This window comes from Stenotrophomonas sp. BR163, from assembly GCF_047520985.2.
GTDB lineage: Bacteria > Pseudomonadota > Gammaproteobacteria > Xanthomonadales > Xanthomonadaceae > Stenotrophomonas > Stenotrophomonas sepilia.
Window position 1 is genome coordinate 112,852 of the sequence record NZ_JAXBRE020000001.1, and the last position, 57,064, is coordinate 169,915.

Sequence of the window (57,064 nt, forward strand, 5' to 3'; positions counted from 1 at the left end):
CCGCCACGCCCTGCTTGCGCAGCTCGACGTCTTCACTCAATTCATCCAGCGCGGCCTTCTGCGTGTCGTGCTGCAGGTGCAGCTGCTCGAAGGCTTCTTCCAGCGCGTCCACGTCCAGGCCTGCGCGTTCGGCGGCCAGGGCCTCGCGACGCCGGTCGGCGTCGAGGATCTGCTTGTCCAGGTAGTCCACGCGCGTGCGCTCGACATCGCCGGCGCGCGAGGCTTCCGAACTCTGCGAGGTGTGCTGTTCCCAGCGCTGCTGCCAGCTGGCCAGCCGCTCTTCAGCCTCACGCAGGCTTTCCTGCTTGATCTCGTTTTCTTCCTGCAGTGCTTCCAGCTGCGGAGTGGCGGCCTCCACCGCCTCGCGCAGCACCCTCAGTTTGGCCTCGTCGCCGCTGATGTGCTGGCCCAGTTCGGCCAGCGCCTGCTGGGTTTCATCGCGCGCCTTGTGCAGGCGCTGCGACAGCTCGCGCTGGTGCTGGATCTGCTGCTCCAGGCGCGCCAGCGTGCTGCCGACCTGGTAGACCGCAGCCTGCGCGGTGTTCAGCGCGTCGGCGGCCTCTTCGCGCCGCGCGCGCGAGGTCTCGATGCGGGCCTCGGCATCACGCTGGTCGGCGATCAGCTGCTGCAGCCTCGTCTCTTCCTGCGACAGGCCTTCGCGCAGCTTCGACAGGCGCCCGTCGAGGCCGCGGAATTCCAGCGCCTTCCACTCGGCGTCCTTGACCCGGCGCTCTTCCTGCAGGGCCTGGTACTGCTCGGCCTGCTTGGCCTGGCGCTTGAGGTGCTCCAGCTGCTTGCTGATCTCGTCGCGCAGGTCGCCCAGCCGGTCCAGGTTCTCGCGGGTGTGGCGGATGCGGGTCTCGGTCTCCTTGCGGCGCTCCTTGTACTTGGAGATGCCGGCTGCCTCTTCCAGGTAGACGCGCAGGTCTTCCGGGCGCGCCTCGATGATCTGGCTGATCATGCCCTGCTCGATGATCGAGTAGCTGCGCGGCCCCAGGCCGGTGCCGAGGAACAGGTCGGTGATGTCGCGGCGGCGGCACTTGGTGCCGTTGAGGTAGTAGTTGCTGGTGCCGTCGCGGCTGACCGTGCGCTTGACCGAGATTTCGTTGAACGAGGCGTACTCGCCCGAGATCGTGTGGTCGGAGTTGTCGAAGATCAGTTCGACCGTGGCCTGCGACACCGGCTTGCGGGCATTGGAACCGGAAAAGATCACGTCGGTCAGCGAGTCGCCACGCAGGCGGCTGGCCGAACTCTCACCCATGACCCAGCGCACGGCGTCGATGATGTTCGACTTGCCGCAACCATTGGGCCCCACCACGCCGGTCATGTTGGTCGGCAGGTGCAGGGTGGTCGGATCGACGAACGACTTGAAGCCGGACAGCTTGATCGTGGAAAGACGCATAGGGGTTCCGGACTGGGGCCGGCAAGCGGCCTGCGTTTACCCTCCAAGTCATTGATCCTGTTGGGATCGATGCCCGTGGAACGGGTGTGACGCCCTGAGTATACCGATGTGGCCGTGTTCTACGAATGGGCGTGGAACATTGCCCGGCCCTGCCCCGCCGGCCGCACGTGGCCCGAGCTGGCGAAACGGAACCATAAAACAAAACGGGCACCCTTGCGGGCGCCCGTTCTGCGGTGATGCCAGGCCTTGCGGCGTGGGATCAGGCTTCGGCGACGACGACGACCTTGACGGTGGTCTCGACGTCGGCGTGCAGGTGGACCAGCACGTCGTATTCGCCGATGTTGCGGAAGGCGCCTTCACCCAGGATGACTTCGCTCTTCTCCAGCGGCAGGCCGGCGGCAGTGAAGGCTTCGGCGATGTCGCGCGGGCCGACCGAGCCGTACAGCTTGCCTTCGGTCGAAGCGTTGGCGGCGATGGTCACGCTCGCGCCTTCCAGCTTGGCCTTGCGGCCTTCAGCTTCTGCGTGGATGGCCTGGGCCTTGGCTTCGTACTCGGCGCGCTTGGCTTCGAACTCGGCCTTGTTGCTCTCGGTGGCCGGCACGGCCTTGCCCTGCGGCACGAGGAAGTTACGGCCGTAGCCCGGCTTCACGTCGACCAGGTCGCCCAGGTTGCCGAGGTTGGTGACTTTCTGCAGGAGGATCAGCTGCATGGTATTGCTCCAGATGAGTTATTCGTTAGCGAGGCGATGCCCCGCAACAAAGGCTGTCCGAATAGCTGGCACAGCGGGGGCGGCACCGGGCCGCCCCGCCGGCATCAGACGTCGTGGTTGTCGGTGTACGGGATCAGGGCCAGGAAGCGAGCGCGCTTGACGGCGGTCGCCAGCTGGCGCTGGTACTTCGACTTGGTACCGGTGACGCGGCTCGGCACGATCTTGCCGTTCTCGGTCAGGTACTGGCGCAGGGTGTTGAGATCCTTGTAGTCGATCTCCTTCACACCTTCAGCAGTGAACTTGCAGAACTTGCGGCGACGGAAGAACTTGGACATGGGAAGGCTCCTTAGGCGGCGGAAGCGGCGTCGTCGCCGGCTTCGTTGTCAGCGGTGTTGTTGGACTCGCCTTCTTCGTCGTCACGACGACGGCGCTCACCGCGCTCCGGCTTGTCACCCTTCTCGTCCTTGCTCTTCATGATCAGCGACTGCTCGGTGTCAGCCTCGTCACGCTTGATGACCAGGTTGCGCAGCACGGCGTCGTTGAAGCGGAAGCTCTCGGTCAGTTCGTTCAGAACGGCCTGGTCGGCTTCGATGTTCATCAGCACGTAGTGGGCCTTCACCAGGTTCTGGATCGGGTACGCCAGCTGGCGGCGGCCCCAGTCTTCCAGACGGTGGATGGTGCCATTGCCGTTCTCGACCAGCGACTTGTAGCGCTCGATCATGGCCGGGACCTGCTCGCTCTGGTCCGGGTGGACCATGAACACGATTTCGTAATGACGACTCATGTTTTTTCTACCTTTCGGATGTGGCCTCGCGGCCGGACAGCCCCCCGCCGTTGAGACCGCGGTGGGGCAAGGATTCCCGCCAGGAAGGCAGGAAGCCGCGCATTATGGCGCAGATGAGGGTGCCGGGCAACCGGCCCGCGGCGGCTGAACCTGCCCCCCAGCGCCCGGCCATGCCCAGCGGGCGCCAGAACCGGCCTCAGGCCTTGTCGGCGTCGGTGGTGAAGCTCTCGCCGCAGCCGCACTCGGCGGTGGCGTTCGGGTTGCTGAACGTGAAGGTCTCGCTCAGGCCGTGCTTGCCGAAGTCGATCACGGTGCCGTCCACCAGCGCCAGGCTCTTGGCGTCGACGTAGATCTTCACGCCGTCCTGCTCGAACACGGTATCGCCCTCGCGCTCGTCGCGGGCCAGGTCGGTCACGTGGCCCCAACCGGAGCAGCCGGTCTTGGTCACGCCGAAACGCAGGCCCAGCGCGCCGGGGGTCTGGGCGACAAAGCGCTGCACGCGCTCGAAGGCAATGGGGGTCAGGCTGACGGCCATGGGGCTACTCCAGAGGTACGGGAACATTATAAGGAGCCGTTGCCGCGAAAAATGCCTCGCAAGCAGAACGCTGCAACCGGTAAACTCCCGTGTTCACAGATCGAGTCGATCAGCAGAGGATTCAAGTCATGACGGTGGTCAGCGTTGAACATGCGCTTGCCGGGAAGATCCCGGAAGGCGGCGAAGTCACGGTACGCGGATGGGTGCGCACGGTGCGCGGTTCAGCGAATCTGGCCTTCGTGAATGTGAGCGACGGCTCCTGCTTCGCCCCGATCCAGGTCGTGGCCAACGACACCCTGGCCAACTTCGACGAGATCAAGCGCCTGACCAGCGGCTGCTCGGTCATCGCCACCGGCACCCTGGTGAAGTCGCAGGGCAAGGGCCAGTCGTTCGAGATCCAGGCCAGCGCCCTGGAAGTGGTCGGCTGGGTCGAAGATCCGCTCACCTACCCGATCCAGCCCAAGCCGATGTCGCCGGAGTTCCTGCGCGAAGTGGCGCACCTGCGCCCACGCACCAACCTGTTCGGCGCAGTCACCCGCATCCGCAACTGCCTGGCCCAGGCCGTGCACCGCTTCTTCCACGAGAACGGCTTCAACTGGATCAGCACCCCGATCATCACCACCTCCGACGCCGAAGGCGCCGGCCAGATGTTCCGCGTGTCCACCCTGGACATGGTGAACCTGCCGCGTGACGAGAAGGGCGCGATCGACTTCAGCCGCGACTTCTTCGGCAAGGAAACGTTCCTGACCGTGTCCGGCCAGCTGAACGTCGAGGCCTACTGCCTGGCGCTGAGCAAGGTCTACACCTTCGGCCCGACCTTCCGCGCCGAGAACAGCCACACCACCCGCCATCTGGCGGAGTTCTGGATGATCGAGCCGGAAATCGCCTTCGCCGACCTGGCCGAAGACGCACGCCTGGCCGAAGAGTTCCTGAAGTACCTGTTCCGCGCCGTGCTGAACGAGCGCAGCGACGACCTGGCCTTCATCGCTGAGCGCGTGGACAAGAACGCGATCACCAAGCTGGAAGATTTCATCAACGCACCGTTCGAGCGCATCGACTACACCGATGCGGTCAGCCTGCTGCAGAAGTCCGGCAGGAAGTTCGACTTCCCGGTGGAATGGGGCCTGGACCTGCAGACCGAGCACGAGCGCTGGCTGACCGAGGAGCATGTCGGCCGTCCGGTGGTGGTGACCAACTATCCGGAGCACATCAAGGCCTTCTACATGCGCCTGAACGACGACGGCAAGACCGTTGCCGCGATGGACGTGCTGGCCCCGGGCATCGGTGAGATCATCGGTGGCAGCCAGCGTGAGGAGCGCCTGGACGTGCTGGACGCGCGCATGGCCCAGTTCGGCCTGGATCGCGAGCACTACAGCTGGTACCGCGACTTCCGCCGCTATGGCTCGGTGCCGCACGCCGGCTTCGGCCTGGGCTTCGAACGCCTGGTGGTGTACGTCTGCGGGCTGTCCAACATCCGCGACGCGATCCCCTACCCGCGCGCCCCGGGCAGCGCGGACTTCTAAGCCCCACACGACCACGGAGGTACGGCTCCCATGACCCTGTTCTTCGCCCTGTGTTTCGTCGGCGTTGCAGTGGCCGGGTTCAGTGCCTTCGTGATCTTCTGGCCGCTGACCCTGGTGCACGTGCGCGACCGCCATCCGGCGCTCGCCGAGCGCTTCGGCAGCGGTGCCTTCCTCAAGCCCGATGCCCTGGCCTGGCTGCTGCGCCGCGACTATCGCCAGCAGCCGGACCGCTCGCTGTCCGGACTGGCGACGCCGGCCTGGGTATCGCTGCTGACCCTGCTGGCCGGACTGGGCATGGCTGCCCTGCTCTGGCTGGCCTCGCTCTGGTAACCCCCATGAATGACATTTCTGCCTCGCGCGACAGCTGGTGGCTGGCCAGCCTCGGCAACACCCTGATCTGGGCGCGCCTGCGCGTTCGCCCGGCCGGCACCGCTGAGGTGCTCGACAGCGATGGCAACACGCTGAGCTATGACAGCGAAGACACCGCCCGTTCGCAGCTGTTCGACGCCGAATTCGTCGAGTATGACGGCCTGGACGAGGAAGACGCGCTGGTGCGCGGCTTCAGCCTGCACGAAGTGCAGCCGCCGCAGGCCGACAACGACGAGGGCCTGCGCGGCCGCATGATCCAGTCGCTGGGCGCGCGCGCCTGATCCAGGCATGTTCACTCCACGCGCCTTCGCCGAGACCGACCTGCTCTGGCTGGACCGCCTGCTGGCGCGCGATCCGTTCGTCACCGTGCTCACCCCCGGCAGCGATGGCCTGCCGGAACTGACGCGGATGCCGGTGTTGTACCGGCGCGAGGGCGAGCGCATCGAGCTGCGCGGGCACTGGGCCCGCGCCAACCCGCAGTCGCGCCACAGCGGTGCGGCCAAGGTGCTGGTCGACGGACCACACGGCTACGTCTCGGCCAGCTGGTATCCGGACAAGGAGCCTGCCGCACGGGTGCCGACCTGGAACTACGCCGCCGCCGAGCTGCGTGGCCAGCTGCACACCTTCGACGATGCCGGTGCGCTGGCCGAACTGGTCGGCGCGATCAGCGACCGATTCGAAGCCAGTGTCGGCCAGGCCTGGCAGTTCGATGCCACGCGCGCCGAACATGGCCCGGAACTGCGTGCCATCGTCGGCTTCCGTTTCCAGGTCGAATACGTGCAGCTGAAGCTGAAGCTGAGCCAGAACCATCCCGACGCCAACCAGCGCGCCGTGATCGCCGAACTGGAACAGCTGGGCACCCCTTCCTCCACCGAGTTGGCGCAGTGGATGCGCTGGCACCGCGAACAGGCCGCCCGCAGCGGCTGAACACCCCAGATTCCCGCGACGTCGCAGCCGGATGGCTGCGGTGCGCCCCCACCCGACGCCAGGGACCGAACATGAAAGACATCCACAAGCTGCTGCAGAACAACCGTGACTGGGCCGACCGCATCGAGAAGGAGGACCCCGACTTCTTCCACCAGCTGGCCAAGCAGCAGCACCCGGAGTACCTGTGGATCGGCTGCTCCGATTCGCGCGTGCCGGCCAACCAGATCATCGGCATGGCGCCGGGCGAAGTGTTCGTGCATCGCAACGTCGCCAACGTGGTCGCCCACACCGACCTCAACTGCCTGAGCGTGGTGCAGTACGCGGTGGACCAGCTGAAGGTCAAGCACATCCTGATCGTCGGCCACTACGGCTGCGGCGGCGTGCATGCCTGCCTGCACAACACCCGCGTCGGCCTGGCCGACAACTGGCTGCGCCATGTCGGTGACGTGGTGCAGAAGCACCAGGGCATCCTCGACGCCATCGAAGACGACGAACTCAAGCACGCCCGGCTGTGCGAGCTGAACGTGATCGAGCAGGTCGCCAACCTCTGCCGCTCGACCATCGTGCTGGATGCCTGGGCCCGCGGCCAGAAGCTGATGGTGCACGGCTGGGTCTACAGCCTGAAAGACGGCCGCGTGCGTGAAATGGGCATCGACGTCGGTTCGCTGGATGAACTGCAGCCGGCGTATGAAAAAGCGCTGTCCTTCGTGCCGCGCAAGGGCCGTCGCGACTGATCCCCTACGGATGACCACCATGCTCGCTTCGCCGATCAACCTGCACGCCTGGATCGAAGAGAACCGCCACCTGCTGAAGCCGCCGGTGGGCAACAAGATGATCGACAACGGCGATTTCATCGTGATGGTGGTCGGCGGGCCGAACTCGCGTACCGACTACCACTACGACGAAGGCCCCGAGTGGTTCTACCAGCTCGAAGGCGAGATGGTGCTGAAGGTGCAGGAGGACGGCGCGGTACGCGACATTCCGATCCGCGCCGGCGAGATCTTCCTGTTGCCGGGCAAGGTGCCGCACTCGCCGCGCCGCCCGCCCGGGGGCATCGGCCTGGTGGTCGAGCGCAAGCGGCTGCCGCATGAGTTGGACGGCGTGATCTGGCACTGCGAGCGCTGCAACCACAAGCTGCACGAAGAGTATTTCCCGCTGCAGAACATCGAAACCGACCTGCCCAAGGTGTTTGCGCACTACCACGCCAGCCTGGAACTGCGCAGCTGCAGCCAGTGCGGGCACGTGGATCCGCTGCCGGTGCCGGCGGCGGGCTGAGCACCTGCCCCTGTAGGGCCGAGCCCATGCGCGGCTTCGTAGCCCGGCAGCCGAGCATGGGCTCGGCGCTACAGGTTCGGCGGCAGGCACGCCGCCAGGCGCTACACTGGCGGTCCCGTTGCAGCCTGTTGCCCGACCATGTCCGACCTGCTCAGCCGCACCCACGCCATCGCCCTGGACGCCGCCGATCCGCTGCGCCCGCTGCGTGGCGAATTCCTGATTCCGCGCCATGGTGGCGGCGAGCAGACCTACTTCGTCGGCAACTCGCTGGGCCTGCAGCCGCGCGGTGCGCAGGCAGCGGTGCAGGAAGTGATGAAACAATGGGGCGAACTGGCGGTGGAAGGCCACTTCACCGGCCCGACGCAGTGGCTGTCCTACCACCGCCTGGTGAGCGCGCAGCTGGCCCGAGTGGTCGGCGCACTGCCCAGCGAGGTGGTAGCGATGAACACGCTGAGCGTGAACCTGCACCTGATGATGGTCAGCTTCTACCGGCCGACCACGCAGCGCCCGGTGATCCTGATGGAAGCCGGCGCATTCCCGACCGACCGCCACGCGGTGGAAGCTCAGATCCGCTTCCATGGTTTCGACCCGGCCGAGTGCCTGGTGGAAGTGCAGCCGGACGAAGCCAACGGCACGATTTCGCTGACCGCGATCGAACGCGCCATCGCCGAGCACGGCCCGCGCCTGGCACTGGTGCTGTGGCCCGGCGTGCAGTACCGCACCGGCCAGGCCTTCGACCTCGATGCGATCACCCGCGCCGCACGCCTGCAGGGCGCACGCATCGGCTTCGACCTGGCGCACTCGGTTGGCAACCTGCCGCTGCGCCTGCATGACGTGGCGCCCGATTTCGCCGTGTGGTGCCACTACAAATACCTCAACAGCGGCCCCGGCGCGGTGGCTGGCGCGTTCGTGCACGAGCGCCACCACCGCGACACCACCCTGCCGCGCTTTGCCGGCTGGTGGGGCCATGAGGAATCGACCCGCTTCCAGATGGCGCCCCAATTTACCCCCGCCATCGGTGCCGAAGGCTGGCAGCTCAGCAATCCACCGATCCTTGGCCTGGCACCACTGCGTGCCTCGCTGGACCTGTTCGAGCGTGCCGGCATGGAGGCGCTGCGCAGCAAATCGCTGGCGCTGACCGGCCTGCTCGAAGCGCTGGTCCGCGCACGCCTGCCGCAGGTGCTGGACATCATTACCCCGGCCGATCCGCAGCGCCGCGGCTGCCAGTTGTCGCTGCGCGTGATCGGTGGCCGCGAGCGTGGCCGTGCACTGTTCGAGCACCTGCGCGGCATCGGCGTGCTCGGCGACTGGCGCGAGCCTGACGTGATCCGCATCTCGCCCACCCCGCTCTACAACCGCTACCTGGACGTGCACCATTTCGTCGAGGAAGTGGAAGCCTGGGCCGGCCTGTAAGCCGATCCCTCCCCTGCTGCTGGACAGTTCGTTGATCGCACACGCCTCCCGCTCGTTGAGCATTATCGGTGCCGGCCTTGCCGGGTCCCTGCTGGCCATCCTGCTGTCACGGCAAGGCTGGCGCATCACCCTGTACGAACGACGTGGCGATCCCCGCATTGCCGACTACGAGAGCGGTCGTTCGATCAACCTGGCGCTGGCCGAGCGCGGGCGCAATGCACTGCGCCAGGCCGGCGTGGAAGACGAGGTGATGGCGCGCGCGGTGATGATGCGCGGGCGCATGGTGCATCCACGCGACGGCGAACCACAGCTGCAGCGCTATGGCCGCGACGACAGCGAGGTGATCTGGTCGATCCATCGCAGCGATCTGAACACCACGCTGCTGGAACTGGCCGAACAGGCCGGTGCCACCGTGCACTTCCATCGCCGCCTGCATACCGTGGATTTCGACGCGGGCTACGCGCGTTTCATTGATGACCGTGACGACAGCCCGCATGACATCCGCTTTGACACCCTGATCGGTGCCGACGGCGCGGGCTCGGCACTGCGCGCGGCGATGAACCGCCGTGCGCCGCTGGGCGAGGACATCGCCTTCCTTGACCATTCGTACAAGGAACTGGAGATCCCGCCGACCGCCGACGGCGGCTTCCGCATCGAGCGCAATGCGCTGCACATCTGGCCGCGCGGCCACTACATGTGCATCGCGTTGCCCAATCACGAAGGCACTTTCACGGTCACCCTGTTCCTGCCCAACCAGGGCGATCCCAGCTTCGCCACGGTCAATACCGGTGCGCAGGCCGAGGCCCTGTTTGCACGCGAGTTCGCCGACGCGCTGCCGTTGATCCCGAACCTGCGCGTGGACTGGGAACAGCACCCGCCGGGCCTGCTCGGCACGCTCACCCTCGACCGCTGGCATCAGCAGGGCCGCGCCGTCCTGATCGGTGACGCTGCGCATGCGATGGTGCCGTTCCACGGCCAGGGCATGAACTGCGCGTTCGAGGATTGCGTGGCTCTGGCCCGCCATCTGATGGAAGCGGATGATCTGGAAGGTGCGTTCGCCGCGTTCGAGGCCGAACGCAAACCGAATGCACGTGCCATCCAGCAGATGGCGCTTGAGAACTACCTGGAGATGCGCGACCGCGTGGCCGACCCTGCATTCCTGCTGCAACGCGAGCTGGAGCAGGAACTGCAGCGGCGCTGGCCGACCCGCTTCGTGCCGCATTACACGATGGTCACCTTCCTGCACACGCCCTACGCCGAGGCGCTGCGCCGCACCGAACTGCAGCGCGACCTGCTGGTTGCAGCCACCACCGGTCACGATTCACTGGACAACATCGACTGGGCCGCACTGGAAGCGCAGATCCACGCACAGTTGCCCGTCCTGGAGGGCGCGCACTGATGGCCGACAGCTTCCTGTTCTACGACCTGGAAACCTTCGGCCAGGACCCGCGGCACACCCGCATCTCGCAGTTCGCCGCGATCCGCACCGATGCCGACCTCAACGAGATCGACACGCCGGTCAGCTTCTTCGTGCGCCCGGCCGATGACCTGCTGCCCTCGCCGATGGCCACCCTGGTCACCGGCATCACCCCGCAGCAGGCCCTGGCCGAGGGTATCAGCGAGGCCGAAGCCTTCGACCGCATCAACGAACTGATGTCGCGATCCGGCACCTGCGCGCTGGGCTACAACACGCTGCGCTTCGACGATGAGTTCGTCCGCTACGGGTTGTTCCGCAACTTCCACGATCCCTACGAGCGCGAGTGGCGCAACGGCAACTCGCGCTGGGACCTGCTGGACATGTTGCGGCTGATGCGCGCGATGCGCCCGGGCGGCATCCGGTGGCCGCTGCGCGAAGACGGCGCCACCTCGTTCAAGCTCGAGCACCTGGCCGAGGCCAACAATGTGCGCGAAGGCGATGCGCACGAAGCGCTGTCAGACGTGCGCGCCACCATCGGTATGGCACGGCTGTTCAAGCAGTCGCAGCCGCGGCTGTGGGAGTACGCGCTGAAGCTGCGCGACAAGCGCTTCGTCGGCGGCTTGCTGGACGTGGCGGCGATGAAGCCGGTTCTGCACATTTCCATGCGCTACCCTGCCAGCCGCCTGTGCGCCGCACCGGTTCTGCCCTTGGCAGTGCACCCGACCATCAACAACCGGGTGATCGTGTTCGACCTGGAGGGCGAGATCGACGACCTGCTCGACCTGCCGGCCGAGGTGATCGCACAGCGCCTGTACATGCGGGCCAGCGAGCTGCCCGAAGGCGTGGCACGCGTGCCGCTGAAGGAAGTGCACCTGAACAAGGTGCCGGCACTGATCGCATGGAACCACCTGCGCGCCGATGACCATGCGCGCCTCGGCCTGGACGTGGCCGCGATCGAAGCCAAGGTGGAACGGCTGCGCGCGTTCGCTCCACAGCTGGCCGAGAAGGCACGCCAGGTCTACAACCAGCCCCGCGTCGCGACCGTGGCCGATGTCGATGCCTCGCTGTATGACGGCTTCCTCGGCAATGGCGACAAGCCGCTGCTGGCGCTGGCACGCACCACCGCGCCGGAGCAGCTGGCCGCGCTGGAAGGCCGCTTCCGCGACCCGCGCCTGCCGGAGCTGCTGTTCCGCTACCGTGCGCGCAATCATCCCGACAGCCTCGCGCCGGCTGAACGCCAGCGCTGGCAGGATTACCGGCGCCAGCGCCTGCTCGGCGACGGCGGCCTGGGCGAACTCAACCTGCCCCAGTACCAGCAACAGCTCGATGCGCTGGCCGCCGAGTCGCCCGACGACGCGCGGCGCCAGGCCCTGCTGCAATCGCTGCGCGACTGGGGCCAGCACCTGCAGGAGACCTTGTGAGTACCTATTTCTCGGACGCCAGCTTCAAGTTCCTGCGCAGCCTGGCGCGGCACAACGACAAGACCTGGTTCAACGACCACCGCCAGCAGTATGAAGACCACGTCCGGCAGCCGTTCCTGCGCCTGCTGGGCGACCTGCAGCCGGCATTGGCCGAGGTCAGCGAGCACTTCCGCGCCGATACCCGCGGCGTCGGCGGCTCCCTGTTCCGCATCCACCGTGACGCGCGCTTTTCCAACGACAAGTCACCGTACAAGACCTGGCAGGGTGCGCGCCTGTTCCACGAGCGGCGCCGCGAGGTGGCCGCGCCGTCCTTCTATGTGCACCTGCAACCCGGCGAGAGCTTCGTCGGCGCCGGCCTGTGGCATCCAGAACCGGAAACCCAGCGCCGCGTGCGCCACTTCATCCTCGACAACCCGGGCAGCTGGAAGGCCGCCGCGCACGCGCCGGCCCTGCGCAAGCGCTTCGATTTCGAGGAGAGCGAGAAGCTGGTGCGGCCCCCGCGTGGCTTCCCGGCCGACTTCGAGTTCATCGACGACCTCAAGCACCGCAACTGGGTGATGTGGCGCTCGCTGGACGACGCCACCATGACCGGCCCACGCCTGCTGTCCACGCTGGGCAAGGACCTGGCCGCGCTCGGCCCGTTCGTCGACTACCTGTGCGCTGCGCTGGACCTGGAATTCTGATGTCGCAGAATCTTCCGCTGGCCCGCCAGCGGCGCGTGCTCGGCCGCACCGGCCTGGCCGTTTCACCGATCGGATTGGGCTGCTCCGGCTTCTGGGGTCATCGCCGCTTCCCCGAGCATGAGGCAGCTGCCGTGGTCGAGCATGCGCTTGCCCACGGGGTGAACCTGCTCGATACCGGTCACAACTATTCCGGCTTCCATGCCGAGCCGCGCCTGGGCCGCATCCTGCGCCCGTTGCTGAAGCAGTACCCGCGCGATTCACTGGTGATCTCAAGCAAGGGCGGCACGCTGACCGGCCAGGCCGGCATCAGCGGCGCCGAGCAACGCAATTTCTCGCCCGCGGCCATCACCGCCAGCTGCGAGGCGTCGCTGCGCAACCTCGGCCTGGACCATCTTGATGTCTACCAGCTGCATGGCGCCAGCGAACACGACATCAGTGACGACCTGCTGGCGGCACTGCAGCGCCTGCGCGAACGTGGGTTGATCCGGTACACCGGCATCAACACCCACTCGGCCTCGACCCTGCGCTGGATGATCGCTCATCCGGATGCCTTCGATGTGGTGCTGCTGGACTACAACGCCCTGCAGCAGGACCGCGAACCGCTTATCGATCAGCTGCAGGCGGTGGGTATCGGCGTGCTGGCCGGCACCGTGCTGGCGCAGGGCCACCTGCTGCCCGCGCGTGCCCGCCTGCCACGGCTGGCCGATGGCTGGTACCTGGCGCGCGCCTGGCTGAAACCCAGCAGCCGCCAGCTGATGCGCAGTGCCCGTCAGATGCGGCGCGCGGTGGCCGCGATCCACAGCCAGAGCCCGGCCCAGACCGCCTTCGCCTATGCGCTGGGCCATCCCGGCGTTGCCAGCGGCATCCTCGGCACCACCCGCACCCGCAGCCTGGACGAAGTGCTGGCGACGCGGCTGGAAGCGCTGACTCCGGCGGAACGGCAACGGCTGGTCGATGCCTTCGGCGATGGCCGTGGTTCGCCCAGTCAGTGAGTCTTCACCCGGCACTGCCGCCGTTGCGGCAGTCTGTCCGGCATGAAGAAGCTCACCGCACTGCTTGTGCTGCTGGTCCTGGCCTTGGCGGCCTGGTGGTTCGGCGGCCCGTACCTGACCGTCAATGGCCTGTCCAAGGCCATCGAGCAACGCGACACCGCGCGCCTGGAGCGCTACGTCGATTTCCCGCGCGTGCGCAGCAGCCTGCGTGCGCAGCTCAATGATTACCTGGTGCGCCAGGCGGGCCCGGACGTGGCGGCCAGCCCGTTCGGAGCCCTCCTCTACGGCCTGGGCGACCAGCTCGGGGGGGCCGCGGTGGAAACCATGGTGACCCCGACCGGGATCGGCGCGATGCTGCAGGGCCACGTGCTGTGGAAGCGTGGCCGCAATGAACTGCAGGGTGGCGACGCCTTCGGCGCGACCGAACCTGCGCGGCCGTTGAAGCACGCCGAGCACCATTTCGAGGCGTTCGATCGCTTCGTGATCGATGTCGATCGCGGCCCCGGCCAGCCACCGATGAAGGTGGTGCTGGAGCCGCAGGGCCTGCGCTGGAAAGTGGTGGACCTGCAGTTGGGGATGTCGGGCAGCCCTTGATCGGACCCGTGGCCTGACGGCAGCGCCAACCAAGTTTGGCACCTACCGGTCGAATCCGCCCTATCCCTCGTTGGCGACGCCGTGCGGTACGTGGCCGGCAGCCACATGCTCGCGGGCACTGTCGATGTTGTGCTGCGAATCATCGAAGAAGATGTCGGCACCGAAGGCTTGCAGGAACGGCCCCTTGTGCCGGCCGCCGAGGAACAGCGCTTCGTCCAGGCGCACGCCCCACTCCCGCAGGGTGCGGATCACCCGCTCGTGCGCCGGGGCCGACCGCGCGGTCACCAGTGCGGTACGGATCGGCGCGCTGTCGCCAGCCGGGAACACTTCCTGCAGCGTGTGCAGGGCCGACAGGAAGCCGCGGAAGGGGCCGCCACTGAGTGGCTCGCGGGCGCGTTCGCGTTCGTGGCGGCCAAAGGCTTCCACGCCCTGCTCGCGCGAAATGCGCTCACTCTCGTCACCGAAGATCACTGCGTCACCGTCGAAGGCAATGCGCAGCTGGCCGGCCGGGCGACCGGTATCGATCTGGTCGGCCGCTGCCGCAGCGGTCTCGCCCGGTGGTTTGGGCAGGATGGTCGCCGCCGCGATGCCATGGCGCAGCGCACTGCGCACCGATTCCGGGTTGGCCGACAGGAACAGGTCGGTGCCGAACGGCTTCACATACGGCCAAGTCGGCTCGCCAGCGGTGAACGTCGCACGGATGATGCCCAGGCCGTAATGCTGGATGGAGTTGAAGATGCGCAGGCCGGTATCGGCCGAGTTGCGCGACAGCAGGATCACCTCGACCCGCGGGTTCTCCGGGCTGGCGCCCTGGTTCAGTGCCAGCAGCTTGCGCACCACGGGAAAGGCCACGCCGGGGCCGAGGATGTCGTCCTCATGCTGGCGCTGGAACTCGGCATAGGCCGCCACGCCATCGCTCTCGAACAGCGCATGGCTCTCCTCGAGGTCGAACAGTGCGCGCGAGGTGACCGCGACGGTCAGCAAACGGGGGGAGTTGTCGCCCATCGGTGGGGGTCCTTCAAGCGGTCGGCGGGGCCGGCCGCCCATTGTCATCAAAAAACGAACTGTTCGCTCAGGATCCGGTCTTCCAGGTTGTGCTCCGGGTCGAACAGCAGGGTCACACGACGGTCCCTCGACTCACGGATGGTCACCTCGACCACATCGCGGGTCTCGTGCGAATCAGCGGTGACGCTGACCGGACGCTTGTACGGATCGAGCACGCGGAAGCGCACTTCGGTGTCGGCCTTGAGGATCGCCCCGCGCCAGCGTCGCGGCCGATACGGGGCCAGCGGCGTCAGCGCGATGGTATGCGACCCCAGCGGTAACACCGGGCCGTGCGCGGAATAATTGTAGGCGGTACTGCCGGCCGGGGTGGCCACCAGCACGCCGTCACCGATCAGCTCGGCCACCCGCTCCTGGCCGTTGAGGTCGATGCCGATATGGGCCGCCTGCCGGGTCTGGCGAAGCAGCGAGACATCGTTGTAGGCCAGCGACCCGGTGCTGGTGCCGGACTCGGTCAGCGCCACCATTTCCAGCGGGCGCAGGTTGGCCGGTTCGGCACGCGCAATGCGGGCCTGCACGTCATCGTCACCGCGGTACTGGTTCATCAGGAAGCCAACGGTGCCCAGCTTCATGCCGAACACCGGCTTGCCCAGGTGCCCGTGCCGGTGCAGGGTCTGCAGCATGAAACCGTCGCCACCCAGCGGGCACAGCACGTCGGCCTGCTCGGGCGCGTGATCGCCATAACGCGAGATCATCGCCGCGCGGGCCATCCGTGCAGGTTCGGTGCTGCTGGCCAGGAAAGCGATGCGGGGGGTGTCGCTCATCGGTGGATCCGGGTGGGTGTGCCAGCAAGAGCATACCCGGTCGTGCCGGCCGCTGGCCGGCTGCTGCACCCGGTTGCGATTCATGAGGTTGCCGGCCAGCGGCCGGCACTACCAGACAATGCAGAACGGCCCCGCTTTCGCGGGGCCGTTCCTCCAACTGCTGCAGATCAGGAGCCCCCCTGAGTCAGGGGGGCGCGCCAACGGTGCGGGAGTCTGGGAGCATGGTTGGCATGGGGCCCACGGTTTGCAGAGCAATCCGTGGGGCGTCAGCGCGAATGCGCTTACGCACCATGCGCGGCCAGCTGGCCCAGGCGCTGCACCGCGACCGAGACGGTCGGGTAGTCCAGGGTCTTCTGCTCGGCCAGTTCGGCCAGCATCGCCAGAGTGAAGCGCAGGCTGTTGTCGTCGCGGCCCATCCAGGCAGCGACCTTGGCCTCGGCACTGCTGCCCTTGGTCCCCAGCACCTGCCCGGCCAGGTTGCGGTGGTTGGCTGCAAGCTCATCACGCAGCACGCCACGCGCCACCGCGTGCCAACGACCGTTGACTTCCAGCGCGTCGACCTGCTCGAACAGCCACGGCAGCTGAAGGGCATCGCCCAGGCGGAAGTGGACCTTGGACACGTCCACCGGCTTCAGCTTGCGGGTGCGGGCCAGTTCGATGATGTCGAACGCCGGCTCCAGGAAGTGCAGTTCGGCCAGCTGCTGTGCCAGTGCAGACGGCAGGCCCTTTTCCTTCCACTCGGCCACCAGGGCTTCGTAGGTCGGACGCTGCGAATCCGGCAGCACGCCCGAAGCGACGCGGATGTCGTTGAACGGTCCCTGGTAGCGGTTGACCGCTTCGGTGATGCCCGGCATCGCGCCCGGGCGCGACAGCAGCCAACGCACGAACGAGCGCTGCAGCTTCCAGATCACTTCCAGGGCGTCGATCTGCACCGACTCCGGCACCTTGCCGTCGAGGGCATCGATCTGTGCCCACAACGCGCGTGCATCCAGCGTTTCACGGCTGATGGTGTAGGCCTTGGCGACCTCGGCGATGGAACGGCCGGTGTCTTCCTGCATGCGCATCAGGAAGGTGGCGCCCATGCGGTTGATGGTCTGGTTGGTCACGGCCGTGGCGATGATTTCGCGCTTCAGGCGGTGACGCTCCATCGCGTCGGCGTACTTCTTCTGCAGCGGGGTCGGGAAGTAGCGCTGCAGCTCCTTGGACAGGTACGGATCTTCCGGAATGTCCGAATCCAGCAGCTGGTTGAACGCCACCAGCTTGGAATAGGACAGCAGCACCGACAGCTCCGGACGGGTCAGGCCCTGGCCGCGTGCCTTGCGCTGCGAGAGCTCGGCATCGGACGGCAGGAACTCGATCTGGCGGTCGAGCAGGCCCTGCTGTTCCAGGGTGCGGATGAAGTGCTGCTTGGAACCCAGGCGCTTGACCGCCATCCGCTCCATCAGGCTCAGTGCCTGGTTCTGGCGATAGTTGTCGTTGAGCACCAGCTCGGCGACTTCATCGGTCATCGAGGCCAGCAGCTTGTTGCGCTGCTCGACGGTCAGCTTCTTGGCCCGCACCACATCGTTGAGCAGGATCTTGATGTTGACTTCATGGTCGGAGGTGTCGACACCGGCCGAGTTGTCGATGAAGTCGGTGTTGAGCAGCACGCCGGCCTGGGCAGCTTCGATGCGGCCCAGCTGGGTCATGCCCAGGTTGCCGCCCTCGCCCACCACCTTGCAGCGCAGCTCGCCACCGTTCACGCGCAGTGCGTTGTTGGCGCGGTCGCCGACATCACTGTGCTGCTCGCTGGCGGCCTTGACGTAGGTACCGATGCCGCCGTTCCACAGCAGGTCGACCGGTGCCTTCAGGATCGCGCTCATCAGATCGTTCGGCGACAGCGCCTTGACGTTCTCGTCCAGGCCCAGCGCCTCACGCACCTGCGGGGTGATCTCGATCGACTTCAGGCTGCGCGGGTACACGCCGCCGCCCTTGCTGATCAGCTTGGTGTCGTAGTCCGCCCAGCTCGAACGCGGCAGGGTGAACAGGCGCTCACGCTCGATGAACGACGTGGCCGCATCCGGATTCGGGTCCAGGAAGATGTGGCGGTGGTCGAACGCAGCGACCAGGCGGATATGGCGCGACAGCAGCATGCCGTTGCCGAACACGTCGCCGGACATGTCGCCGACGCCGACCGCAGTGAAGTCCTGGCTCTGGCTGTCACGGCCCAGCGCACGGAAGTGGCGCTTGACCGATTCCCACGCGCCGCGCGCGGTGATGCCCATGCCCTTGTGGTCGTAGCCGACCGATCCACCGGAGGCGAACGCATCGCCCATCCAGAAGCCGTGCGCGATGGCCAGGCCGTTGGCGATGTCGGAGAAGGTCGCGGTGCCCTTGTCGGCGGCCACCACCAGGTACGGATCGTCCATGTCGTGGCGCACGACATCCACCGGCGGCACGATCTTGTTGTTGACGATGTTGTCGGTGATGTCCAGCAGGCCCTGGATGAACAGCTTGTAGCAGGCCACGCCGTTGGCGAAGATCGCGTCGCGATCGCCGTTCACCGGCGGGGTCTTGGCGAAGAAGCCACCCTTCGCGCCGACCGGCACGATGACGGTGTTCTTGACCATCTGTGCCTTGACCAGGCCCAGCACTTCGGTACGGAAGTCTTCGCGACGATCCGACCAGCGCAGGCCGCCACGCGCAACCGCGCCGAAGCGCAGGTGGGTACCTTCCACGCGCGGGCCGTACACGAAGATCTCGCGGTACGGGCGCGGCTTCGGCAGGTCCGGCACCAGCGCCGAATCGAACTTGAAGCTGATGACATGGCCGTGCTGGCCGTTGGCATCGGTCTGGTAGTAGCTGGTACGCAGGGTCGCGTCGATCACGCCCATGAACGAGCGCAGGATGCGGTCCTCGTCCAGGCTGGACACGCGATCCATCAGCTTCAGCAGCGCATCGCGCGCGGCCTGCATCTGCGCGTCGCGGTCACCCTTGCGGGCATCGACCACGCTCTTGAGCACCTTCAGGGTGGCGTCGTCGCCAGCGGCCAGCACATCGAAGTGGGCCTTCAGCTGGGCCTGGCCGGCCGCGATGTCGTCCTTGCTCTCATGGCCGGTGGCCGGATCGAAGCGGGCCTCGAACAGTTCGACCAGCAGGCGGGCCAGCAGCGGGTAACGCGCGAAGGTGCCTTCCACGTAGGCCTGCGAGAACGGCACGCCGGTCTGCAGCAGGTACTTGCAGTAGCCACGCAGCATGGCGACCTGGCGCCAGTGCAGGCCAGCAGCCAGCACCAGGCGGTTGAAGCCATCGTTCTCGGCGTCGCCGTGCCAGACGCGGGCGAAGGTCTCACCGAAGGCTTCATCGACACTGGCGGCATCGATCGCGCCAGCGGTCGACTCGACCTCGAAGTCCTGCACGTACACCGGCGCGTTGTCGACCGACAGGCGGTACGGACGTTCGGCGATCACGCGCAGGCCCATGTTTTCCATCATCGGCAGCGCGTCCGACAGCGGGATGTCATCCAGCTGGCGATACAGCTTCAGGCGCAGGCCATCGCCGCTTTCGCGCGGCACGGCCTGCAGGCTCAGGCGCAGGTCGTCCGGGCCGGTCAGCGCGTCGAGCTGGCTGACATCGTTGGCGGCAACGGCGGTGCTGTTGTCTTCGATGTAGCCGGCCGGCAGCGCCTTGCCGATGCGGGCGGCGATGCGCAGGCCTTCGGTCTCGCCGTGGCGGCTCACCAGCGCTTCGCGCAGATCGTCCTGCCAGTTACGCAGCACCTGGGCCAGCTTCTGCTCCAGTTCGGCGGTATCAACGTCGAGCATTTCACCCGGCTTCGGGCGCACGATCAGGTGCACCTGCGCCAGCGGTGATTCGCCCAGCACCACCGAGCTGTCGACGAACTCGCCGTGCAGCGCGTCCTTGAGCATTGCTTCGATGCGCAGGCGCACGTCGGTGTTGAAGCGCTCGCGCGGCAGGTAGACCAGCGCGGAGATGAAACGGCTGTACTTGTCGCGGCGCAGGAACAGGCGGCTGCGCACGCGTTCCTGCAGGCCCAGCACGCCCATCGCGGTGCGGAACAGTTCGTCCTCGCTGGACTGGAACAGTTCTTCGCGCGGCAGGGTTTCCAGGATATGGCGCAGGGCCTTGCCACTGTGGCTGGCGGGGGCCAGCCCGGACTGCTTCATCACGTGCTCGTGGCGCTGGCGCACCAGCGGGATTTCCCACGGGCGACGGTTGTAGGCGCTGGAGGTGAACAGCCCGAGGAAACGCTGCTCGCCGATGATCTTGCCCTTGGCGTCGAACTCCAGCACGCCGATATAGTCCATGTAGCCGGCGCGGTGCACGCGCGAACGGGCATTGGTCTTGGTCAGGATCAGCGCATCCTTCAAACCGGACGTGGTGTTCAGGCCCTGCGCGGCCAGCGTCTTGACCGGACGGGCGGCGGACTTGTCCTTGCCGCGCATCAGGCCCAGGCCGGTGTCGTTCAGCGGCGCCAGCACCTCTTCCTTGCCCTGCTTCTCGACGCGGTACTCGCGGTAGCCGAAGAAGGTGAAGTGGTTGTCAGCGGCCCAGCGCAGGAACTCCTGTGCTTCCTTGCGCGACGCGTCGTCGACCGGCAGCTGGCGGCTGCCCAGGTCGTCGGCCAGCGCCAGCGCCTTGTCCTTCATCGGCTGCCAGTCGCGCACGATCGCACGCACTTCATCCAGCGCCTTGTTGATGGCCTGCTCGATGGCAGCCATTGCATCGGCCGGCTGGCGGTCGATCTCCAGCAGCATCACCGACTCGGCATCACCTTCGCCGACCTTGACCAGCTTGCCGGCCTTGTCGCGGGTGAAACGCAGTACCGGGTGGCCCAGCACGTGGACGCCCACGCCCTGCTCGGCCAGCGACATGGTGACGGTATCGACCAGGAACGGCATGTCGTCGTTGACGATCTGCAGCACGGTATGCGGCGATTCCCAACCGTTGGCCTTCGCGGTCGGATTGAACACGCGGACGTTGGCCTTGCCAGCCTTGCGGGCCCGGGCGAATTCCAGCGTCTCAGCCGCGAGAGCGGCCCACTCTTCAGCGCTGTGGTGCGGGAACTCGTCCGACTCCATGCGCTTGTAGAAGTCAGTGGCGAAGGCCACTGCTTCGGCCTGTGCGGCCGCGGGGTAGCGCTTGCGCAAGGCCGTGTACACCGGCTCCAGGGAGAAACCAGCGGTCACTGCGACCTCCGACTCTGCTGGTTTCGTCTTGTTTTTCACGGTCTTGGCTGCGGTTTTTTGCGGTTTCATGGCAGAGCGATGCGCTTGCTCAGTTGGGAAAATGAAATTGTAGCCCTACCGCACGAAAAGGCCTTGCTGCAGGACGGAATAAGCAGATCCGGGTTTGCTGCGGTTTAGACGCCTATTCAGTTCGCTCCGGTATGGAGCGGGCGCCTGCTTAAGCACTGCCGACAGGATCGGCAAAGCGTGTTACCGGAAGACACACGCGGCGACACCGATTCGATTCCACAATCCTGAACTGGACGGTATAGTCCACCGCGTGAACCCGGCCTACCTTCCCGTTGCCCTCGACGCACGCGATGAGCGCGTGTTCGATGCCGTGCGCGAACTGCTGGCCCAGCAGGGCATGCAGATGAGCATGGACGCGGTGGCCCAGCATGCCGGCTGTTCCAAGCAGACCCTCTACTCGCGCTACGGCAGCAAGCAGCAACTGCTGCGCCGGGTAATGCAGCGCCACGTCGGCCACGCTACCGGCGCCATGGTTCGTGCACTCCGCACTGACGACCTGCGTGCCAGCCTGCTCCAGTTCGCCACCGACTTCCTGGAGCACTTCAACCAACCGCACGTGGGCCAGGCCTGCCGGCTGATCGCCGCCGACGCGGCCCAGTTTCCCGAAGAGGCGCGTACCCTGTACCGGCATGGCGCCGGCGCACTGACGCTTCATCTTGCTGAATGGATTGAAACCGTTTGCATGCAGGGCCAGCTCCGGCATGACGACCCGCACTTCATGGCCGAACTGCTGCTGAGCATGATCGCCGGTCAGGATTTCGACAAACAGCGCTTCCATACCCCCCACCGTGATGACGCGCTCTTGCGTCGGCGCTGGGCAGAGTTCTCCGTCGACAGCTTCCTGCGCGCCTTCGCGCCTCAGCCGTCGCCGGCCCCGTCTACAAACCAACCCCGGAGTTCCTCCTGATGACCGCCCCACTCCGCACCCTTGCCTTGACGTGCGCCGTTGCTGTCGCGCTGGCTGCCTGCAAGAAGCCGGAACAGCAGACGCCCCCGCCGCCGGAGGTGGGCGTGATCGACGCCAAGCCGCAGACCCTGCCGCTGCAGCGCGAGCTGGTCGGCCGCCTGTCGCCGTTCCGCAGTGCCGACGTCCGCGCACGCGTGCCCGGCGTGCTGCTCAAGCGCGTCTACCAGGAAGGCTCGCAGGTCAAGCAGGGCCAGACCCTGTTCCTGATCGACCCGGCGCCGCTGCGCGCCTCGCTCAACGCCTCCGAGGCCCAGCTGGCCTCGGCCCGCGCGACCTACGCCAACGCCAAGGTCGCCGCCGACCGCGCACGCTCGCTGGCCCCGCAGCAGTTCGTCTCCAAGTCCGACCTGGACAACGCCGAATCGGCCGAGCGCACCGCGCTGGCCGCGGTCAAACAGGCCGAAGCGGCAGTGACCTCCTCGCGGATCAACCTGGGCTATGCCGAAGTGACCGCGCCGATCAGCGGCGTGGCCAACAAGCAGCAGGTCACCGAGGGCGCGCTGGTGGGCCAGGGCGATGTGACCCTGCTGACCACCGTCGACCAGCTCGACCCGCTGTACGTCAACTTCTCGTTGAGCGTGGACGAGCTGACCCAGCTGCGCGCGCAGCAGGCCAAGGGCGCGCTGGCGCTGTCCGGCGACGGCAAGGCCACGGTCAACGTCAAGCTCGCCGACGGCACCACCTATGGTGAGCCGGGCACGCTGGACTTCTCCTCGACCACGGTCGACCCGGCCACTGGCGCCGTGTCGTTGCGCGCGCTGCTGCCGAACCCGCAGCAGATCCTGCTGCCGGGCGCCTTCGTCAGCTTCCAGGCCAACCTGGGCGAGCGCAACAACGCCTTCCTGGTGCCGCAGCAGGCCCTGCTGCGCGATACCACCGGCGGCTACGTGATGGTGGTCGGCGCCGACGGCAAGGTCGTGCGCAAGAACGTGAAGACCGATGGCGCGCAGAACGGCAACTGGCTGGTCAGCGACGGCCTGGCCGCCGGTGACAAGGTGATCGTGGCTGGCGTGCAGAAGGTCAAGGAAGGTGCACCGGCGGTGGCCAAGCCGTGGACCCCGGGCCAGGACGCCAACGGCAAGCCGGCCGCAGGCGGCGCCGCCCCGGCGGGCGCTGCACCGGCTGCAGGCAAGGCACCGGCCGACGCGGCCAAGCCCGAGCAGGCCGATGCGGCCAAGCCGGCCGCCACCGATTCGAACAAGCAGTAACGGGAACCTTCCGTCATGCCTAAATTTTTCATCGAACATCCAGTCTTCGCCTGGGTGGTTGCGATCCTGATCTCGCTCAGCGGGGTGATCGCGATCCTCAACCTGGGCGTGGAGTCCTATCCCAACATCGCCCCGCCGCAGGTCACCGTCTCGGCGACCTACCCGGGCGCCAGCGCCGATACCACGGAAAAGTCCGTCACCCAGGTGATCGAGCAGCAGCTGACCGGCATCGATCACCTGCTGTACTTCAGCTCCTCGTCCGCCTCCAACGGACGTGCGCAGATCACCCTGACCTTCGAGACCGGTACCGATCCGGACATCGCCCAGGTGCAGGTGCAGAACAAGGTCTCGCTGGCCACGCCACGCCTGCCTTCGGAAGTGACCCAGCAGGGCGTGGTGGTGGCCAAGGCCAACGCCGGCTTCCTGATGGTGGTGGCGCTGCAGTCCGATACCCCGACCATCAACCGTGACGCCCTGAACGACATCGTCGGTTCGCGCGTGCTCGACCAGGTCTCGCGCATTCCCGGCGTCGGCAGCACCCAGCAGTTCGGTTCCGAGTACGCCATGAACATCTGGCTGAACCCGGAAAAGATGCAGGGCTATGGCCTGTCGGCCAGCCAGGTACTGGCCGCGGTGCGTGCGCAGAACGTGCAGTTCGCCGCCGGTGCGCTGGGTTCGGACCCGTCGCCGGAAGGCCAGCACTTCACCGCCACGGTCTCGGCCGAAGGCCGCTTCAGCTCGCCGCAGGAATTCGAGAACATCATCCTGCGCGCCAACGCTGACGGTTCGCGCGTGCTGCTGAAGGACATCGCCCGCGTTGCCTTCGGTGCCAACAACTACGGTTTCGACACCCAGTACAACGGCAAGCCGACCGGCGCCTTCGCCATCCAGCTGCTGCCGGGCGCCAACGCCCTGAACGTGGCCGAAGCGGTGCGCGCCAAGATGGACGAGCTGCAGCCCAGCTTCCCGGCCGGGGTCACCTGGTTCTCGCCGTACGACAGCACCACCTTCGTCAAGATCTCGATCCAGGAAGTGGTCAAGACCCTGTTTGAAGCGGTCTTGCTGGTGTTCCTGGTGATGCTGATCTTCCTGCAGAACTTCCGTGCCACCCTGATCCCGACCCTGGTGATCCCGGTCGCCCTGCTCGGTACCTTCCTGGGCATGTGGATGATCGGCTTCACGATCAACCAGCTGACGCTGTTCGCGATGGTGCTGGCGATCGGCATCGTGGTCGACGACGCGATCGTGGTGATCGAGAACGTCGAACGCATCATGAGCGAGGAAGGCCTGGCGCCGAAGCCGGCCACGCAGAAGGCGATGACCCAGATCACCGGCGCGGTGGTGGCGATCACCGTCGTGCTGGCCGCGGTGTTCATCCCGTCCGCCCTGCAGGGCGGTGCCGCCGGTGAGATCTACAAGCAGTTCGCGCTGACCATCGCCATCTCGATGGCATTCTCGGCGTTCCTGGCCCTGGGCTTCACCCCGGCGCTATGCGCGACGTTCCTCAAGCCAACGCACAACGACAACCCGAACATCGTCTACCGCACCTTCAACAAGTACTACGACAAGATCAGCCACACCTATGTGGGCCACATCACCTCTGCGGTGCGCCATGCGCCGCGCTGGATGATCCTGTTCGTGGTGCTGACCGCGCTGTGCGGCTTCCTGTTCACCCGCATGCCGGGCAGCTTCCTGCCGGAAGAAGACCAGGGCTATGCGCTGGCGATCGTGCAGCTGCCGCCGGGCTCGACCAAGGGCCAGACCAACGAAGTGTTCGCGCAGATGCGTGGCATCCTGGAAAAGCAGGATGGCTATGAAGGCATGCTGCAGGTGGCTGGCTTCAGCTTCGTCGGTTCCGGCGAGAACGTGGGCATGGGCTTCATCCGCCTGAAGCCATGGGAAGAACGCAAGTTCACCGCGCCCGAGTTCATCCAGAACATGAACGGCGCGTTCTACGGCATCAAGGAAGCGCAGATCTTCGTGGTCAACCTGCCCACCGTGCAGGGCCTCGGCCAGTTCGGTGGCTTTGACATGTGGCTGCAGGACCGTAGCGGTGCCGGCTACGAACAGTTGACCCAGGCCCGCAACATCCTGCTCGGCCAGGCCGCGCAGAAGCCGGACCACCTAGTTGGCGTGCGCCCCAACGGCCTGGAAAACGCGCCGCAGCTGCAGCTGCACGTGGACCGCGTGCAGGCGCAGTCGATGGGCATGTCGGTGTCGGACGTGTACAGCACCATCCAGCTGATGCTGGCCCCGGTGTACGTCAACGACTTCTTCTACGAAGGCCGCATCAAGCGCGTGACCATGCAGGCCGATGGTCCGTACCGCACTGGCCAGGAATCGCTGAAGAGCTTCTACAGCCCGTCCAGCCTGACCCAGAACGCCGATGGCACCAACGCGATGATCCCGTTGAACACGGTGGTCAAGTCCGAATGGGTGTCGGCGCCGCCGTCGCTGAGCCGCTACAACGGCTACTCCGCGATCAACATCGTCGGTTCGCAGGCACCGGGCACCAGCTCGGGTGAGGCGATGCAGACCATGGAAGGCATCGTCAATGACGACCTGCCGGCCGGCTTCGGCTACGACTGGTCGGGCATGTCCTACCAGGAAATCCTGGCCGGCAACGCTGCGACCCTGCTGCTGGTGCTGTCCATCGTGGTGGTGTTCCTGTGCCTTGCCGCCCTGTATGAAAGCTGGTCGATCCCGGTGGCGGTGCTGCTGGTGGTGCCGCTGGGCGTGCTGGGTGCCCTCGGCCTGTCGATGCTGCGCGGCCTGCCCAACGATCTGTTCTTCAAGATCGGCCTGATCACCGTGATCGGCCTGGCGGCGAAGAACGCGATCCTGATCGTGGAGTTCGCGGTGGAGCAGCGCGCAGCAGGCAAGAACCTGCGTGATGCCACCATCGAAGCGGCGCGCCTGCGGTTCCGCCCGATCCTGATGACCTCGTTCGCGTTCATCATGGGCGTGATCCCGATGGCGATCTCCACCGGTGCCGGCGCCAACTCCCGCCACGCCATCGGTACCGGCGTGATCGGCGGCATGCTGTTCGCCACCCTGCTCGGCCTGCTGATGATCCCGGTGTTCTTCGTGGTCGTGCGCCGCATGCTGGGCGACAAGCTGGACGAACCGTCCAAGGAGTTCATGGAACGCCAGCGCGATGCGGATGCCGCACATCGTCCGGATCGTTGATCCGGTGCTGCGCTGAGAACGAGAAGGCCCCGGAGCGATCCGGGGCCTTTTTATTGCCACAATTGAATTCATGCCAACCCAGGTTGGCATCTACCGGAACAACGGCATGGCCGGTAGCCGCCAACCTGGGTTGGCGCTGTTCGGGCAACGCCTCAGCGCATCACCGCGACCACGGCGCACACCGCCACCAGAATCAGCGAGGCCCACTGCATGGGTACGAAGAAGAAATGGTGGGGCGCGGCCTCCCCCTTCTGCCGCGGCGCACGGTTGAGCCACAGGCCCAGAACCACGTTCACCGCTGCGCCGAGGCCTGCGCCCAACAGAACCTGTGACAGCGGAGTATTGCCCTTGGGGCCGTCATGCGGAAAGAAGTGCGCCAGCAGCAGGATCGCTGCAATCGGCGTCACCAGCGTCATGATTCCCCAACCGCGATAGATCACGTCGTCATCCTCGAAGAAACGGACTGCATTAGAGCAGCATGCGTCTCTGCAGGCCAACGGCAATGACGTCATCTGGATGACCATCATCCACGCGTGGCGTGGACCTACCGCCGCGCCGCCATTGCGGCGGCGCGGCCATGCGACTCAGCGCAGCCCGGTTTCGTTGCGGGCGATCACCAGGCGCTGGATCTCCGAAGTACCTTCGTAGATCTCGGTGATCTTGGCATCACGGAAGTAGCGCTCCAGCGGCATTTCCTTGGAATACCCCATGCCGCCGTGGATCTGCACCGCCTGGTGGGTAATCCACATCGCCGCCTCAGAGGCGGTCAGCTTGGCAATGGCAGCCTCATTGCTGAAGCGCTTGCCCTGGCCCTTCACCCACGCCGCGCGCAGGGTCAGCAGCAGCGCTGCGTCCAGCTTGCACTTCATGTCGGCAATCTTGGCCTGGGTCATCTGGAAGGTACCGATGGCCGCGCCGAATGCCTTGCGCTCCTTGACGTATTCAATCGTCGCTTCATAGGCGGCACGGGCGATGCCGATGGCCTGCGAAGCGATGCCGATGCGACCGGCATCGAGCACGCTCATGGCGATCTTGAATCCCTCGCCTTCCTGGCCCAGCACGTCTTCGGCCTGCGCCACGTAGTCGTTGAACTCGATCTCGCAGGTGGCCGAGGCGCGGATGCCCAGCTTGGGCTCGGTCTTGCCACGACCGAAACCGGCCTTGTCGGTATCGATGATGAAGGCGGTGATGCCGCGCGCGGCCTTGTCCGGCTCGCTCATCGCGAACAGCACGATGTACTTGGCCACCGGACCGGAGGTGATCCAGCTCTTCTTGCCATTGATGACGAAGGTGCCGTCGGCCTGCTTCACCGCGCGGCAGCGCATGGCGGTGGCATCGGAACCGGACTGCGGCTCGGTCAGCGCGAACGCGCCGATGGCCGTGCCTTCGGCGATGGCACGTACGTAGGTCTGCTTCTGCTGCTCGGTACCGTGGGTCAGGATGCCGTTGCAGAACAGCGAATTGTTGACCGACATGATGGTCGAATGGGCTGCGTCGGCGGCGGCGACCTCCACCATCGCCAGCACGTACGCAACCGGGTCCATGCCCGCACCGCCGTATTCGGTCGGCACTTCAATGCCCATCAGGCCGTTCTCGCCCAGCAGGCGGATGTTGTCCAGCGGGAACTCGCCGGTGCGGTCATGGTGCTCCGCACTGGGGCCGATCTTTTCCTGCGCGATGCGCCGCGCAACGTCCTGCAGCATCAACTGCTCTTCGGTAAAGCTGAAATCCACAACACCCTCCCGGGTACATGAAGTTATGGGCCGCATACGGCGCGCCCAGGTGCTGCGATTGTACCGGGGCCCGGCAGTTTCCGTACGCTGGCGACTTGACCGCGCCAGGCCCCTTCAGCGAATATATCTCTATATCGCGATAGGTAGATGTTTATGGATCTGGAAGACTGGTCGACCCGCCTGAAGGTGTTCGCCGATGCCACTCGCGTGCGCCTGCTGGCGCTGCTGGAGCAGGAGGAACTGACCGTAGCCGAACTGTCGGCGATCACCCGGCTGGCGCAGCCACGCGTGTCCACCCACCTGGCACGCCTGAAGGAAGCCGGGCTGGTCCGCGACCGCCGTGCCGGCGTGTCGGCCTACTACCGCTTCGACGAGGCCCAGCTGGACCCGGCGCAGCGTGCATTGTGGCATGCCTTGAGCAACGGAAGCGATGACCCGCTGCTGCGCCAGGACGCTGAACGCGTGGCCGCCGTGCTGGCCCACCGCGCCGCCGACCAGAACTGGGCCGACAGCGTGGCCGGCGACATGGAACGCCACTACTCGCCGGGCCGTACCTGGGAGGCGCTGGCCCGCACCGCGCTGCCGCTGCTTGAGACCGGCGACGTGCTGGATATCGCCTCTGGTGATGGCGTGCTGGCCGAACTGGTTGCCCCGCATTCCAAGCGCTACATCTGCATCGATACCAGCGCGCGCGTGGTTGCCGCCGCCAGTGAACGCCTGCGGCGGCTGCCCAATGTGGAAGTGCGCGAGGGCGACATGCATGCCCTGCCGTTCAAGGATGCCAGCTTCGACCTGGTCGTGCTGATGCATGCGCTCACCTACGCCAGCAAACCGGCGCAGGCGGTGACCGAAGCTGCACGCGTACTGCGCCCGGGCGGCCGCCTGCTGCTGTGCAGCCTGGCCCGCCACGAGCACAAGGCAGCGGTGGAGGCCTATGGCCACGTCAACCTCGGCTTCAGCGACAAGGAGCTGCGCAGGTTCGTCGACAAGGCCGGCCTGCAGGTGTCCAGCCTGGAGACGGTCACCCGCGAGAAGCGGCCGCCGCACTTCGAAGTGATTTCGCTGATCGCCAACAAGCCCTGAGCCCGAGACCGCCATGCCCGCCCTGCCCTGGTTGCATCCCGATCGTGCCAACGCCCTGCTCGACGCCCTGCGCGAGCGGATCCTGATCATCGATGGTGCGATGGGCACGATGATCCAGCGCCACGGCCTGCAGGAAGACGATTACCGTGGCGAGCGCTTCGCCGGTGGCTATGACCATCTGCATGGCTCCGGCTGTGATCACGCCACACCGGAAGGCCATGACCTGAAGGGCAACAACGATCTGCTGCTGCTGACCCGGCCGCAGATCGTCGCCGATATCCACACCGCCTACCTCGAGGCCGGTGCGGACCTGGTCGAAACCAACACCTTCAATGCAACCTCGGTCAGCCAGGCCGACTACCACCTCGAGCACCTGGTGTACGAGTTGAACAAGGCCGGCGCTGCGGTCGCACGCACGTGCTGTGATGCAGTGGCCGCAACCACTCCGGGCAAGCCGCGCTTCGTGATCGGGGTGATCGGCCCGACCAGCCGCACCGCTTCGATCAGCCCCGACGTCAACGATCCCGGCTTCCGCAATACCAGCTTTGACGAGCTGCGCGACACCTACCGCGAAGCCATCGAGGGCCTGATCGACGGCGGCGCCGATACCCTGATGGTCGAGACCATCTTCGACACGCTCAACGCCAAGGCCGCGCTGTATGCGCTGGAGGAAGCGTTCGATGCGCGCGGCGGGCGGCTGCCGGTGATGATCTCCGGCACCATCACCGACGCTTCCGGTCGCACCCTGTCCGGGCAGACCGCCGAGGCCTTCCACGCATCGCTCGCCCACGCCCGTCCGTTGTCGATCGGCTTGAACTGCGCGCTGGGTGCCGATGCGATGCGCCCGCATGTAGAAACCCTCTCGCAGGTCGCCGACTGCTATGTCAGCGCCCACCCCAACGCCGGCCTGCCCAACGCGTTCGGCGAGTACGACGAAACTCCTGAAGAGATGGCCACCACGCTGCGCGGCTTCGCCGAGGATGGTCTGTTGAACCTGGTCGGCGGCTGCTGTGGCTCCACCCCCGAGCATATCCGTGCGATTGCCAATGCCGTGGCCGGACTGCCGCCGCGCGCACTGCCCGGCACCCGGGAGCAGGCCGCATGAACGTTGCCGCCACCGTCCCGCACTTCCCGCCCTATTGCTGTTGAGCCGACGCCTGCCATGACGCCTGTCCGCCCTACCCGCCTGTCCGGCCTGGAACCTCTGGTCATCACCCCGGACCTGCTGTTCATCAATGTCGGCGAACGCACCAACGTCACCGGCAGCGCGCAGTTCCGCAAGCTGATCAAGGAAGGCCGCTACGAGGAGGCGGTGGACGTGGCCCGCCAGCAGGTGGCCAGCGGCGCCCAGATCCTCGACGTCAACATGGACGAGGGCCTGATCGATTCGGAAGCGGCGATGACGCGCTACCTCAACCTGATCATGTCCGAGCCGGACATCGCGCGCATCCCGGTGATGGTCGACTCCTCCAAGTGGAGCGTGATCGAGGCCGGCCTGAAATGCCTGCAGGGCAAGAGCGTGGTCAACTCGATCTCGCTGAAGGAAGGCGAAGCGCTGTTCCGCGAGCACGCGCGCAAGGTGCTGCGCTATGGCGCCGCGGCAGTGGTGATGGCGTTCGACGAGGCCGGGCAGGCAGACACCTGTGCGCGCAAGGTCGAGATCTGCACACGCGCCTACCGCATCCTGGTCGACGAGATCGGCTTCCCGCCGCAGGACATCATCTTCGACCCGAACATCTTCGCCGTCGCTACGGGCATCGAAGAGCACGACAACTACGCGGTGGACTTCATCGAAGCCACCCGGATCATCAAGCAGACCCTGCCGCACTGCCATGTCTCCGGCGGCGTCTCCAACGTCTCGTTTTCGTTCCGCGGCAACGAAACCGTGCGCCAGGCCATCCATTCGGTGTTCCTGTACCACGCGATCGCCGCCGGCATGGACATGGGCATCGTCAACGCCGGCGCGATGCCGATCTACGACGAACTGGAGCCGGACCTGCGCGAGCGTGTCGAGGACGTGATCCTCAACCGCCGAAGCGATGCCACCGAGCGCCTGCTGGAGATCGCCGAGCGCTACAAGGGCAGGAAGGGCGCGGCGAAGACCGAAGACCTGGCCTGGCGCGAAAAGCCGGTGGCACAGCGATTGGCGCATGCCCTGGTACACGGCCTGGATGCCTTCGTCGAGGAAGACACCGAACTGGCCCGGCAGGCCTCCAGCCGCCCGCTGGACGTGATCGAAGGACCGCTTATGGACGGCATGAACATCGTCGGCGACCTGTTCGGCGCCGGCAAGATGTTCCTGCCACAGGTGGTGAAATCCGCGCGCGTGATGAAGAAGGCCGTGGCCTACCTGCTGCCTTACATCGAAGCGGAAAAAGCGCGCAGCGGTGACACCGCCAAGAGCAACGGCAAGATCATCATGGCCACGGTGAAGGGCGATGTGCATGACATCGGCAAGAACATCGTCGGCGTCGTACTGGCCTGCAACAACTTCGACGTGGTCGACCTCGGCGTGATGGTGCCGGCGCAGACGATCCTCGATGCCGCCCGCGAGCACAACGCCGACCTGATCGGCCTGTCCGGGCTGATCACCCCGTCCCTGGAGGAGATGAGCCACGTCGCCCGCGAGATGGAGCGCCAGGGCTTCGACCTGCCGCTGCTGATCGGGGGCGCGACCACTTCGCGTGCGCATACCGCGCTGAAGATCGACCCGCACTACAAGGCGCCGACGGTGTGGGTGAAGGATGCATCGCGCGCGGTTGGCGTGGCGCAGTCGCTGATCTCGCGTGATCTGCGCGAGGCCTTCGTTGCCGCCAACGAAGCCGACTATGCCGAAATCCGCGCGCGCCACCGCAACCGGGGCGACGCCAAGCGCCTGGTCACGCTGGAACATGCGCGCGGGCAGAAATTCCAGGGCGGCTGGGACAGTTACACGCCACCGGCACCGAATCAACCCGGCCTGCACGTGTTCGACGACTATCCCCTGGCCGAACTGGTCGACTACATCGACTGGACGCCGTTCTTCCAGGCCTGGGAGCTGGCCGGCAAGTTCCCGGCGATCCTCACCGACGCGATCGTCGGTACCCAGGCCAGCGAGCTGTACAAGGATGCCCGTGCGATGCTCGAGCGCATCGTCGGCGAGAAGTGGCTGACGGCCAAGGCCGTGTTCGGCCTGTGGCCGGCCAACAGCATCGGCGACGATGTCCGCGTGCAGCACGCACAGGGCGAAACCACCCTGCACTTCCTGCGCCAGCAGGTGGACAAGCCAGCCGAACGCCCGGATTTCTGCCTGGCCGATTTCATTGCACCGGCCGACAGCGGAAAGCAGGACTGGATCGGCGCGTTCGCTGTCACCGCCGGCATCGGCATCGACGCCCACGTCGCGCGCTTCGAGGCCGAGCATGACGATTACAACGCGATCCTGCTGAAAGCACTGGCCGACCGCTTCGCCGAGGCGCTGGCCGAGCGCCTGCACCAGCGGGTGCGTACCCAATTCTGGGGCTACGACCGCGCCGAGACGCTGGACAACGAGGCCCTGATCGACGAGCAGTACCGCGGCATCCGTCCGGCCCCGGGCTACCCGGCCTGCCCCGAGCACAGCGAGAAACGCCGCCTGTTCGACCTGCTGCAGGCTGAGAAGAACGCGGGCATGGAATTGACCGAGAGCTTCGCGATGCTGCCCACGGCCGCTGTCTCGGGCTACTACTTCAGCCATCCGCAGAGCCAGTACTTCGTGGTCGGGCGGCTCAGCCGCGAACAGGTCACCGACTATGCCCGGCGCAAGGGCGTGGACCGCGCCCAGGCCGAACGCTGGCTGGCCTCCAACCTCGACTACGACCCCGAATGACACAAAAAGGGGACGGAGGGGATTAAGTCGTTTGTGCATTAGCGACTTAATCCCCTCCGTCCCCTTTTTGCTTCATCATTCGGCGATGACCGTTCCCGTTGCCCGCCTCTCAAGTTTCTACCTGTTCTACTACGCGGCGCTCGGCGCGTTCACGCCGTACTGGAGCCTGTTCCTGACCGCGCGCGGGATGAGCGTGACCGCGATCAGCGTGATGATGGGCCTGTGGTACGCCACCCGCGTGATCGCACCCAGTACCTGGACCTCGCTGGCGGCCGCATCACCGCGACCGATCCGCCTGCTGCGCGTCGGCTGCGTGCTGACCCTGCTCAGCTTCGCCGCCTTCCTGCTGCCACTGCCGCAGCCGTGGATGTACCCGGCGATGATCGTGTTCTGCTTCTTCTACAACGCGGTGATGCCGCAGTTCGAGTCGATCACCCTCACCCACCTGGGCAACGACAGCCATCGCTACGGGTTGATCCGGGTCTGGGGCTCGCTCGGTTTCATCGCCGTGGTCACCCTGTTCGGCTGGCTGATCGAAGGCGATGGCGCCGGCAACCACGCCGGATTGTTGCCGTGGATGATGCTGCCCCTGTTCGTGCTGCTGGTTGCCTCGGCCTTCAGCAATCACTACGCGCGCGACATCGGCAGGACGGCGGGTGACGCAAGCGGCTTCTGGCAGATCGTGCGCCGACCGCCAGTGCTGGCGTTCTTCCTGGCCGCCTTCATGGAACAGCTGTCGTTCGGCCCGTACTACACGTTCTTTTCGGTCTACATGGACCACCACGGTTACCGCACCACCACCCTCGGCCTGCTGTGGACCATCGGCGTGGTCTTCGAAGTGGGCGTGTTCTTCACCATCGGCCGCTTCTTCCGCCGCTACGACGCCAGCTGGATGCTGCTGATCGCACTGGTCAGTTCCTGCCTGCGCTGGGCCGTGACCGCACTGTTCCCGGAGAACCTGCCGGTGATGCTGCTGGCGCAGACCGCGCACGCGCTGGGCTTTGCCGCGTTCTTCGCTGCAGCGATGCAGATGCTGGCGACCTACTTCCCCGGTCGTCTCAATGGCCACGGCCAGGGACTGCTCTATGGATTCTCGTCGGGTGTCGGCGGTGTGCTGGGCGCGCTCATTGCCGGCCAACTGTGGAAGATCGACGACGGCCGCACCGCGTTCCTGGCCGGCAGCGGCTTCGCCTTGATTGGCGCCCTGCTCTGTTTCTTCGCGCTGAGCCTGCCGCTGATCCGTGCGCGGCGCAGCACTGCGTGCACCCGGTAACGAAAACGCCGGCCAATGCCCGGCGTTTTCATCACGCGGCAGATGCAGTTACCAGACCAGGTCGTCCGGCACCTGGTATTGCGGGTCCGCGTACGGATCTTCCTCGGCCGGCGCATTCGGATCGACCTTCAGCGCCACCGACGGGGCGAACACCGCCTCAGACTGCGCCAGCACTTCAGCGGTCACCAGCAGGTAGCGCCCGTTGAGCTGGACCACTCCAAGCTCGCCGGCATTGAGCGCGGTCAGCTGTTCGGCGGTCACATAGATGCGCTTGATCTTGCCGCCATACGGGAAGTGGCGGGCGATGTCGGCCGCTTCCGAGTTCAGGCTCTTGTCCTTCAGCAGTTCTTCCAGCTTGGCCTTGGCCTCGCGGCGTACGCGCGCCTCTTCCTGTTTCAGACGCTCGGCCTCGATGCGCTCTTCCTTTTCGCGTTGCGCGCGGATGGCATAGGCCTTGGCCAGATCCATCTCTTCGGCGCTGCGCGGCGTGCGCGGGCCCTGCTGGCCCGGGCCACGCGACTGGCCGGGCTTGCCCGGGCGACCGTGGCCATGCCCACGACGCTCGCCGGGCTTGTGCTCGCCCTTGCCAGCGCCCTGCGGCTTTCCATTGCCGTTGCCACCCTTGCCCTGCGGGCGACCGTCACGGCGGGGGCCATCATTCTTGCGCTCGGGCTTGGGCGCGGGCTTGAAGCCCAGGCCCATCAGCTGGTCGCGGAGGGTATCGCTCATAGGATTCGGATCAGTAGTGCGGCGGCGGCGGTTCGCTCGCCGGATCGGAAGAATTCAGCGCGTTGCGGACCTTGCCCAGGTCTTCCAGCAGCACGCGCAGCACGTCGGCGTTGCGCATGCCCTGCATGCGGGCATCGGCCAGCGCATCGCTCAGTTCGGCCAGCGCCTGTTCCTGGAAGGACACGCGCATTTCCAGTTCGACCAGGCGCGCTTCCAGCGCCTGCTCGCGTTCGGTTGGCAGCAGATCAGACATGCAGCGAGCGCCCCCGGCCGATGCCGTAGTACGCCAGGCCCGCCGCTTCCACATCCGCCGGCTCGTACAGGTTGCGGCCGTCGAACACCACCGCGTCCTTCAACTGCTCGCGCAGCGTCTGGAAATCAGGGCTGCGGAACTGCTTCCACTCGGTCACCACGACCAGTGCATCGGCACCCTGCAGCGCCTCGTCGGCACTGCTGCAGAACACCAGATCATCACGCTCGCCGAAGATGCGCTGCGACTCGTGCATCGCTTCCGGATCGTAGGCACGCACCGTCGCGCCGCCTTCCCACAGCTGCGCCAGCAGGCGACGGCTGGAAGCTTCGCGCATGTCATCGGTGTTCGGCTTGAACGCCAGGCCCCACACGGCAAAGGTCTTGCCACGCACACCTTCGTCTTCACCCTTGTCGTAATGACGCTGGATGAGGGCGAACAGATGGCCCTTCTGCGCATCGTTGACCGCTTCCACGGCGTTCAGCAGCTTCGGCTCCAGGCCGGCCTGCTGCGCGGTGCGGGCCAGCGCCTGCACATCCTTGGGGAAGCACGAGCCGCCGTAACCGGCGCCCGGGTAGATGAAATGCCAGCCGATGCGCGGATCCGAGCCGATGCCCTGGCGGACCTGCTCGACATCGGCGCCGACACGTTCGGCGATGTTGGCGATTTCGTTCATGAACGAGATCTTGGTCGCCAGCATCGCGTTGGCGGCGTACTTGGTCAGCTCCGCCGAACGTACGTCCATTTCCACCACGCGGTCGTGGTTGCGGTTGAACGGTGCGTACAGGCGCCGCATCACCGCCACCGACTCGGCGCTGGTCGCGCCGATGATGATGCGATCCGGGCGCATGCAGTCGGCGACAGCGTCGCCTTCCTTCAGGAATTCGGGGTTGGACACCACATCGAAGGCGATGTCCGCGCCACGTGCCGCCAACTCTGCGGCAATGGCGGCACGCACCTTGTCGGCGGTGCCCACCGGCACCGTCGACTTGTTGACCACCACGGTCGGCACGCTCATGTGCCGGCCGATGGTGCGGGCCACAGCCAGCACGTACTGCAGATCGGCGCTTCCATCCTCGTCCGGCGGCGTGCCGACGGCGATGAACACGACCTGGCCGTGGCCGATCGCGGCCGCGGCATCGGTGGTGAACGCCAGCCGCGACGCGGCGTGGTTGGCCTTCACCATCGGCTCCAGGCCCGGCTCATAGATCGGGATGATGCCCTGGTTGAGGCCATCGACCTTGGCCTGGTCGATATCGACGCAGACCACCTGGTGGCCGACGTCGGCCAGGCAGGTACCGGTCACCAGCCCTACATAACCGGTACCGAAAATCGCAACGCGCATGTCCGTGCAGGCTCCGTGGTCGCTTACGGCAGGACGCCCAGCAGCTCGACGTCGAAGGTCAGAGTCGCATTCGGGCCGATCGGGCCACCCGGGGTGCCGTTCTCACCGTAAGCCAGCTCACCCGGGATCCAGAAGCGGTACTTCGACCCGACCGGCATCAGCGCGACGCCTTCGGTCCAGCCCTTGATCACCTGGTCCAGGCCGAACTCGGCCGGCTGGCGACCATAGGAGCTGTCAAACACGGTGCCGTTGAGCAGCTTGCCTTCGTAGTTCACGCGCACCTTGCTGCTCGGCAGCGGGCGCTCGCCGCTACCCGGGCGGATGATCTGGTACTGCAGGCCCGACGGGGTGGTGACGACGCCCGGCTGGGTCTTGTTCTTGGCCAGGAACGCGTTGCCTTCCTCGCGGTTGGTCTGTGCGGCTGCGGCGGCCTTGGCCTGCATCTCGGCCTGCTTGCTGCCCATGAAGGCCTGGATGGTGGCGGTCGCCTCAGCTTCCGTCATCTTCGGCTGGCCCTTGCTCAGGCCTGTGCTGATCGCGTCAAACAGCGAGGCGACATCAATGTCGTCCTTCAGCTGTGCCAGCGACGGGCCGACCGAGTACGAACCGATCATCTGCGACACTTTGACGCGATCGACCTTCGGCGGCTGCGAACCCGGCGCCATGCCCGGCACCTGCTGGCCACTACGGGCCATCACCACCTGGCGCAACGCGGCATCGGTGGCCTTGGCCTGCTCCTGGGTGATCTGCGGCTGCAGGCCTTCGAACGAACGCTCCACGGCAGTGCGCAGCGCGGCCACATCGATCTCATCGGCGATCGGGGTGAACGACTTGGCGACATCAAGGCCGATGGCGTAGCCGAGCTTCTGCTTGGGGGAATTCAAGGTTGCGGTCTCCTTGGCGGCTGCGGGGGCAGCCGGTTGTTGCGACAGAGCGACACCCGAAGTGCCCATCGCCAGAATCAGAACCGACGCCGCGGCGCCGCGCATTCCCATCTTCATTCGCTGCATTCCTGGAAGTGTCTGGGCGCCGACGTCGGCGCGAAAAGAAACATTGTCGCACGCATGCCGTCGATGTCGAGGCATCCGTGCCGGATATCAATGCGTGGCGGCTGCGGCCAGCGCCTTGTCGATGGCGGCGGTCAGCTGCGGATCGTCCGGCGTTACCTTGCTGGCGAACTGGGCAATGACCTTGCCATCGCGGCCGACCAGGTACTTGTGGAAGTTCCAGCCCGGCGCCACGCCGGTGGCCGCGGTCAGCCTCTGGTACAGCGGCGTGGCCTGTGCACCGACGACATGCACCTTCTCGAACATCGGGAACCTGACGCCGTAGGTGAGCGTGCAGAAATCCTGGATCTGCTTTTCGTCACCGGGCTCCTGGCCCTTGAAATCGTTGGACGGGAAACCGAGCACGGCAAAGCCGCGGCCGGCATAACGCTTCTGCAGCGCCTCCAGGCCTTCGTACTGAGGGGTATAGCCGCACTTGCTTGCGGTATTGACCACCAGCAGTACCTGCCCGTGGTAGCGCTGCTGCAGGTTGACCTGCTGCTTGCTCGCGAGCGGGCGGTACTCCAGGTCCAGCAGATCGGCCGCCAGCACATGGGCGGAACCGGCCAGGCCGGCCACCAGCAGGGTCAGCAGGGACAGGCCGCGCAGGCGGCGCGGGATAACGGTCGGCAGGGGCATCGAGAGCAGTCCGCGGTAGCCATTCACAGGGCCGGCCGGTAGCGGCCGGGAATCGGCCGAACTATAGCACCGCCCCCCGCCCCCCCTTGTTGCGGCAAACGCCAGCGGCTTTGCGCGGCGTGGCGTCTTCCCGCTGGCCTTACCAACTACGGCACAGTGATGACATAGCATGGACAACACTGAATGGCAGGCGGAACTGGATCAGCCCCTACATTAAATTTATTTCCCTTTCCAATCAAATGGATAAGTGGATATTTCAGCAATTTGACCACCCCTGCCATCAGTTGGGGACGGCAGGGGCTTGCACCCAGGCGTGCCGGTGTTATAGTTGCATACAACACCAGTCACCTGAGACAGGGGGAAGCCATGAACGCCCGCATCCGTCGCAACCTCACCGCCCCCGCGGCCGCTGCTGTTTCGACCCTGATCGTGCTGGCCTGGCTGGCCACGCCCACCACCCCCGCCTCTCCCGACAGTGCGCAGGATGCAAACGCTGCACCGGCCGGGAACGCCGCTTCCTCCCCCTCTCCCCCGCGTCGGCTGCACAGCTCCCTGTCCATGCCGTATTTCTCGTTCGCCCAGCCGCTGACCCCACGGAGCTGAATATGAGCGACATCCAGTGGAGCGACGGCGCTCCCATCTACCGTCAATTGAAGGAGCGCGTGATCGCCATGATGCTCGACGGAATCCTGAAGCCGGGTGATGCCCTGCCTTCGGTGCGCCAGGTGGCCGCCGACTATCAACTCAACCCCATCACCGTTTCGCGCGCCTACCAGGAACTGGCCGATGAAGGCCTGGTCGAGAAGCGCCGCGGCCTGGGCATGTTCATGACCGAGCAGGCGGCCACGCAGCTGCGCAGCAGCGAGCGCGAGCGCTTCCTCAACGAAGAATGGCCCGCGGTGCTGGAGCGCATCCAGCGCCTGGGCCTGAGCCTCGACGAATTGCTGCCCCAGGGGAACGTCTGATGAACAGCACTGCAAGCGAACCAGTCATCACCGCGCGAGGCCTGCGCAAGGCCTACAGGACCACGGTAGCCCTCGACAACGCCAGCTTCAGCATTCCGAGCGGGCGCATCGTCGGCCTGATCGGCCCCAACGGCGCCGGCAAGACCACCGCACTGAAGGCCATCCTCGGCCTCACCTCGGTGGAAGGCGACCTGAGCGTGCTCGGCCGCGATCCGCGACTGCATCGCGACGAGCTGATGAATGACATCTGCTTCATCGCTGACGTCGCCGTGCTGCCGCGCTGGCTGAAGGTGCGCGAGGCGATCGACTTCGTCGCCGGCGTCCACCCGCGCTTCGACCGCGCCCGCTGCGAGCGCTTCCTGGCCAATACCAAGCTGCAACCGAAGCAGCGCGTGCGCGAACTGTCCAAGGGCATGATCGTGCAGCTGCACCTGGCGCTGGTGATGGCCATCGACGCCCGCATCCTGGTCCTGGACGAGCCCACTCTCGGCCTGGACATCCTCTATCGCAAGGAGTTCTACCAGCGCCTGCTGGAGGACTATTTCGACGAACAGAAGACCATCATCGTCACCACCCATCAGGTGGAAGAGATCGAGCACATCCTCAGCGACGTCATGTTCATCCGTGATGGCCGCATCGTGCTCGACGCGGACATGGACGATGTCGGCCAGCGCTACACCGAGCTGCTGGTCAACGCCGACCAGCTGGAGACCGCGCGTGCGCTGAAGCCGATCGACGAGCGCAGCCTGGCGTTCGGCAAGACCGTGATGCTGTTCGATGGCGTGCCGCGCACCCAGCTCTCCACCCTTGGCGAGACCCGCAGCCCGGGCCTGGCCGATCTGTTCGTCGCCATCATGAAGGGGACCTACGCATGAATGCCGTCAACCACCCCGTCAGCCCGATGGGCACCCTGCGCTGGCTGCTCAAGCGCGAGTACTGGGAGAACCGTGGCGGTTTCCTGTATGCACCGCTGATCGCCGGCCTGATCTCGCTGGTGATGAGCACCATCGGCATCGCCTTCGGCCTGTTCGCCCTGCACCGGGCCGCGCGTGAAGGTGGCCTGCACATCGACGGCGAAGACGTGAACATCAACGGCCTGGACCTGGCCCTGCTGACTCGCGACATCAGTGCCAAGGACCTGGCTGACCTTGGCAACGGCCTCGACCTGACCCTGGTGCTCAGCTCGGCCTGGCCGTTCCTGGTACTGGCCTTCGTGGTGTTTTTCTACTGCCTGGGTGCCCTGTACGACGACCGCCGCGACCGCAGCATCCTGTTCTGGAAGTCACTGCCGCTGTCGGATACCCAGACCGTGCTGTCCAAGGTGATCAGCGCACTGATCGTGGCCCCACTGATCGCGGTGATCGCCGGCATCATCACCATGTTCGGCTTCATGCTGGTGATCAGCATCGTCGCGCTGATGCACGGCGGCAGCCCGATGACCCTGATCTGGGGCCCGGCCAGCCCGCTGACCCTGGCCGCCGGCCACCTGGCCTGGATCCCGGTCTACGCCCTGTGGGCCCTGCCCACCGCCGGCTGGTTGCTGCTGTGCTCGGCCTGGGCCCGCAGCAAGCCGTTCCTGTGGGCGGTGATGCTGCCGCTGTTCGCAGGCGTCATCGTCAGCACCACCAAGGTGATGCCGCTGATCGGCCTGACCACGGGCTGGTTCTGGCAGAACATCGTTGGCCGACTGCTGCTGGGCGGCGTACCGGGCACGGACCTGGTGTATCGCCTCAGCGCCGAGGAAGGCACGCGTCGCGACCTCGAATCGGTGGTCAGCCTGATGTCGCCGGCCTCGCAGCTGAAGTCACTGGCGATGCCGGAACTGTGGATCGGTGCTGCCGTCGGCGCCGTGTTCATCGTCCTTGCCATCCGTCTGCGCAAGCGCGCCGGCGAGATCTGATTCCATCCACCCGGAGGCACCACCCATGCGTTCCCTGCTCGCCTGTTCTGCGTTGTTGCTGTTGCCGCTGTCGGCGCTGGCCGCCGATGCTCCGAACTGCAAGTTCACCGCTGCTCGCGCGCTGAAGCTGGATGTGGCCGGTGCCAGGGCGGTGGTGCTCGAGGTGAACCAGCACGACCTGAAGGTCGTCGCCAGCAAGGGCGGTGGCCAGCTCGATGGCCGCGCCTGCGCCTCCAGCCAGGAATGGCTGGACCAGCTGGTGCTGGACCAGCGCAAGGTGGGCGACAAGCTGATCGTCAGCCTGCGCCGCGAGGGCCGCGACAGCGGCATCAGCCTGGGCAGCAGCTATGCCTGGCTGGACATCCGTGGCAGCGTGCCGGACAACCTGCCCCTGCAGCTGAAGGTCGGCTCCGGCGATGCCAGCGTGGACAACGCGCAGTCGCTGAGCGTGGATGTCGGCTCCGGTGATGCCATCGTGCGTGGCACCCGCGGCAGCATCCATGCAGCGGTGGGTTCGGGCGACCTGGACATTGACGGCGGCAGTTCGCTGAACCTGCTCTCGCTGGGCTCCGGCGACGTCAAGGTGCGCAACATCGGTGGCGATGCGGTCACCGGCACTGTCGGCTCGGGTGACCTGAAGATCAGCGATGTCCGCGGCAACGCAAGACTGGACACGGTCGGTTCCGGCGACATCGGGTTCAAGCGCGTGCAAGGCAACGTCGAGGTCGGTGTGGTCGGCTCGGGCGATGTTGATCTGTCCGACATCGGCGGCAATGTGCATGTGCGCAGTCACGGCTCGGGGGACATCCAGGTCGATGGCGTGCGCGGCAGCCTGACCGTCGACCACAGCGGCAGCGGCGATGTCGGCCACCGCAACGTCAGCGGCACCGTCACCCTGCCCCGTAAAAAGTAACCGCTACGGACCGATCGAGGAAACTGCCATGAATCTGCTGCGCGTGCTGCCTGCCACCCTGCTGTGCCTGCCGCTGATCGCCTGCGGCGGCACGTCCTCCACGCCTGATACCACCGTCGGCAAAAGCGTGGCCGACGCGACCAGCGGGGTCGGCCAGACTGTCAAGGAGGCCATGGACGATGCCCGCAAGGACATCACCCAGGGCAACATCAAGATCTCGGCCGACAAGCAGCCGCGTGCCGAGATCACCCCGGATGGCCACCTGCTGATCGACGGCAAGGACGTGCCGGCCAACGAAACCCAGCGCCAACGGCTGCTGGAATATCGCGGCCACGTCGTCGCCATTGCAATGGACGGCATGGATGTCGGCCTGGCTGGCGCCAAGCTCGGCGCCAGCGCTGCCGGCGAAGCGCTGAAGGGCATTTTCAGCGGCGACAGCGAAGGCATCGAGAAGCGGATCAACGCCGAGGCCGAAAAGATCGAGGCCCAGGCCAAGCGCATCTGCAACCGCATGCCGGCGATGCTGGCCAGCCAGCAGGCACTGGCGCGCGAGCTGCCTGCGTTCAAGCCCTACGCAACGATGGACCAGAGTGACGTCGACGACTGCGGCAAGGACACCGTGGTCCGGCGCTAGGCCTGTGACAGATCAGCGCACCCGGCCGGCAGCGGCGCCCCGCTGCCGGCCGTAGCGTGCCGACCGGCTTACAATGGCGGCCCCGGACGCCCCCGAACCGAATGCCATGAAGAAGTTGTTCCTGCTGCTGGCCGCCCTGCTCTGCCTGGGCCTGGTCGGCTGTGACAAGGATTACCGCAACCACCGCGCCGAGCGCGGCAAGCCCAAGATTTCCGTCAGCGAAGGCATGGTGACCGTGCGTCGCCCGCCGGCACCGAACATCATCATCCTCGGCGATGGCACGATGAAGGTGGACGAGATCCAGATCCCGCTGGACCAGGGGCAGAAGCAGATACTGCAGACGATGTTCGGCAGGCTGCAGGTGCTGCGCCAGAACACCCTGGTCGCCGCCCCGGCCGATCCCAACATGCAACCGGTGAAGATCCAGCCGCCGGAGGGCATGGAAGTGATTCCGGCGGACCTGATCCAGCGCATACCCGAGTTCAAGGATTACACCGACACGTTCGGCAACATCGTCGCCGACCGTCGCTGAAGCAGAAACGCCGCCCCAGGGCGGCGTTTCCTTTTGTAGAGCCGAGCCCATGCTCGGCTACTGCCCGGAATCTGAGCCGAGCATGGGCTCGGCTGTACAGCCAGCAGATCAACCGCCGGCGCCACCACCGCCAGCCTGGATGCCACCTGCGGTCAGTGCGGTCGGATCCAGCAGGCGCCGCAACTCGGCCTCCTTCAGTCCGCTGTCCTCCAGCGCGACGTCCAGCACCGGGCGCTGTTCCTTGTAGGCACGCTTGGCAATGGCCGCGGCCTTCTCGTAGCCGATGATCGGATTCAATGCCGTGACCAGGATCGGATTGCGCGCCAGCGCTTCGGCCACGCGGTCCTCGCGCACCTTCAGCCCGGCGATCGCGCTGTCGGCCAGCAGCCGCGACACATTCGCGAGCAGGCCGATGCCATCGAGCAGGTTCACCGCGATCAGTGGCAGGGTGACGTTGAGCTGGAAGTTGCCGGTCTGCCCGGCCACGGTGATTGCCGTGTGGTGGCCGATCACCTGCGCGCAGGCCATCACGGTCGCTTCCGGAATCACCGGGTTGACCTTGCCCGGCATGATCGAGCTGCCCGGCTGCAGCGCCGGCAGTTCGATCTCGCCCAGCCCGGCCAGCGGACCGGCGTTCATCCAGCGAAGATCATTGGCGATCTTGATCAGCGCCACGGCCAGTGCATTGAGCTGGCCCGACAGTTCCACGGCATCATCCTGCGCGGCCAGGCCCTCGAACTTGTTCTCGGCGCTGTCGAACTTGAAACCGGTCTGTTGCTTCAGTGCCTTGGCCACCTGCGCGCCAAAACGCGGGTCGGCGTTGATGCCGGTGCCGATGGCGGTGCCACCCAGCGGCAGGCGGCGCACGCGCTTGAGGCTGTCTTCGATGCGCTCCTGCGCCGACGCCAGCTGTGCCGACCATGCACCGAACTCCTGCTCGAAGGTCAGTGGCATCGCGTCCATCAGGTGGGTACGGCCGGTCTTGACCACCTTGCGCAGGCTGCGACCCTTCTTGTCGAGGGTCTTGCGCAGGTGCACCAGCGCCGGCAGCAGCTGTTCGTGCGTGGCCAGCACCGCCGACACGCGCAGCGCGGTCGGAATCACGTCGTTGGAACTCTGCCCCTGGTTGACGTGGTCATTGGGATGCACAGTGGTCTTGCCCGCCTTGCCGGCACGGTTGGCCAGCGTGGCGATGACCTCATTGGCATTCATGTTCGACGACGTGCCCGAACCGGTCTGGTAGACATCGATCGGGAACTGCGAATCCCAGTTGCCGGCGGCCACTTCGGCGGCAGCGGTCTGGATGGCCTTGGCCACGTTCTTCGGCAGATGGCCCAGCTCCGCGTTGACGCCCGCGGCGGCGCCCTTGACCAGGCCCAGGGCACGGATGAAACCGCGCGGCATGCGCTGGCCCGACACCGGGAAGTTCTGCACGGCACGCTGGGTCTGCGCGCCCCACAGGGCGTCCGCAGGCACCTGCAGCTCGCCCATGCTGTCGTGTTCGATTCTGAAACCCTTGCTTGCAGCTTTGCTCATTGCATCAACTCCGCACTACTTCAGTTGGGGAAAGGGAAGCGGCGGCTGGCAGGGTGTCGCTTCCCGGGCTGGCGGCTGCGGCCACAATACTCCCTTGCCCGCAGCATGGGATGACGAGGGCGGGCCAGATCGTTCCACCTGCACGGCCGTTCTGCGCGCGCAAGGGTAGTGCCGGCCGCTGGCCGGCAATCCATGCAATCGAGGGCCGGGCGTGGTTGCCGGGCCGCGACCGGCACTCGCTGACCGGCACGTCGTAGAATATGGCCCCCGCCGCTCGTCCCAACCCTGCCGACATGTCCGATTCCGCCCTGCTCGCCCTGTCCCCGCTCGATGGCCGCTATGCCGGCAAGGTCGACGCCCTGCGCCCGATCTTCTCCGAGTACGGCCTGATCAAGGCCCGCATCACGGTCGAGGTGGAATGGCTGCTGGCCCTGGCCGCCGAGCCGGGCATCATCGAGCTGGCCCCGTTCTCCGACGCCGCCGTCACCCGCCTGCGCGCGCTGGCCGCCCGCTTCAGCCCGGCCCAGGCTGCACGCGTGAAGGAGATCGAGCGCACCACCAACCATGACGTCAAGGCGGTGGAGTACTTCATCAAGGAACAGCTGAAGGATGACGCCGAGCTGGCCCCGGCGCTGGAATTCGTGCATTTCGCTTGCACCAGCGAAGACATCAACAACCTCAGCTACGGCCTGATGCTGGAACAGGCCCGCCGTGAAGTGCTGCTGCCGACCCTGGACGGCATCGCCAGCACCCTGCGCAGCCTGGCCCACGCCCAGGCCGGCCAGCCGATGCTGTCGCGCACCCACGGCCAGACCGCCTCGCCGACCACCCTGGGCAAGGAACTGGCCAACGTGGTCGCTCGCCTGGAACGCCAGCGCCGGCAGATCGCCGCGGTCGAACTGACCGGCAAAATCAACGGTGCGGTCGGCAACTACAACGCCCACATCGCCAGCTACCCGGACGTGGACTGGCCTGCCTTCGCCGAGCGCTTCGTGACCGGCCTGGGCCTGGTATTCAACCCGTACACCACGCAGATCGAGCCGCACGACAACGTGGCCGAGATCGGCGATGCCGCACGCCGCGCCAACATCATCCTGATCGACCTGGCCCGCGACATCTGGGGCTACATCTCGCTGGGCTACTTCAAGCAGCGCCTGAAGGAAGGCGAAGTCGGCTCGTCGACGATGCCGCACAAGGTCAATCCGATCGACTTCGAGAATGCGGAAGGCAATTTCGGCATCGCCAACGCGCTGTTCGAGCACTTCAGCGCGAAGCTGCCGATCAGCCGCTGGCAGCGTGACCTGACCGATTCCACCGTGCTGCGCGCACTGGGCACCGCGTTCGGCCACAGCCAGGTGGCGCTGGATTCGCTGGCCAAGGGCCTGGGCAAGCTGGAAGTGAACCCGCAGCGCCTGGATGCCGATCTGGACGCGGCCTGGGAAGTGCTGGCCGAGGCCGTGCAGACGGTGATGCGCCGCCACGGCCTGCCGAACCCGTATGAGCAGCTGAAGGCGCTGACCCGCGGCCAGGGCATCACGGCCGAGTCGATGCGTGCGTTCGTGCAGGGGCTGGAGCTGCCGGCGGATGCCAAGCAGCGCCTGCTGGAGATGACCCCGGGCAGCTACACCGGTCTGGCGGAATCGCTGGCGAAGAAGATTTAAGGGGATCCTTGCGGCGGCGGCCGCGGGCGCTGCCTGCGGCAGGCAACAGCAACGGCAACAGCAACGTCAAAGGCGGCTCTGGGTTATGTCGCGCTTGGCGGGGCGGGTTGGGTTCGCGGGGGACGCCGTGAATCCGTCCGTGGAGGCTTGGCAGCCGCATCCATGCGGCTGACACCCCCGCGACCCCATCCCGCCCCACCTCTGACAGTTTCCCGGTGACGGATCGAAGAGCGTTGGGTTGTCGGGACGGAATTTGAAAGAGGGACGCGGCTTCGCCGCGTCCCTTTTGTCGTTTCTGGCTCCCATCCTCATTTCATGCCGCACACCGTGACAAGGCAGGCCGGAGGGACCGTTTCTGAAAACCGGCCAACGTCGGTATTGCCTGATACGTTCGACCATCAACAAGTCCGGCAGATGACGTATTCGCGCCGCAGATTCGAAGGCCAAACTGCAGATCAGAAATGAGTAAACTAATTGACTACATCGTCAACGAGCATGGACACCCAAAGCTGTGTCGCTCGCTCACCCGCGACGAGTGGAATTCACTTCCAACATCCCTTCCTGATCAACTCCGCGAACTCTTCGCTAAGCTGGGCTTTTTCTTCACACTGCAAGGCCAGCTCCAGACATGCCACCCCAGGAGTTTCGAAGGCATTCTGGATGCAGTGTTCGACCGCGACGAGCAATTCAACAGTACGAATTGCCATGCGTTTTGCCATAGTGCGTTCGGCAATATTTTCTTCTATCACGAAGTCTTCGGCATCGGAGAGATAGAACTTATGCATAGCTCAGTGATGTGTGAGAGATCTGCACGAGATACAGATGCCGGAATGCATCTTGAACATGCCATCGAGATCCCATTTATGCTCGACGCAGAGGATATCGATGCTTACGACAAAGATGACAGACGGCTATTCTCCAGAGCACGGAAGAAGCTTGGGCCCTTAGAGATCGGTGAATGCTATGGATTCCAGCCACTGCTTTCACTGGGTGGGGAGAACACCATCGAGAATCTGAAGAAGGTCGAGGCCATTGAGCATTTAGGGATCCTGTGCCAGACACAGGACTTCTCCTTATACGAGTATTCATCGTATGGAACCCGGGCGCTTGTCAGATCATTCAGTTGAAATCACACGGCGATCTTCAGATCGACAACTACAGATCTCCTCCCGGTCTTGATACTTCCTGGTAGTTTCTGCGACCTGTGTCTGATCCTGTAGCCCTAAGCCTACGCCGGGCTGCTTTTCGCAATGGCAAAAGCAGCCGAGCGTGGGCTCGGCTCTACACGAGCAAGCGCAGCGCGCGACCCGCTGTTGCCTTTGATTTTCTTCTTCAATTCCGTGGCGGGCCGCGCAGGAAACTGTCAGGGGCCGGGCGGGTGGGCTGCGCGGGGGCGTGAGCCGCATGGATGCGGCGATCGAGCTTACATGGACGTACTTGCAGCGTCCCCCGCGCAGCCCACCCGCCCGGCCAAGCCCATGAAGCCGGTCGACTAACAGTCGACCCTACCAAGATGTCGCCACGAGGGGCTCCGCCGTTGGCCGGAACCCCGCGACAAACCACCGCACGTGCGCAATCCCCACGAACGGCGGACAATGGACTCCTTGGCGGCCCGCCACGCCGCCCCTCCCGCTTTCCGCTGCAAGGATTCCCCCCCATGGCCGCCCGCAAGTCCTCCGCCCCCCTCATCGAAGTCACCGCCCGCCCCGGCCAGCCGCTGGGCATGGCGCCGGCCACCTTCCTGCGCGACTTCTGGCAGAAACGCCCGCTGCTGATCCGCAACGCCTTCCCCAACTTCCAGACCCCGGTGCAGCCGGAAGACCTGGCCGGGCTGGCCTGCGAGGAAGGCGTGCTGGCGCGCCTGATCGAGCACGACAAGACCCGGGACGGCTGGCGCGTGCGCACCGGCCCGTTCCAGGAAGACGTGTTCCCCGCCCTGCCCGACCACGACTGGACCCTGCTGGTGCAGGACGTGGACAAGTGGGATCCGGACGTGCGCGCCCTGATCGAGCACTTCAGCTTCCTGCCGCGTTGGCGCATGGATGACGTGATGATCAGCTTCGCCGCCACCGGCGGCTCGGTCGGCGCCCATGTCGACCAGTACGACGTGTTCCTGCTGCAGGCCCACGGCCACCGCCGCTGGCAGATCGACGCCAGCGAATCGATCAAGGGCAAGCAGCCACCGCTGGGCTTCCGCCCGGACGTGGAACTGAAGCTGCTGAAGGTATTCAAGCCGACCCACGACTGGGTGCTGGCGCCGGGCGACATGCTGTACCTGCCGCCGAACGTGCCGCACCACGGCGTCGCCGAGGATCCCTGCCTGACGTTCTCCTTCGGCATGCGCGCACCGTCCTCGGCCGAACTGATCAGCGACTACCTCGACACCCTGATCGCCGATGCCGACGAGAACATCCGTTACCAGGATGCCGACCTCAAGGTGCCAGCCGACCCGAACGAAATCGACACGGTGGCGATGGCGCGGGTGATCACCGCGCTCAACGCCATCCGCATGAACGACCCGGACAAGCTGGGTGACTGGTTCGGTCGCTTCATCACCACCTACCGCGCCGCCGGCGAAGTGATGGCCCACCAGGCCGCGCCGGCTCCGGAGGAAGTGGTCCAGGCACTGGCCTCCGGCCTGCTGCTGCAGCGCCACCCGTGGGCACGCCTGGCCTGGCGCCGGGCCAAGCGCGGCGCCAGCCTGTACGTCAGCGGCCAGGACTTCGCGCTGCCGGTGAAGGACGCCCAGCGCCTGGCCGGCGCCGAGCAGCTCGACGCCGCCGCCTATCGCGGCCTGTCCGACAAGGGCCGGGCCGTGCTCCAGCAGCTGCTGGTCGGCGGCGTGTTCCAGCTGATCGATCCCAGCGAAATGTATGACGCTGAAGACGAGGACGACGGCGAAGACGCCGTGGTCCTCGGCGAAGTGGTCGAAGGCCGTGACCGCGTCGACGCGATCGACGCCGACGCGGTGTCCGACGATGTCCACTCCGTGACCGTGCACGACGACGGTATCGAGGTCATCGTCAACTTCGAGGACGACGACGAAGACGACAGCACGGGCCGGGCCTGAGCCCTCACCATGATCCGGGTCCAGCAGGTCAGCCACGCCGACGCCCACGTTGCCATTCACGACGTGCGCCAACGCGTGTTCGTGCAGGAACAGGGCATCGCCGCGGAACTGGAACGCGATGCGCTGGACCCGGTCAGCGTCCATGTGCTGGCCCTGGACAGTGACAACCAGCCGGTCGGCACCGGCCGGCTGGCCCCGGACGGCCGCATCGGCCGCATGGCGGTGCTGGCCAGCCATCGCAACCAGGGCGTCGGCGAGGCCCTGCTGGCGGCGCTGGTCGAGGCAGGACGTCGGGGCGGCCTGGCCGAGCTGCATCTGCACGCGCAGCTGCCGGCCCGTGACTTCTATGCCCGCCAGGGCTTCCTGCCCGAGGGCGAGGTGTTCGAGGAGGCCGGCATCGGCCACCAGCAGATGCGCCGCCGGCTGGGCGCGGCCAGCGCCATCGACGGCCGCGAGCAGGCGGTGGCGATCACCACCGCCATCATCCACCGCGCCCGTCGCCAGCTGTGGCTGCACAGCCGCCAGCTGGACCCCGGCCTGCTGGACGCGCCGCCGGTACAGGCCGCCCTGCGCCGCTTCGTCACCGCCCGCCACGACAAGCAGCTGCGGGTGATCGTGCACGACGCGGCGGCGATCGCCTCGGCCGGTGCGCCGCTGCTGGCCTTGGTCCAGCGCCTGCCCAGTGTGATCCAGTTCCGCGAGGTCACCGACCCGGTCGACCGTGCGCTGGCCTCGGCCTGCCTGCTCAACGATGCAGGCGACTTCTACTTTCGTCTGATCGGTCATCGCCTCGACGGCGAGGCCGGCATCGCGCTGCCTGCACGTTCGCAGCCGTTCGAGCAGCAATTGCAGCGCGTCTGGGACCGTTCGCGCGATTGCAGCGAACTGCGTGCGCTGGGCATCTGAGCGGGCACCGCCCACTCAACCTGTCTGGAAGCGGCACCGGGGGACGCGGGATGCCTGTGGTGGTGCCCCTTCGTGTCCGGATGGGGGTACAATTTGGCTGTTTGAACGCGCCCGCGCAGGGCTATTCATCTTCCTGCCGGGTCCTTCTGAAGCCATACCCCACAAAGCGAATCAACACCCTCCATCGTGGACAATCAACTGAAGCAGTTTGCGCAATCTTCGCAGCTCGCCGGCGGCAACGCCTCCTATGTCGAGGACCTGTACGAGCAGTACCTGGTCTCCCCGGACAGTGTCGATCCCAAATGGAAGACCTACTTCGACGGCTTCAAGGGCCGCGAAGCAGGCGACATTCCGCACTCGGCCGTCATCTCCCACATCGCGGACGCGGCCAAGGATGCGCTGAAAGCTGGCACCGGCACCGGTGCGGGCGACGAGCGCGAGCGCAATGTCGGTCGTCTGATCACCGCCTACCGCTCGCGCGGCCACCTGGACGCCCGCCTCGATCCGCTGGGTCTGGCCGCGCCGGTCAACACCCCGGACCTGGGCCTGCCGTTCCACAGCCTGTCCGATGCCGATCTCAACAGCGAGTTCAGCACCGGCGGCGTCGGCGGCCAGCCGCGCATGAAGCTGCGCGACCTGCTCGCACGCCTGAAGGCGACCTACACCGGCTCGATCGGCGCGGAGTTCATGCACATCTCCGAGGTCGAGCAGCGCCAGTGGATCTACAAGAAGCTGGAAGCGGCCGGTGGCAACTACCAGCTGGACGCTGACACCCAGCGCCGCACCCTGGAGCGCCTGACCGCGGCCGAAGGCCTGGAGCGCTACCTGCACACCAAGTACGTCGGCCAGAAGCGTTTCTCGCTGGAAGGCGGCGACTCGCTGATCCCGATGATGGACACCATCATCCGCAGCGCCGGCAAGGATGGCGTCAAGGACGTGGTGATCGGCATGGCCCACCGCGGCCGCCTGAACGTGCTGGTCAACACCCTGGGCAAGAACCCGCGCAAGCTGTTCGACGAGTTCGAAGGCAAGTTCGAACACGACGAGCACGCTTCGGCCGGCGACGTGAAGTACCACATGGGCTTCTCCGCCGACGTGGCCACCGACGGTGGCCCGGTGCACCTGGCGCTGGCGTTCAACCCGTCGCACCTGGAAATCGCCGACCCGGTCGTGGCCGGTTCCGTGCGTTCGCGCCAGGAGCGCCGCAAGGACACCGCACGCAAGCAGGTCATGCCGATCCTGATCCACGGCGACGCGGCCTTCTCCGGCCAGGGCGTGGTCATGGAGCTGTTCCAGATGTCGCAGGCCCGCGGCTTCGCCGTCGGCGGCACCGTACACATCGTGGTCAACAACCAGGTCGGCTTCACCACTTCCAACCCGCTGGATACGCGCTCCACGCGCTATGCCACCGACGTGGCGAAGATGATCGCCGCCCCGGTGCTGCACGTGAACGGCGATGATCCGGAAGCCGTCGTGTTCGCCGCGCAGCTGGCCTTCGAGTTCCGCCAGAAGTTCGCCAAGGACGTGGTCATCGACCTGATGTGCTACCGCCGTTGGGGCCACAACGAGGCCGACGAGCCGGCGATCACCCAGCCGCTGATGTACCAGGTGATCCGCAAGCACCCGACCACCCGCGAGATGTATGCCGAGCAGCTGGAAAAGGCGGGCGTGATCGCCGCCGGTGCCGGCAAGGCCATGGTCGATGCCTACCGCGAGAAGCTGGACGCGGGTGAAGTGACCACCGAGCTGGCCAAGGTCGAGAAGACCCCGCCGAGCAGCCCGTTGTTCGTCGATTGGCCGAAGCTGCTGGAAGGCAAGCTGTCCGACCCGGTCTCGACCAAGGTCGAGAAGAACAAGCTGGTCGAGCTGGCCAAGCTGATCAACACCATCCCGGACGAAGTGCAGCTGCACTCGCGCGTGGCCAAGGTCTACGACGACCGCCGCAAGATGGCCGCCGGCGAGATTCCGGGCGACTGGGGCTTTGCCGAGAACCTGGCCTACGCCACCCTGCTCGACGAAGGCCATGCGCTGCGCCTGGTCGGCCAGGACGTCGGCCGCGGTACGTTCACGCACCGCCACGCGATCCTGCACGACCAGAAGACCGACAACTACTACATGCCGCTGCGGCAGCTGGTGGATTCGCCGGAGAAGGCCACCGTCATCGACTCGCTGCTGAGCGAAGAAGCGGTGATGGCCTACGAGTACGGTTTCTCCACCACCGATCCGAACACGCTGTGCATCTGGGAAGGCCAGTTCGGCGACTTCGCCAACGGTGCCCAGGTGGTGATCGACCAGTTCATCGCCGCCGGTGAAGCCAAGTGGGGCCGCATTTCGGGCCTGACCCTGCTGCTGCCGCATGGCTATGAAGGACAAGGCCCGGAACACAGCTCGGCGCGCCTGGAGCGCTTCCTGCAGCTGTGCGCCCTGGAGAACATGCTGGTTGTCGTGCCGTCGACCCCGGCGCAGGCCTTCCACATGCTGCGTCGCCAGCTGCACATGACCACCCGCAAGCCGCTGGTGGTGATGTCGCCGAAGTCGCTGCTGCGCCACAAGCTGGCCGTGTCGACCCTGGACGAACTGGCCAATGGCGAGTTCCAGCACCTGATCGGCGACGCCAATGCCGATGCCAAGAAGGTCAAGCGCGTGGTGCTGTGCTCGGGCAAGGTCTACTACGACCTGCTGGAAGACCAGGCCAAGCGTGGCCAGGACGACGTGGCGATCATCCGCGTGGAGCAGCTGTATCCGTTCCCGCGTGCGCTGCTGGCTGCCGAGCTGAAGAAGTACGGCAAGGCCACCGACGTGGTGTGGACGCAGGAAGAACCGCAGAACCAGGGCGCGTGGTACCAGATCCGCCACCACCTGCAGTTCTGCCTGGCCGATGGCCAGAACCTGCACTACGCCGGTCGCGCACGTTCGGCGTCGCCGGCTGCCGGTCACATGGCTGACCACGTCCGCGAGCAGCAGCAGCTGATTGCCGACGCACTGGTCAACCCGTTCAACGACACGTTCGCTGAATAATCCTCCCCCTATTTAGAAGACAAACCAGGAAGCTCCCGCAATGGCCACCGAAGTCAAAGCCCCGGTACTGCCCGAATCCGTCGCCGACGGCACCATCGCCACCTGGCACAAGAAGGTGGGCGACGCCGTCAAGCGCGACGAAAACCTGCTTGACCTGGAAACCGACAAGGTCGTGCTGGAAGTGCCGTCGCCGGTTGACGGCGTGCTGAAGGAAATCAAGTTCAAGGAAGGCGATACCGTGACCTCCAGCCAGGTCGTGGCGATCATCGAAGAAGGCGCCGTGGCTGCGGCTCCGGCCCCGGCCGCTGAGGAGAAGAAGGCTGAAGCCGCACCGGCCGCCGCTGCTCCGGCCGTTGCCGCCGCTCCGGCTCCGGCTGCCAAGTCGGCCGCCGACACCCTGCCGCCGGGCGCCCGCTTCACCGCCATCACCGAAGGCGTGAACCCGGCCGACGTCGACGGCACCGGCCGTCGTGGTGCAGTGACCAAGGAAGACATCGTCAACTTCGCCCGCAACGGCGGCGCCGGCAAGGCCGGTGGTGCACGTCCAGAAGAGCGCGTGCCGATGACCCGCATCCGCAAGCGCATCGCCGAGCGCCTGATGGAGTCGAAGAACTCCACCGCCATGCTGACCACCTTCAACGAAGTCGACCTGTCCAAGGTGTCGGCGGCGCGCAAGGAGCTGCAGGACGAGTTCGTCAAGGCCCACGGCATCAAGCTGGGCTTCATGAGCTTCTTCGTGAAGGCCGCTGCCAACGCGCTGCAGCGCTTCCCGCTGGTCAACGCCTCGATCGACGGCGACGACATCATCTACCACGGCTACTCGGACATCTCGATCGCCGTGTCGACCGAGAAGGGCCTGGTCACGCCGGTCCTGCGCAACGTCGAGCGCATGTCGTTCGCCGACATCGAGAAGACCATCGCCGACTACGCCAAGAAGGCCCGTGACGGCAAGCTGGGCCTGGAAGAACTGCAGGGCGGCACCTTCACCGTGACCAACGGCGGCACCTTCGGTTCGCTGCTGTCGACCCCGATCATCAACCCGCCGCAGAGCGCCATCCTGGGCATGCACGCCATCAAGGAGCGTCCGATCGCCCAGAACGGCCAGGTCGTGATCGCGCCGATGATGTACCTGGCGCTGTCCTACGACCACCGCATCATCGACGGCAAGGACTCGGTGCAGTTCCTGGTGGACATCAAGAACCAGCTGGAAAACCCGGGCCGCATGCTGTTCGGCCTGTAAGAAACCTCCCGCCCCTCCGCGCCTGCGCGGAGGGGTTCTGGTAATGCATCAAGGAATAATTCAATGGCTGAACAATTCGACGTCGTCGTCATCGGTGCCGGCCCGGCCGGTTACCACGCTGCCATCCGCGCGGCCCAGCTGGGCCTGAAGACCGCCTGCATCGACGCAGCGCTGGGCAAGGACGGCAAGCCGGCCCTCGGCGGCACCTGCCTGCGCGTGGGCTGCATCCCGTCCAAGGCGCTGCTCGATTCCTCGCGCCAGTTCTGGAACATGGGCCACATCTTTGGCGACCACGGCATCAGCTTCAAGGATGCCAAGATCGACGTCGAGGCGATGATTGGCCGCAAGGACAAGATCGTCAAGCAGTTCACCGGCGGCATCGGCATGCTGTTCAAGGCCAACAAGGTCGCCGCCTACTACGGCTTCGGCCAGCTGCAGCCGGGCAACGTGGTCAAGGTGAAGCAGCACGACGGTTCGGAAGTCGAGCTGAAGGGCACCAACGTCATCATCGCGGCCGGTTCGGATTCGATCGAACTGCCGTTCGCCAAGTTCGACGGCGAGACCATCGTCGACAACGTCGGCGGCCTGGACTTCACCGAAGTGCCGAACCGCCTGGCGGTGATCGGTGCCGGCGTGATCGGCCTGGAACTGGGCAGCGTGTGGAAGCGCCTGGGCGCTGAAGTCACCATCCTTGAGGCCATGCCGGAGTTCCTGGCGGCTGCCGACGCCGAAGTGGCCAAGGCCGCTGCCAAGGAATTCAAGAAGCAGGGCCTGGACATCAAGCTCAATGCCAAGGTTTCCAAGACCGAGATCACCGGCAAGGGCAAGAAGAAGGAAGTCATCGTCACCTACACTGACGCGGAAGGCGAAAAGACCCTGACCGTGGACAAGCTGCTGGTGGCCGTCGGCCGTCGCGCCGCCACCAAGGGCCTGCTGGCCGAAGGCACCGGCGTCAAGGTCAACGAGCGCGGCCAGATCGAAGTCGACGCGCACTGCCACACCGGCGTCAACGGCGTGTGGGCAGTCGGCGACTGCGTGCGCGGCCCAATGCTGGCGCACAAGGGCTTCGAGGAAGGCATCGCGGTGGCTGAGCTGATCGCCGGCCTGCCGGGCCACGTCAACTTCGACACCATCCCATGGGTCATCTACACCGAGCCGGAACTGGCCTGGGTCGGCAAGACCGAAGCCCAGCTGAAGGCCGAGGGCATTCCGTACAAGGCCGGCAGCTTCCCGTTCGCCGCCAACGGCCGTGCCGTGGCGATGATCGAGCCGGCGGGGTTCGTGAAGATCCTGGCCCATGCCGAAACCGATCGCATCCTCGGCATGCACCTGGTTGGCGCCAACGTCTCCGAACTGGTGCACGAAGGCGTGCTGACCATGGAGTTCAGCGGCTCGGCCGATGACCTGGCCCGCATCTGCCACGCCCACCCGTCGCTGTCGGAAGTGATCCACGACGCCGCGATGGCGGTCAGCAAGCGCGCCATCCACAAAGCGAACTGATCGTCCGCCTGGTAGTGCCGGCCGCTGGCCGGCATCACCCGGATTCAAGAAACCCCGCCTCGGCGGGGTTTTTTGTCGCCCATCTCCCTGCAGGATCGCTACACCTTTCCAGCAGGCTTCTTCGGTGGATCCTCACAGACCCTGTGCTGCACCACCGTCTCGCCGACCTTCCATTCCTTGGTGACCCGGCAGCGCTCCCTGGCCTCGGGCCTCGTCGAAGCCTTCGCCCCAGCAGCATTCGCTTCGTCGGCACCGGCTGCCTGCTGGCGCTCCAGCCACACCGAAGGCGGTGCTGGAGGTGCGGCCAGTACCGGGCCGGCCAACAGGGCCAGACCGACCAGCACCACCGCCCTCATGCGGGCACCGCCCGGCCACCGAGCAGGCGCGCCGGCAGCATGAACAGCGCGCGCAGGAAGGCGAACAGCGCCGAGAAGGTGATGCCGACCAGTCGGAACGGCAGGCTCAGCAGCCACACGATCGGCCAGGCGACCAGGGCGAGGATCGCCAGCGGCCAGCAAAGTACGAACAGCAGGCACCACACACCGAGCGCGAACAGGGTCTTCATCACGGTCTCCTTGGGGCGGCACCCTGCCGCCTGCGGACACCTTGGCGCCCTGCCCTGGCGCCGGCAAACGGTTTGCGACGAAACCGGGCTGGGGGCGATGAAACCGATCCAGCGCAGTGCAACGCCAAGCCCACGCCCGGCTGCGCTTCGTGGCGACCCCATGGAACCCGCGCTGACAGCGGCTCCT

51 protein-coding genes (1 of these 51 cut by a window edge) are annotated in these 57,064 nt (G+C 66.1%); 33 read left to right on the forward strand and 18 right to left on the reverse strand.

Annotation, left to right across the window (positions count from 1 at the left end; genetic code table 11):
• The 5 genes from smc to ACM0PY_RS00550 all read right to left on the reverse strand — a co-directional run.
• Positions 1-1,402, reverse strand: partial view of a chromosome segregation protein SMC gene (gene smc, locus ACM0PY_RS00530; RefSeq protein WP_414609392.1) — the start only. Its footprint begins 2,102 nt before the window's first position; 1,402 of the gene's 3,504 nt are visible here — the first part of the coding sequence; its start codon is at positions 1,400-1,402; its stop codon lies beyond the left edge, outside the window.
• 259 nt (positions 1,403-1,661) lie between these two features.
• Positions 1,662-2,111 (reverse strand): 50S ribosomal protein L9, encoded by a 450-nt coding sequence (gene rplI, locus ACM0PY_RS00535; protein WP_005417398.1) that lies wholly within the window; start codon positions 2,109-2,111, stop codon positions 1,662-1,664.
• A 104-nt stretch (positions 2,112-2,215) separates the two neighbouring features.
• A complete protein-coding gene (rpsR, locus tag ACM0PY_RS00540; RefSeq protein ID WP_002804494.1) occupies positions 2,216-2,446 on the reverse strand; it encodes a 30S ribosomal protein S18 in 231 nt (76 codons plus the stop codon).
• 11 nt (positions 2,447-2,457) lie between these two features.
• Entirely contained in the window at positions 2,458-2,895 is a 438-nt protein-coding gene (rpsF, locus tag ACM0PY_RS00545) for a 30S ribosomal protein S6 (RefSeq protein WP_005410228.1), read from the reverse strand.
• A gap of 196 nt (positions 2,896-3,091) precedes the next feature.
• Positions 3,092-3,430, reverse strand: a complete 339-nt coding sequence (locus ACM0PY_RS00550) for a HesB/IscA family protein (protein WP_049428383.1) — start codon at positions 3,428-3,430, stop codon at positions 3,092-3,094.
• 128 nt (positions 3,431-3,558) lie between these two features.
• Here ACM0PY_RS00550 and asnS point away from each other — a divergent pair, with 128 nt between their 5' ends.
• The 12 genes from asnS (at position 3,559) to ACM0PY_RS00610 (ending at position 14,044) form a co-directional block, all read left to right on the forward strand.
• On the forward strand, positions 3,559-4,953 hold the full coding sequence (gene asnS / locus ACM0PY_RS00555; protein ID WP_049436745.1) for an asparagine--tRNA ligase: 1,395 nt from the start codon (positions 3,559-3,561) through the stop codon (positions 4,951-4,953).
• Positions 4,954-4,983: 30 nt separating this feature from the next.
• The gene (locus tag ACM0PY_RS00560; RefSeq protein ID WP_005417403.1) at positions 4,984-5,283 is read left to right on the forward strand and encodes a hypothetical protein; all 300 of its coding nucleotides are present in this window, start codon (positions 4,984-4,986) and stop codon (positions 5,281-5,283) included.
• Between the two features lie 5 nt (positions 5,284-5,288).
• The gene (locus ACM0PY_RS00565; protein WP_005417404.1) at positions 5,289-5,603 is read left to right on the forward strand and encodes a hypothetical protein; all 315 of its coding nucleotides are present in this window, start codon (positions 5,289-5,291) and stop codon (positions 5,601-5,603) included.
• Between the two features lie 7 nt (positions 5,604-5,610).
• A complete protein-coding gene (locus tag ACM0PY_RS00570) occupies positions 5,611-6,249 on the forward strand; it encodes an FMN-binding negative transcriptional regulator (RefSeq protein WP_134971232.1) in 639 nt (212 codons plus the stop codon).
• Between the two features lie 71 nt (positions 6,250-6,320).
• Positions 6,321-6,983, forward strand: coding sequence for a carbonate dehydratase (gene can / locus ACM0PY_RS00575; protein WP_134971234.1), 663 nt, complete (start codon positions 6,321-6,323; stop codon positions 6,981-6,983).
• Positions 6,984-7,002: 19 nt separating this feature from the next.
• A complete protein-coding gene (locus tag ACM0PY_RS00580; protein ID WP_134971236.1) occupies positions 7,003-7,524 on the forward strand; it encodes a 3-hydroxyanthranilate 3,4-dioxygenase in 522 nt (173 codons plus the stop codon).
• Positions 7,525-7,662: 138 nt separating this feature from the next.
• Complete coding sequence (gene kynU / locus ACM0PY_RS00585) at positions 7,663-8,937, forward strand: kynureninase (protein WP_088497051.1); 1,275 nt, start codon at positions 7,663-7,665, stop codon at positions 8,935-8,937.
• 31 nt (positions 8,938-8,968) lie between these two features.
• Positions 8,969-10,336: an FAD-dependent oxidoreductase gene (locus tag ACM0PY_RS00590; RefSeq protein ID WP_111201560.1), complete on the forward strand. Its 1,368-nt coding sequence runs from the start codon at positions 8,969-8,971 to the stop codon at positions 10,334-10,336.
• On the forward strand, positions 10,336-11,775 hold the full coding sequence (gene sbcB, locus ACM0PY_RS00595) for an exodeoxyribonuclease I (protein WP_180883894.1): 1,440 nt from the start codon (positions 10,336-10,338) through the stop codon (positions 11,773-11,775). Before ACM0PY_RS00590 ends, sbcB begins: the two co-directional genes overlap by 1 nt.
• Positions 11,772-12,458 carry a DUF2461 domain-containing protein gene (locus ACM0PY_RS00600; RefSeq protein WP_053500718.1) on the forward strand — a complete coding sequence of 229 codons (687 nt, stop codon included), beginning with the start codon at positions 11,772-11,774 and terminating at the stop codon, positions 12,456-12,458. The genes sbcB and ACM0PY_RS00600 overlap by 4 nt, the downstream gene beginning before the upstream one ends.
• On the forward strand, positions 12,458-13,450 hold the full coding sequence (locus tag ACM0PY_RS00605) for an aldo/keto reductase (RefSeq protein WP_134971242.1): 993 nt from the start codon (positions 12,458-12,460) through the stop codon (positions 13,448-13,450). The genes ACM0PY_RS00600 and ACM0PY_RS00605 overlap by 1 nt, the downstream gene beginning before the upstream one ends.
• Before the next feature lie 42 nt (positions 13,451-13,492).
• The gene (locus tag ACM0PY_RS00610; RefSeq protein WP_111201563.1) at positions 13,493-14,044 is read left to right on the forward strand and encodes a DUF2939 domain-containing protein; all 552 of its coding nucleotides are present in this window, start codon (positions 13,493-13,495) and stop codon (positions 14,042-14,044) included.
• Positions 14,045-14,104: 60 nt separating this feature from the next.
• Here ACM0PY_RS00610 and ACM0PY_RS00615 read toward each other — a convergent pair whose 3' ends face one another.
• From ACM0PY_RS00615 to ACM0PY_RS00625, 3 genes are all read right to left on the reverse strand, one after another.
• Complete coding sequence (locus ACM0PY_RS00615; protein WP_005417414.1) at positions 14,105-15,049, reverse strand: 5'-nucleotidase; 945 nt, start codon at positions 15,047-15,049, stop codon at positions 14,105-14,107.
• A gap of 47 nt (positions 15,050-15,096) precedes the next feature.
• Positions 15,097-15,870 carry an NAD kinase gene (locus ACM0PY_RS00620; RefSeq protein ID WP_134971244.1) on the reverse strand — a complete coding sequence of 258 codons (774 nt, stop codon included), beginning with the start codon at positions 15,868-15,870 and terminating at the stop codon, positions 15,097-15,099.
• 281 nt (positions 15,871-16,151) lie between these two features.
• A complete protein-coding gene (locus ACM0PY_RS00625) occupies positions 16,152-21,128 on the reverse strand; it encodes an NAD-glutamate dehydrogenase (RefSeq protein ID WP_180883892.1) in 4,977 nt (1,658 codons plus the stop codon).
• Between the two features lie 250 nt (positions 21,129-21,378).
• Here ACM0PY_RS00625 and ACM0PY_RS00630 point away from each other — a divergent pair, with 250 nt between their 5' ends.
• The 3 genes from ACM0PY_RS00630 to ACM0PY_RS00640 are packed head-to-tail and all read left to right on the forward strand — an operon-like array spanning position 21,379 to position 26,492.
• A complete protein-coding gene (locus ACM0PY_RS00630; protein WP_061480087.1) occupies positions 21,379-22,035 on the forward strand; it encodes a TetR/AcrR family transcriptional regulator in 657 nt (218 codons plus the stop codon).
• Complete coding sequence (locus tag ACM0PY_RS00635) at positions 22,035-23,303, forward strand: efflux RND transporter periplasmic adaptor subunit (protein WP_069139730.1); 1,269 nt, start codon at positions 22,035-22,037, stop codon at positions 23,301-23,303. Before ACM0PY_RS00630 ends, ACM0PY_RS00635 begins: the two co-directional genes overlap by 1 nt.
• 15 nt (positions 23,304-23,318) lie before the next feature.
• Positions 23,319-26,492 carry a multidrug efflux RND transporter permease subunit gene (locus ACM0PY_RS00640; protein WP_061480089.1) on the forward strand — a complete coding sequence of 1,058 codons (3,174 nt, stop codon included), beginning with the start codon at positions 23,319-23,321 and terminating at the stop codon, positions 26,490-26,492.
• A 152-nt stretch (positions 26,493-26,644) separates the two neighbouring features.
• Here ACM0PY_RS00640 and ACM0PY_RS00645 read toward each other — a convergent pair whose 3' ends face one another.
• Entirely contained in the window at positions 26,645-27,019 is a 375-nt protein-coding gene (locus ACM0PY_RS00645) for a hypothetical protein (RefSeq protein WP_495493229.1), read from the reverse strand.
• A 57-nt stretch (positions 27,020-27,076) separates the two neighbouring features.
• Positions 27,077-28,225: an acyl-CoA dehydrogenase family protein gene (locus ACM0PY_RS00650; protein ID WP_180883890.1), complete on the reverse strand. Its 1,149-nt coding sequence runs from the start codon at positions 28,223-28,225 to the stop codon at positions 27,077-27,079.
• A gap of 153 nt (positions 28,226-28,378) precedes the next feature.
• On the opposite strand from ACM0PY_RS00650, the gene ACM0PY_RS00655 reads away from it, so the two are divergent.
• The 4 genes from ACM0PY_RS00655 (at position 28,379) to ACM0PY_RS00670 (ending at position 34,428) form a co-directional block, all read left to right on the forward strand.
• Positions 28,379-29,308 (forward strand): ArsR/SmtB family transcription factor, encoded by a 930-nt coding sequence (locus ACM0PY_RS00655; RefSeq protein ID WP_069139733.1) that lies wholly within the window; start codon positions 28,379-28,381, stop codon positions 29,306-29,308.
• A 13-nt stretch (positions 29,309-29,321) separates the two neighbouring features.
• Complete coding sequence (locus ACM0PY_RS00660) at positions 29,322-30,413, forward strand: homocysteine S-methyltransferase family protein (protein WP_111201569.1); 1,092 nt, start codon at positions 29,322-29,324, stop codon at positions 30,411-30,413.
• A 57-nt stretch (positions 30,414-30,470) separates the two neighbouring features.
• Positions 30,471-33,155 (forward strand): methionine synthase, encoded by a 2,685-nt coding sequence (metH, locus tag ACM0PY_RS00665; protein WP_180895418.1) that lies wholly within the window; start codon positions 30,471-30,473, stop codon positions 33,153-33,155.
• Between the two features lie 85 nt (positions 33,156-33,240).
• Positions 33,241-34,428, forward strand: a complete 1,188-nt coding sequence (locus ACM0PY_RS00670) for an MFS transporter (RefSeq protein WP_134971516.1) — start codon at positions 33,241-33,243, stop codon at positions 34,426-34,428.
• A 48-nt stretch (positions 34,429-34,476) separates the two neighbouring features.
• On the opposite strand, the gene ACM0PY_RS00675 is transcribed toward ACM0PY_RS00670, so the two are convergent.
• The 5 genes from ACM0PY_RS00675 to ACM0PY_RS00695 all read right to left on the reverse strand — a co-directional run bounded on the left by ACM0PY_RS00675 (position 34,477) and on the right by ACM0PY_RS00695 (position 38,437).
• Complete coding sequence (locus ACM0PY_RS00675; protein WP_111201572.1) at positions 34,477-35,157, reverse strand: DUF2058 domain-containing protein; 681 nt, start codon at positions 35,155-35,157, stop codon at positions 34,477-34,479.
• A 10-nt stretch (positions 35,158-35,167) separates the two neighbouring features.
• A complete protein-coding gene (locus ACM0PY_RS00680) occupies positions 35,168-35,410 on the reverse strand; it encodes a SlyX family protein (protein ID WP_005410256.1) in 243 nt (80 codons plus the stop codon).
• On the reverse strand, positions 35,403-36,752 hold the full coding sequence (locus ACM0PY_RS00685) for a UDP-glucose dehydrogenase family protein (RefSeq protein WP_180883886.1): 1,350 nt from the start codon (positions 36,750-36,752) through the stop codon (positions 35,403-35,405). The genes ACM0PY_RS00680 and ACM0PY_RS00685 overlap by 8 nt, the downstream gene beginning before the upstream one ends.
• A gap of 23 nt (positions 36,753-36,775) precedes the next feature.
• Positions 36,776-37,753, reverse strand: a complete 978-nt coding sequence (locus ACM0PY_RS00690) for an FKBP-type peptidyl-prolyl cis-trans isomerase (protein WP_180883884.1) — start codon at positions 37,751-37,753, stop codon at positions 36,776-36,778.
• Between the two features lie 96 nt (positions 37,754-37,849).
• Positions 37,850-38,437 (reverse strand): glutathione peroxidase, encoded by a 588-nt coding sequence (locus ACM0PY_RS00695; protein ID WP_061480095.1) that lies wholly within the window; start codon positions 38,435-38,437, stop codon positions 37,850-37,852.
• 366 nt (positions 38,438-38,803) lie between these two features.
• Between ACM0PY_RS00695 and ACM0PY_RS00700 the strand changes: the two genes are divergently transcribed.
• The 7 genes from ACM0PY_RS00700 to ACM0PY_RS00730 all read left to right on the forward strand — a co-directional run bounded on the left by ACM0PY_RS00700 (position 38,804) and on the right by ACM0PY_RS00730 (position 43,381).
• On the forward strand, positions 38,804-39,040 hold the full coding sequence (locus ACM0PY_RS00700) for a hypothetical protein (protein WP_072168169.1): 237 nt from the start codon (positions 38,804-38,806) through the stop codon (positions 39,038-39,040).
• Positions 39,041-39,042: 2 nt separating this feature from the next.
• Positions 39,043-39,402 (forward strand): GntR family transcriptional regulator, encoded by a 360-nt coding sequence (locus tag ACM0PY_RS00705; RefSeq protein WP_005417481.1) that lies wholly within the window; start codon positions 39,043-39,045, stop codon positions 39,400-39,402.
• The gene (locus ACM0PY_RS00710; RefSeq protein WP_005417484.1) at positions 39,402-40,277 is read left to right on the forward strand and encodes an ABC transporter ATP-binding protein; all 876 of its coding nucleotides are present in this window, start codon (positions 39,402-39,404) and stop codon (positions 40,275-40,277) included. The genes ACM0PY_RS00705 and ACM0PY_RS00710 overlap by 1 nt, the downstream gene beginning before the upstream one ends.
• Complete coding sequence (locus ACM0PY_RS00715) at positions 40,274-41,302, forward strand: ABC-2 transporter permease (RefSeq protein ID WP_111201383.1); 1,029 nt, start codon at positions 40,274-40,276, stop codon at positions 41,300-41,302. Before ACM0PY_RS00710 ends, ACM0PY_RS00715 begins: the two co-directional genes overlap by 4 nt.
• A gap of 25 nt (positions 41,303-41,327) precedes the next feature.
• On the forward strand, positions 41,328-42,215 hold the full coding sequence (locus ACM0PY_RS00720; RefSeq protein WP_134971520.1) for a DUF4097 family beta strand repeat-containing protein: 888 nt from the start codon (positions 41,328-41,330) through the stop codon (positions 42,213-42,215).
• Between the two features lie 28 nt (positions 42,216-42,243).
• Positions 42,244-42,849 (forward strand): YggN family protein, encoded by a 606-nt coding sequence (locus ACM0PY_RS00725; RefSeq protein ID WP_072168171.1) that lies wholly within the window; start codon positions 42,244-42,246, stop codon positions 42,847-42,849.
• Positions 42,850-42,955: 106 nt separating this feature from the next.
• Positions 42,956-43,381, forward strand: a complete 426-nt coding sequence (locus ACM0PY_RS00730; protein ID WP_111201382.1) for a hypothetical protein — start codon at positions 42,956-42,958, stop codon at positions 43,379-43,381.
• 108 nt (positions 43,382-43,489) lie between these two features.
• On the opposite strand, the gene ACM0PY_RS00735 is transcribed toward ACM0PY_RS00730, so the two are convergent.
• A complete protein-coding gene (locus tag ACM0PY_RS00735; RefSeq protein WP_134971522.1) occupies positions 43,490-44,917 on the reverse strand; it encodes a class II fumarate hydratase in 1,428 nt (475 codons plus the stop codon).
• Between the two features lie 293 nt (positions 44,918-45,210).
• Between ACM0PY_RS00735 and purB the strand changes: the two genes are divergently transcribed.
• From purB to lpdA, 7 genes are all read left to right on the forward strand, one after another.
• Positions 45,211-46,578 carry an adenylosuccinate lyase gene (gene purB, locus ACM0PY_RS00740; RefSeq protein WP_134971524.1) on the forward strand — a complete coding sequence of 456 codons (1,368 nt, stop codon included), beginning with the start codon at positions 45,211-45,213 and terminating at the stop codon, positions 46,576-46,578.
• 461 nt (positions 46,579-47,039) lie between these two features.
• Positions 47,040-47,705, forward strand: a complete 666-nt coding sequence (locus ACM0PY_RS00745; protein ID WP_180883882.1) for a T6SS immunity protein Tdi1 domain-containing protein — start codon at positions 47,040-47,042, stop codon at positions 47,703-47,705.
• Between the two features lie 530 nt (positions 47,706-48,235).
• Positions 48,236-49,648, forward strand: coding sequence for a ribosomal protein uL16 3-hydroxylase (locus ACM0PY_RS00750; RefSeq protein ID WP_072168348.1), 1,413 nt, complete (start codon positions 48,236-48,238; stop codon positions 49,646-49,648).
• A 9-nt stretch (positions 49,649-49,657) separates the two neighbouring features.
• Positions 49,658-50,554, forward strand: a complete 897-nt coding sequence (locus tag ACM0PY_RS00755; RefSeq protein ID WP_180883880.1) for a GNAT family N-acetyltransferase — start codon at positions 49,658-49,660, stop codon at positions 50,552-50,554.
• 186 nt (positions 50,555-50,740) lie between these two features.
• Positions 50,741-53,572 carry a 2-oxoglutarate dehydrogenase E1 component gene (locus ACM0PY_RS00760; protein WP_180883878.1) on the forward strand — a complete coding sequence of 944 codons (2,832 nt, stop codon included), beginning with the start codon at positions 50,741-50,743 and terminating at the stop codon, positions 53,570-53,572.
• A gap of 40 nt (positions 53,573-53,612) precedes the next feature.
• Positions 53,613-54,812 (forward strand): dihydrolipoyllysine-residue succinyltransferase, encoded by a 1,200-nt coding sequence (sucB, locus tag ACM0PY_RS00765; RefSeq protein ID WP_134972528.1) that lies wholly within the window; start codon positions 53,613-53,615, stop codon positions 54,810-54,812.
• Positions 54,813-54,875: 63 nt separating this feature from the next.
• The gene (gene lpdA / locus ACM0PY_RS00770; protein ID WP_005417523.1) at positions 54,876-56,312 is read left to right on the forward strand and encodes a dihydrolipoyl dehydrogenase; all 1,437 of its coding nucleotides are present in this window, start codon (positions 54,876-54,878) and stop codon (positions 56,310-56,312) included.
• A gap of 98 nt (positions 56,313-56,410) precedes the next feature.
• On the opposite strand, the gene ACM0PY_RS00775 is transcribed toward lpdA, so the two are convergent.
• Positions 56,411-56,668 (reverse strand): hypothetical protein, encoded by a 258-nt coding sequence (locus ACM0PY_RS00775; protein WP_134972527.1) that lies wholly within the window; start codon positions 56,666-56,668, stop codon positions 56,411-56,413.
• Positions 56,665-56,877, reverse strand: a complete 213-nt coding sequence (locus ACM0PY_RS00780) for a hypothetical protein (RefSeq protein ID WP_134972526.1) — start codon at positions 56,875-56,877, stop codon at positions 56,665-56,667. The genes ACM0PY_RS00775 and ACM0PY_RS00780 overlap by 4 nt, the downstream gene beginning before the upstream one ends.
• Positions 56,878-57,064: the final 187 nt, after the last annotated feature.

Coding starts and splice junctions, on each gene's coding strand:
- ACM0PY_RS00705 (WP_005417481.1), top strand. CDS start 39,043: ATGAGCGACATCCAGTGGAGCGACGGCGCTCCCATCTACCGTCAATTG.
- ACM0PY_RS00655 (WP_069139733.1), top strand. CDS start 28,379: ATGGATCTGGAAGACTGGTCGACCCGCCTGAAGGTGTTCGCCGATGCC.
- ACM0PY_RS00750 (WP_072168348.1), top strand. CDS start 48,236: ATGGCCGCCCGCAAGTCCTCCGCCCCCCTCATCGAAGTCACCGCCCGC.
- ACM0PY_RS00660 (WP_111201569.1), top strand. CDS start 29,322: ATGCCCGCCCTGCCCTGGTTGCATCCCGATCGTGCCAACGCCCTGCTC.
- ACM0PY_RS00780 (WP_134972526.1), bottom strand. CDS start 56,877: ATGAAGACCCTGTTCGCGCTCGGTGTGTGGTGCCTGCTGTTCGTACTT.
- ACM0PY_RS00640 (WP_061480089.1), top strand. CDS start 23,319: ATGCCTAAATTTTTCATCGAACATCCAGTCTTCGCCTGGGTGGTTGCG.
- ACM0PY_RS00615 (WP_005417414.1), bottom strand. CDS start 15,049: ATGGGCGACAACTCCCCCCGTTTGCTGACCGTCGCGGTCACCTCGCGC.
- metH (WP_180895418.1), top strand. CDS start 30,471: ATGACGCCTGTCCGCCCTACCCGCCTGTCCGGCCTGGAACCTCTGGTC.
- ACM0PY_RS00560 (WP_005417403.1), top strand. CDS start 4,984: ATGACCCTGTTCTTCGCCCTGTGTTTCGTCGGCGTTGCAGTGGCCGGG.
- rpsF (WP_005410228.1), bottom strand. CDS start 2,895: ATGAGTCGTCATTACGAAATCGTGTTCATGGTCCACCCGGACCAGAGC.
- rpsR (WP_002804494.1), bottom strand. CDS start 2,446: ATGTCCAAGTTCTTCCGTCGCCGCAAGTTCTGCAAGTTCACTGCTGAA.
- sucB (WP_134972528.1), top strand. CDS start 53,613: ATGGCCACCGAAGTCAAAGCCCCGGTACTGCCCGAATCCGTCGCCGAC.
- lpdA (WP_005417523.1), top strand. CDS start 54,876: ATGGCTGAACAATTCGACGTCGTCGTCATCGGTGCCGGCCCGGCCGGT.
- ACM0PY_RS00735 (WP_134971522.1), bottom strand. CDS start 44,917: ATGAGCAAAGCTGCAAGCAAGGGTTTCAGAATCGAACACGACAGCATG.
- ACM0PY_RS00625 (WP_180883892.1), bottom strand. CDS start 21,128: ATGAAACCGCAAAAAACCGCAGCCAAGACCGTGAAAAACAAGACGAAA.
- asnS (WP_049436745.1), top strand. CDS start 3,559: ATGACGGTGGTCAGCGTTGAACATGCGCTTGCCGGGAAGATCCCGGAA.
- ACM0PY_RS00700 (WP_072168169.1), top strand. CDS start 38,804: ATGAACGCCCGCATCCGTCGCAACCTCACCGCCCCCGCGGCCGCTGCT.
- ACM0PY_RS00570 (WP_134971232.1), top strand. CDS start 5,611: ATGTTCACTCCACGCGCCTTCGCCGAGACCGACCTGCTCTGGCTGGAC.
- ACM0PY_RS00685 (WP_180883886.1), bottom strand. CDS start 36,752: ATGCGCGTTGCGATTTTCGGTACCGGTTATGTAGGGCTGGTGACCGGT.
- ACM0PY_RS00550 (WP_049428383.1), bottom strand. CDS start 3,430: ATGGCCGTCAGCCTGACCCCCATTGCCTTCGAGCGCGTGCAGCGCTTT.
- ACM0PY_RS00710 (WP_005417484.1), top strand. CDS start 39,402: ATGAACAGCACTGCAAGCGAACCAGTCATCACCGCGCGAGGCCTGCGC.
- ACM0PY_RS00755 (WP_180883880.1), top strand. CDS start 49,658: ATGATCCGGGTCCAGCAGGTCAGCCACGCCGACGCCCACGTTGCCATT.
- ACM0PY_RS00610 (WP_111201563.1), top strand. CDS start 13,493: ATGAAGAAGCTCACCGCACTGCTTGTGCTGCTGGTCCTGGCCTTGGCG.
- ACM0PY_RS00635 (WP_069139730.1), top strand. CDS start 22,035: ATGACCGCCCCACTCCGCACCCTTGCCTTGACGTGCGCCGTTGCTGTC.
- purB (WP_134971524.1), top strand. CDS start 45,211: ATGTCCGATTCCGCCCTGCTCGCCCTGTCCCCGCTCGATGGCCGCTAT.
- ACM0PY_RS00620 (WP_134971244.1), bottom strand. CDS start 15,870: ATGAGCGACACCCCCCGCATCGCTTTCCTGGCCAGCAGCACCGAACCT.
- ACM0PY_RS00675 (WP_111201572.1), bottom strand. CDS start 35,157: ATGAGCGATACCCTCCGCGACCAGCTGATGGGCCTGGGCTTCAAGCCC.
- ACM0PY_RS00720 (WP_134971520.1), top strand. CDS start 41,328: ATGCGTTCCCTGCTCGCCTGTTCTGCGTTGTTGCTGTTGCCGCTGTCG.
- ACM0PY_RS00695 (WP_061480095.1), bottom strand. CDS start 38,437: ATGCCCCTGCCGACCGTTATCCCGCGCCGCCTGCGCGGCCTGTCCCTG.
- ACM0PY_RS00670 (WP_134971516.1), top strand. CDS start 33,241: ATGACCGTTCCCGTTGCCCGCCTCTCAAGTTTCTACCTGTTCTACTAC.
- ACM0PY_RS00745 (WP_180883882.1), top strand. CDS start 47,040: ATGAGTAAACTAATTGACTACATCGTCAACGAGCATGGACACCCAAAG.
- ACM0PY_RS00580 (WP_134971236.1), top strand. CDS start 7,003: ATGCTCGCTTCGCCGATCAACCTGCACGCCTGGATCGAAGAGAACCGC.
- can (WP_134971234.1), top strand. CDS start 6,321: ATGAAAGACATCCACAAGCTGCTGCAGAACAACCGTGACTGGGCCGAC.
- ACM0PY_RS00605 (WP_134971242.1), top strand. CDS start 12,458: ATGTCGCAGAATCTTCCGCTGGCCCGCCAGCGGCGCGTGCTCGGCCGC.
- kynU (WP_088497051.1), top strand. CDS start 7,663: ATGTCCGACCTGCTCAGCCGCACCCACGCCATCGCCCTGGACGCCGCC.
- ACM0PY_RS00565 (WP_005417404.1), top strand. CDS start 5,289: ATGAATGACATTTCTGCCTCGCGCGACAGCTGGTGGCTGGCCAGCCTC.
- sbcB (WP_180883894.1), top strand. CDS start 10,336: ATGGCCGACAGCTTCCTGTTCTACGACCTGGAAACCTTCGGCCAGGAC.
- ACM0PY_RS00645 (WP_495493229.1), bottom strand. CDS start 27,019: ATGATGGTCATCCAGATGACGTCATTGCCGTTGGCCTGCAGAGACGCA.
- ACM0PY_RS00775 (WP_134972527.1), bottom strand. CDS start 56,668: ATGAGGGCGGTGGTGCTGGTCGGTCTGGCCCTGTTGGCCGGCCCGGTA.
- ACM0PY_RS00680 (WP_005410256.1), bottom strand. CDS start 35,410: ATGTCTGATCTGCTGCCAACCGAACGCGAGCAGGCGCTGGAAGCGCGC.
- ACM0PY_RS00715 (WP_111201383.1), top strand. CDS start 40,274: ATGAATGCCGTCAACCACCCCGTCAGCCCGATGGGCACCCTGCGCTGG.
- ACM0PY_RS00690 (WP_180883884.1), bottom strand. CDS start 37,753: ATGAAGATGGGAATGCGCGGCGCCGCGGCGTCGGTTCTGATTCTGGCG.
- rplI (WP_005417398.1), bottom strand. CDS start 2,111: ATGCAGCTGATCCTCCTGCAGAAAGTCACCAACCTCGGCAACCTGGGC.
- ACM0PY_RS00730 (WP_111201382.1), top strand. CDS start 42,956: ATGAAGAAGTTGTTCCTGCTGCTGGCCGCCCTGCTCTGCCTGGGCCTG.
- ACM0PY_RS00725 (WP_072168171.1), top strand. CDS start 42,244: ATGAATCTGCTGCGCGTGCTGCCTGCCACCCTGCTGTGCCTGCCGCTG.